Source organism: Coleofasciculaceae cyanobacterium (genome assembly GCA_036703275.1).
Lineage (GTDB): Bacteria > Cyanobacteriota > Cyanobacteriia > Cyanobacteriales > Xenococcaceae > Waterburya.
Genome location: DATNPK010000069.1, coordinates 1 through 57671 on the forward strand (window position 1 = coordinate 1; position 57671 = coordinate 57671).

A 57671-nucleotide genomic window follows, 5' to 3' on the forward strand; every position below is an offset into this window, starting at 1 on the left:
TACCAACCCTCGGTATAGTGCGCAAGAGCTTTGTTGTAGACCAAACGCACGCAACCCATTGTCCGTCGCAAAAGATTTTCTTGCGCTTGTGTCGGGTAAAAGCGGAACTTGTAAGCACGTTCACTCATGCTTCACATTATAGAGTGCCTGTCGCCTGGGGAAACCCCAGATGTTCAAACGCCACGTCTCACCACCATAGCCTTGGCTTGGTGGGAGTATCCTGCGCGAAAATAGATGAAGAAACTAAACCAGTGCCAGTAGAGAGTCTGGCTAAAATTGAAGCCACAATAAGACAGCAAACTTTTAAATACATTATTGCTCAACAATGTAACCAATTATTAGTTACTGTACAGTTAACTTGTCTAGATTAATGAACTCCCCAGGTAGGATTTGAACCTACGACCAATCGATTAACAGTCGACCGCTCTGCCACTGAGCTACTGAGGATTGCTTTGACAGCCATTAATAATAATAGCGAATGCTTACGCAATTGGCAAGGATATTAAAAAGTAATTTTAACTCTACCAATTTGCCTGATGTAAAGGATATGCTGGGAACGAAGTGAGCCTCTGCTAAAATATTCTCTCCCCATGCTAGTTAATCGCTATCAAACTGTATATCTTTCATTTATTTCTACCGACTTGCCCGTCTGGAACGTAATTGAGGCTAAAGCGTCTCTATATCAAAAGGATCGAGAAAGATTTCATTTACTGCTAAACCAGCAAAATTTACCTCACTCTATTGTGCCAACGGTAGATCGGGGTAAATCTGAGCAAGGATTGTTTTGGTTAGAAATCTCTCCTTATCGAGTAATGATGACTATGCAGAGTAACGGCAAGTTAAGTTATCGGCATTTTTGGGAGAAAGGAATATATGGAGTAAGCAGATATTGTTTGAATACCGCTCCCGATCAACCCAGTCAATCAATACGTTTTCGCAATTTTACCCGTTACTTAAAAGTAGACAACGATCCATTTCCGAAAAATGTACGAATTGAATATGAAATATGGTCAGCCGAAGTTCATTTAGGTTCTTATATTCTTCATTTAGAGATAGAGCCAGAAGATCGACCTAGATTAAATTAATTAGTAATGAATAAAAGATCTTCTAAATCGCTGGAGATCTTGTTAATAAAAAGAAAAATGGTTGTGGCATTCCTTTCCAATCCATTAAGCCCAAAACGGTTCTGTCATCTACCTTTCTAAAGACATCGTGAATTGGTAAATAATCATAAATCATGGTGGTGCTAACTCGATCGCGATACTCCATCATCCGAACTCTGGCTTTACTTTCCTCAGTTTTTAATAGCTTGCTCATCGTGCTGTACAGAGGATTGATTGCCTTGTTTCGAGGAATTGGTAAACGTAATCCAATATTGGTAATCACTGGATTTGGATCTACTTTAAAAATTTCGTTATTGCTATCGGAAAATAATAAAGGATGAACGTTGTCTCGATCGACAAATTCTTTGCCGTACCAACCGATAGCCTCTAGTAAGCCATCGAGAGAATGATTAGTGTGAAAACCAGACCCTTTCCATCTACCCATCATGAACTCTAAATCTACAGTGTCTAGCTCATCAAAAAGTCTTAATGCTTCACTAGTACTAGTTCTTCCTTGTTGCAAAATTGTCTGAAATTCGGCACTATTCATCGTTTTTAGGATACGCTGGCATGGTTAGAGTTGAACTTGACCCGATCGCGGTAAGCTACTTAATTAATGCTAGCTAACTATCTGTAATCGAGAATCAAAAGCGATCGCAAGGCGACTCAATTTCTCTTGCATACTGCTTGTACTAGCGATTAAATATTTAACCTTGTATAGTTTTTGCTATGCTCACGTTAAAAAATTTACAATTTATACATTGATTACATTGATTTTAAAATATAACCATGACCAAAGCTGTAGTTAAATTTTCCTCAGAAGACTGTGGGACTTGTCATAAGATGTCCTTTTATGATGCTAAAGTTGCCCAAGAATTAGATTTGGAATTTATTGATGTCAAGATGCAGGATACTGCTACCTATCGTAAATATCGCCAGATTCTTATGGCGCAATATCCCGATAAGAAGGAGATGGGATGGCCCACTTATATAGTCTGCGAATCTCCTGAAGAAGATTTTAAAATTATGGGTGAAGTAAAAGGTGGTCATCCTAAAGGCGAATTCCGTAAACGTTTACAAGGTATATTACAAGGATAGACACCAGGGCAAAAGAGAGATTATTGCCTGTTAGTTACCTTTTGCCCTTAAAGATCATTTGTACTCCTGTTTGAGGAGCGAGAGTGACGCCTCTTCTAGCAGGTGATTCAGGGCGATCGCTCTTTAACTCTAGTTCGTAGCTAGAGATGATTGTAGCTAACACCAGCTTCATTTCTAACTTAGCTAAGGCTTCCCCAATACAACGGCGTTTACCACCGCCAAAGGGAAAAAATTCATAAGCTGAAAATTCTTGTGCTAAAAAGCGTTCGGGTTTAAATTGATGATGTTCGGGATAGACATCTTCTCTTTGGTGCAGGAGATAAATACAGCCCATCAACACCTGTCCTGCCTCTAACTTGTATTCCATCAGTTCGGTGGGTTTTAAGACAGTTCGAGGGAAAGTCAGCATCGCCACAGGATAGATCCGTAAGGTTTCTTTACAGACTGCATCGAGGTAAGGTAACTGAGCGATCGCCATCGGTTCGGGATTTGCGCCTAAGCTAGCTATTTCGTTCTGTAATTTAGCTTTAATCTCAGGATAACGATGCACCCAGTATAGCGACCAAGCGATCGCCGAAGCTGTAGTTTCATGTCCTGCCAGCATTAGCGTCATTAATTCATCACGCAGTTCGGAGTCTTTCATCGCTTCTCCTGCTTCATCCCGCGCCGACATCATCAGAGAAAGAATATCCTGACGTTGGCTATTGTCTTCAGTCCTTCTAGTGGCAATTTCTTGAAAGATGGCTTCGTCAATTGCTTTTTGCTGACGGATAAAATTACCCCAAGGACTCCATGCGCCCAAGTCTTGTTGTAACCAGGGGAAAAAGAGGAAAGCCGAGGTAAGGGTAGATTCAAAGATATTAGCCAGTCTAGTAATGCGCTGCTTTAATTCTTCAGATCTTTCGCTATCCTGTAGTCCATAGACCGCTTCTAAGATTACCTGTAATGATACTTCCTGGCTTAGCTGACGCGCGACAAAAGGCTGGTTAGGCTTTAACTTGCCGATAATATTACGAGTCAGATCGCAAATCAATTGACTATAAGCCTGCATTCTTTCCCCATGAAAAGGCGGTAACAGTAACTTGCGACGTTGTTTATGGCGATCGCCTTCAATTAGCAATAAAGAATTCTCGCCTACCAATGGCTTTAATAACTGAGTATTTTGACTAGAGGCAAAATACTTAGAGCGATCGCTAGTTGTAATTTGTCGCATCGCTTCAGGATGATTAACAAAAACATATTCATCTTGTCCCGCTATGTCGGCAACAAATAGATCGGGAGCTTGTTTAGCAGCGGAGTCCATGTATTTATCTGGCTTGGCGATCCACTGCAATTTTTGTTGTAGAGATGATTGTTTTAGCCTAGGAATTGATTTCATGACTGTAGATTAAGAAAAATTCAGATCTCTGCTATTATTTTAATAATTTTTCTCCAAGCTATTGACCAATATCCGAATAATTCATAACACTACTGCACTTTTAATTTATAGTTGTAATTTGTAGTTGCTACTGGCTACTTTTCCTAACTACCAACAACCGATTCGCCCGCAGCGATTCCCGAAAGTACTGCCCCCTCTATTTTAGGTGCAACAAAGGCATCCCCCGCCATTATCAGAGGTATTTCAGATACAGCTAAACAGGGTTCACTATAAAAAGTTTTTGGTAGGCTATAGCGCCAACGATGTATTTGATATTTAATGACTGGTGAACCTAAGTAATCAGACGCAGCGGTAAATAGTCGATCGGCAATTTCTGCATCATCGCTATCCCAATTAGCATCGCTAAATTTAGGGGTAGCATGAAGCGTTACAGCATAACCGTTGGGAGAAATGCCTTTTTGATAATTGTCAGCCAACCAAACTAAAGCTAAATCTTCTAAAGCTACACCTCCTGGTGCAGGTATCTGGCTGGGTTTTGACAACAAAGCTAAAACCGCAATGCAGCTATAATAACTAACTTGTTTCAAAGACGATCTAATTTTTGTCGGTAGAACTATTTCAGAAGCATCTAGTAAAGCTAAAGATTGAGGCACGGGAGGAGTCATAACCAAAACATCTCCCTGATACTGTTGCTTGTTTTCTGTTTCTACAAGCCAGCGATCGCTATAACTAACTTTCACTACTCTAGTGTTGGTCTGAACATCTAAATTTTGTGCTAAATGTTTAGCAATGCCGCGAGTACCATTTACCCCACAGTAACGCGGTTGACCATCAACTTCACCAAAACCCTGACACCATTCTTTAACTACGCCCTGCTGCAACCATTCATCTACCCAAGCCTGAAACTGTGGCTGTTTAACGCTGAAATATTGAGCGCCATAGTCAAACACGCCTTCGATAGATTCTCCCTGTCTGACACGCCGAGTCGCCAAACGTCCGCCGATTCCTCTGCCTTTGTCTAATACTGTTACCTTGATTCCGCTGCGTTGTAAAACAGTTGCGGTAATTAATCCAGTAATTCCTCCACCAACAATGATACAAGAGCTAATTTTCATAAGGCGATCTCGCTTGGTGCAACATCAAATTATTTATGCTTTTTATTTAGGTTTTTTAAGTGAGCTAGTTATAACTTTAGTTAGAAAGAGTAAATGGACTGTATATCTTTATTTGATTGAGGTTAAAGACCTATTTCAGACGATTTTACTAGAATATGTTGTTTATTATTCAAATAGTTAAAGACCGTTGCCTAAGCATATTTACTTAGGAGTACCAGCGAGCAAATTATTGAATGTTTTAAATTCGCTCATGTTAGCTATTTTTTGTAATTCAAGCATATTTTTAGGTTCAACCCTACTGTCGTCCAACTTAATTGTTAATCATGCTTTAGCAGATAATCAATTCGCTCTCAACCAAACTCAAATACCTCATTCCGATTCAGCAAGCCCTAACTATACTAATGAATTTATTGAACCAGAGATCTTTATTGCATCCAACATTACTGTTGTTCCTGCAACAATAGATTTAGTTAAATAGTTTGAAGGCTTTAGTGCTAATGCCTATATGGATACCAGCGGATTACCAGTTGTTGGCTATGGACAAACTAGAATCAATGGTAAGACCGTCAGCATGGGACAATATATTACTGAGGCGCAGGCTGATGTCGCATTGAAGCAAGAGCTTAATCGGATTCAACAGTTGGTTCAGTCTTATGTCCAGGTGAAATTGAATCCTCACCAATTAGGAGCATTAACATCGTTAGTCTACAATTCAGGAATGAGAATATTAACCGATAGTACCTTAATCAGAAAACTTAATGAAGGAGATCATGCAGGCGCAGCAAAAGAGTTTCCACGTTGGAATAAAGCTAATCAGGGCGGTCAATTAGTTGTGTTTTCTGGTTTGACTAAACGCAGACTTGCAGAGCAACAGCTATTTTTAGCTCCTTATCAGCAGATAGCAAATAATTAAGACTTTGGTGATTCAAAATATGAGCTTTTAGCTTTCCAAAAAGAGTAAATATTTATGGAGCGAAATTCTCAAGTCAAACTGCTCGATTTTAAACGGGACAAGGCATCAAATGATTTTGTTCCTAATCCTGCCATTCTTTGCAGCACTCTAGGGGATGGTATTCATCTTGAACTTCATCAACAACCTGAATTTGAAACTAGCGAACACCAACATATCATGCACGTAATTGCTTGTGGCGTTGGCGATAGATTAGCACCAGGAGAGAGATTTCTCGATGGTAAAGTCCGCTCTGAAAGACGAGAGCGAGGAGATATTGCGATTATTCCCGCTGGTATTGCTCATCGTTGTAACTGGAAGATCTCAGCCGAGTTTGGTATTTTGGCGATCGATCCTTCACTGCTGCAACAAGTTGGTCGAGGTTTGGTAGATGGCGATCGCATCGAACTCATTCCCCAGTTTATGAACCAGCAAGATCGACTGATACAAGGAATTTTTGCCACTTTAAGGGATGAATTAGAGTCAAATCAAATTGCCGGTAGTTTATTGATTGATAGTCTAAAAACTACATTAGCAATTCATTTATTACGCAAATATTGCCTTACGAAGCCCAAGCTTTCTAGTTACGGATCTGGCTTAGGTAAATTTAAGTTTAAACAAATAACTGAATATATCAACGAACATCTAGATAGCGATCTCAAAGTCATTGAGCTAGCGGCGATCGCCCAAATGAGTCCTTATCACTTTATCCGTTTGTTTAAAAAAGCTTCGGCTCAAACACCACACCAGTATATTTTGCAGCGTCGAATTGAGAAAGGGAAATATTTATTGCAGCATAGTCAGTTGAGTACTGAAGAAATTGCAGCTAGCTTAAGATTTTGCGATCGCAGTCACTTTGCTAAATATCTCAAACGTTTTACTGGATTGACACCAAAACAACTTCAAGCTAAATCGCAATAATTTACCTAAAAAAAGCAACTTTTTTCTAGAGTTTGGAGAAGCAAGACTTTTAGACTATCAGCAGTAGAGAAAAGTTAAAGAGCTAAAAATGAGCGATATCGACATTAAAACCACTCATGTCCGAGTACCAAACCAAGACTTACGGACAACATATGCGGAGCGGTATCCTTTAGGACAAGCCCCGCCCTTCGAGGGCGGGGATGCGTCCTTACAAATTGATGCTTACTTAGCACAACCAGCAAGAGAGGGAAAATTTGCTGCGGTAATCGTTTTTCAGGAAATTTTTGGCGTAAACAGCAATATTAGAGAGATTGCCGAATTAATTGCCCAACAAGGTTATGTAGCAATAGCACCAGCGATGTATCAACGGATTGCTCCTGGTTTTAGCCGTGATTTTAGTCCTCAAGATCTTGCCTATAGTCCCGAAGCCTATCAACTTGGTTTGCAATATTATCAACAAGTTAAGTATCGAGAAATATTCAGCGATATTCGAGCTGCGATCGCCTATCTTAAAACCTTACCCAATGTCAAAGCAGATGCGATCGGCTGTATTGGCTTCTGTTTTGGCGGTCATGTTGCCTACATGGCTGCTACCTTACCCGATATCAAAGCTACGGCTTCATTTTACGGTGGTGGCATTACCACCTCTAGCTATGGTGAAGATGTTCCCACTATCGAGCGCACTGCCAAAATTCAGGGTACTATTTATCTGTTTTTTGGCACGAGAGATACTTTAGTGTCTCAGGAAGAAAGCCAACAAATTGAAGCAGAATTAGACAAACAACAAATCGATTATCGTCTATTTCGCTACGATGCAGGACACGGTTTTTTTGCTGGATTCTTTGAAGACAAGTATCCGTTTTTAAAACAACATCCAAGTTACAATTCTGAAGCTGCACCTCATGCTTGGCAACAGGTATTAGAACTTTTTCAAAATAATTTATCAGACTGGGAAAGGGATTATTAGCGGTACATCTTTGGAAAGATGCAATTTCACTACCGTCTTTTTTAGGATGGCAACACAAGCAAACATTTCCAAAAGTACGAATCAATCAGGGTGAGCCAAAAAAATAATCATGAAAATTCATCATCTCAATTGTGGCTGTATGTGTCCCCTTGGTGGAGCGATTTTTGATGGCTTTAGTCGCGGACTGAGCGCTCATCTTGTCTGTCATTGTCTGCTAATTGAGACGGAGCAAGGACTCGTTCTTATCGATACAGGCTTTGGATTGCGAGATGTTCAGTCGCCTTACTCCCGACTTAGTTCTTTTTTCATTAATTTCAATCGCATCCAGTTCGATCGCCAGTACACGGCAGTCGATCGCATCGAACAACTCGGATTTTCGGCGCGAGATGTGCGTCATATTGTGCTTACCCATCTTGATTTTGACCATGCTGGAGGTCTGGAAGATTTTCCTGAAGCGATCGTTCACGTTATGCAAACTGAAATGGATGCTGCTCGCGATCGCCGTGGCTTGATCTCAAGTCAACGCTATCGTTCAAAACAGTGGGACGAAGTTAAACACTGGCAATACTATTCACCAGGAGGCGAACCTTGGTTTGGCTTTGAAGCGGTACGGAATCTCAAAGGACTACCGCCAGAAATTCTGCTAATTCCCCTTGTCGGACATACCCATGGTCATGCTGGTATTGCGATCGAGACATCTGAAGGTTGGCTTCTCCATGCAGGGGATGCTTACTTTTATCGACAGGAAATGGATGCTAAACCACACTGTACCCCTGGCTTCCGAGCCTATCAATGGATGATGGAGGTCGATCGCCAGGCTCGATTATTTAATCAAAATCGGTTGCGAGAATTATCCCTAGATCGTCAGAAAAACGTGCAGCTATTTTGTAGCCACGATGCCGTCGAATTTAAAGCGTTTGGCGATCGCGCATAATTAACCTATAACCCATAACAAAAATAAATCTTTTTTTCTTTGTTTATACTAAAATTAAAATTTTAATTTAACAAAATAATAATAATGCCCACTTATGAAGAGGTATTTATACCTAGCAAAAAGCTTAGTGTATCCGTGATAGACAACGTTTGAAATGGATGATATAGTTTGGTGCAAAAATTCATCTCATCGGTAAAGCATTGGCGGTACTCGCCAATGGCTTGATATATCCGCCTCGCTTATATCGAGAGTCTTTTTTGGCATTTGAGATAAAAATAGTACTACAAAAACTAAAAACTAGAAGCTTAATCGTCCGCTTTAAATCCATTGATCAAATGGTAAATTGAGTAACATAGATTCAGCCGATTAAGCTTTTACGCAATCAATTGGGTTAAAGACTTTCAATTTGCTGAAAAGTTTCAACGAATAACAGCTTATAAAGCAGTCATTACTTTTAAAAATTCTGCTGACAAGTTTAAATTAGAATCATCTTTCTTTTTAAATAAAACACCTGCTAAGAAATAAATATTTTGAGAATAAAATGCTTGGCAATTTTTCTTTAATTCCAGGATAGTATCTTTAACTTTAGGTTCGCGACTGTAGTAACCAAATTTCAGTGGGGAAATCATGAAATCGACGACTTGATAGCCTTGAGCGATCGCATAATTAACTGTATCAACTGGATTGGAATAAGCTGAAATCATCAACAGCACATTCTCATAACCGAGTGATAAAAGCTGTTTGGTAATAGTTGCTCCATCTGTGCCACCATGCAAAGAAGGCATATATAAATTATCATCAGGCGCAGGAAGGTAAGGAGGATTAGCTATTAAATAGCTAGCATCCGCAGGCGCATATTCAAAGAAACATTTATTATGAATAGTATATTTATCGTTGAGTCGATATTGCTCAATTCTCGAACTAGCAATTTCACAGGCAGCAGACTTTAACTCAAAACCATGAATAAAGCCATGACAATTGTTTTTTAACAAGCAGTTAATTACTGGACTACCATCTCCAGCACCAAATTCGACCAAAATATCGGCAGGGGTACATTGACTTAGCACCATTTTTTCTAAACATTGACTGTAAAATTGAGACTCTTCTGGACAGAAGAAAACTTCATTTGGTGAAGAGGATTGAACTGCTTGATTTGAGGTTAATACGACTTTTTTCATAGTTAAATAATGAATAATTATTGAAAAGAGGGAACAGGAAATAGAAAAAAAACTTGCTTAAGTAGTCGTGCAAAATAAATTTCCTAGTTGAAATCGGGGAAAGGGGAAATGGGAAAGGGAAAATGGGAAAATTAAATGTGTAATTAATGAGGACGCGATTTCTGAGGTTGCCTCAGAAATTAAAGCCGTCCGTTTCGCCTAGGTACTTATCTTCTGACTTTTCTCCGCTTGTTTAACTTCTTTAATAATCGCTGCACCAGCGCGATCGCTCATTAATTTTCCTTGATCGTAGCCAAGCACTAATTCCCAGGCATATTCTGGATATTTCTCTACTAAGGGTAATGCAGCTTGATGCAACATCCATTGACCGTGGCGTTCATCTTCTCGAATGTGCAGTTCCCAGTAACCCATGGCATTGTCTGAAAGTCCGAGTCTTTCGGCAGCAGTCATGTAGTCTTTGTAAATGGAAGGACCGACAACTTCAAAGTAGGTAAGTCCACCGTTATAGCGTAAAAAATGACGCTTGCATTCGGTTAGCAAAAAGTTTTGGTTGATACTAGCCAAGAGTTCCCAGGGTACGAGGCCAAAATATGATTCTGGTTCGGTATTTAGTCCCAGTTCCGCCAACATTTGCGCGAAAAAGGTAGAATGTTTGCGATTTAGACGACCATTACCATATTCTTCTAACAATACGCGAATTAGACATGCTTGCACTTCGTTACTAGCACCGCCTAGAATCCTAGATAATTGGCTAGCTTCGACTAGTCCATCTAAAGATGCCATCGCTAGTAAATGCCGATATCCTGCCAGCGTCATTTCTTCTCGTAAATAACGCTTATTCTCGTTTAAAGGAGGATCTAGATCGGCTTCACCTCGTTCTATCAGTGCTTGTTTGATGTCTATTTGTTGGTATTGCGCCAGATCAATTTGCGATAGTTCCCACTCTTGCCAGACTTCTTCAATGCGATCGCGCAGCCATTTTAAATAAAACGAACGCTCATTTTGATATTGTCCTAAATCGTCGTACCAAAATAGATTGAGTCGATTAATTCGATAAAGAATTCGCTGTAAAAATAAATGCGCTGCATCTAAATCTTCCTCTGGGGAGTTTTCAATATAAGCTTTGTTTAAAGCGGTGGCGATCGCTGCTTCCAGACTGCTTACCAATTCGGGTTGAAAATTTACTTGTCGATCTAAATTCTCAAGGGTTAAAAGTCGAATTAACTGCTGTTCTGCTTCAGTGTAGTTGATAGTTTGAGAAGCAGACAATAAATCTTTCGAACTTCTGTCGATCAAGCGATTAAAATTTAGAACTGATGTCATTATAGATATGTTGAAAAGCTTTAACTGTATTTATTTGTTATCGCCGACAATGAAACTAAGCCAAGTATTGTCTTCGTCAGCTCAAATAATCGTAACTAGTTATTGGCTTCACCATGTCTATCTTGAGTTAGAGTCTATCTAGTTGCCGTTCGCTAGTACCCAGCCAAGGTTGAATTGATGATTTAAAGCAAGTAATAGGTAATAGGGAATAAGTAATAAGAAATAAGTAATAAGTAATAGGAAGCAGGGGAAGATAGTTACTAAGATTTTTTGACGCTCTATCAGAGCTAATTTAAGTCGTCTAAATAATTGAGGGAGAAGTCATTATCAATTATTAAGTTTGAATTATTAATTACTTACATTAGCTAATTGTTTTTCTAGCCAGCGATCGCCTAATTTATTTAACAGTCTTTCGCCCACAACATCATCTAGTCTAGCAGGGAGATTTTTTCTAGGCGCACAATTACCCAATGAGCTTCAATTTGCCTGGAAGGTAGAAGTTGTCATGGCTGGCTGCGGTGGAGCATTTGAGTCAGAATATGATGTAGCTCTATCAATTTTACTGAATCTACTAAACCATTGTTATTAGCCTGACTGCCCAAGGAATATATCCTAGCTAATTCAGCAAAAGAATTTTCTCTTTTTTGGAGATAATGATCTAGTTCTTTAGCTATACTTTCTATTTTAACTCTAATTATAGGAAAAACTGTTTTTTAAAAAGGCAATTTACGATTAATAAAATAAGATTTCGTTGATGTCTCCATTGGTCTTGTTTAAATTTATTGATCTTAATTTTTCTAATAATGCAAACACTTAACTAAGCTTTGGTCATTACCATTTTATTTATCTAAACCTGTATTTTTTGGTGGTAATTAACTAATATTATTTTCTAACGTTTTGGTAAATATCGACAATAGCAAGATTAATAATTACTTCTTGTAAAAACTGTCTTACAATTCGATATTTATCTAATGAAATAATTTACTTAGCGGTAATTATATAATCTTTTATTTGTAGAGTAGTAGTCATAAATTTGATTTCTATATATTTTAATAGTCTTAAAATCAAGAGCGATCGAGATATATACAGAGAAAGTAACAAGTAGCAAAAAAGGTAATAAGTAGTGGATAGGAGGTAGTAGATAGTAAGCAAAAACTCCAGTTTAGAAGATAATTCTTTATTAACAATTATTGCTCCAAGCTACACTTACAAGATCATTGATGATAATGCTTATGCCCTAAAGGACTCTATCACGGATACCGCTTCGCGACGCGGAGCGGTATGAAGTAAGCATTTGCCAATCGCGGATTCACGGATAAACCGCACTCCGCCCTTCGGTCTCGAAGCTTATCCGTGATAGACTAGCCCCGAGCCGTCCGTGATAGACAGCGTTAGGGTATTGAAACTCTGTTTGGTATTTTTAAGATTAGTATCAAAGATTAACCTAGGGATACTTAACCAATATTGGTTCTCGTGGAGATGTCTATAAATAATTAGCATGGATGCAATAAGCTCAACTCCGAAATTCAAAATAAACGTTGATTATCTCTGATTTTACTAATCGCGATCGCCTACTTTTAATTTACTTAGGTTTCCAGTAATTCTCAGAGTTGAGATTGTTATTATAATCCTCGATAGAAACTTTCACCTCTTGAATATGTTGATACGCCCACTCTCCCATAACTGCAAGTGGTTCTACAAGAGATTTCCCCAGGGGAGTCAGGGAATACTCAACTTTTGGTGGAACTGTTGGGTAAATTTTTCGCTCAATTAAACCGCATCGCTCTAAATTGCGGAGATTTTGAATCAGCATCTTGGGTGAGACACCAATAATTTGCTGTTTGAGTTCGTTGTATCGTTTTGTGCCTTGTGTTAGAGCAAAAACAATCAAGATTGTCCATTTATTGGCAATATGTTCGAGTATTTGATGCGCCTCGCAATTTGTATCAAAAATATTCATTGTCGCCACGCGCTCAAGGGTAGGTTGAGGACAATATTTGGGTAGCTCGTCGTTGGAATCGTTAGAAACAGCCATGCTTACTAAAAAGTAACTATATTACTTCTCGGTTAATCCTTCCGAGCAGCATTAGGGCAATGGTATCAAAGAAATGTCGAGCAATATAAAAGTTTTAAGCAATGAAAGCATATCAACTTCAAGCATATAATTCTCTAGAGGCATTGCAATTAATCGATTTACCAGAACCTACCGTTGGTGCAAATGATGTTCTAGTCAAAATTCGCGCCAATTCCATCAACTATCGAGAGTTAATAATTCTGGGTGGAGGATACGATCGCAACAAAAAACTGCCAGTCATTCCTGCTTCTGATGGGGTTGGTCAAGTTGTCGATATCGGTAAAAATGCAACTGCATTTGAAATTGGCGATCGCGTTGCTGGAACATTCTTTCAAGATTGGCAGTCAGGATCGGCGACAGAAAAACAGATGAATACGGCTTTGGGGGGAGGAATTGACGGCACTTTAGCTGAATATGTTGTTTTTCCCGAACACGCGCTGGTTAAAATCCCCGAACATCTTGCTTACGAAGAAGCAGCAACACTTCCTTGTGCAGCCTTAACCGCCTGGAATTGCTTAAGGAGGGGTGGATTAATACCTGGACAAACAGTTTTGACTCTTGGTACGGGTGGAGTATCGATCTTTGCGCTGCAATTTGCCAAGTTATTTGGTGCCAAAGTAATTATTACTTCCAGTAGTGATGAAAAACTCGATCGCGCTATGGCTTTAGGTGCAGACGCGACTATCAATTACCGTACTTATCCCGAATGGCAAGATCGAGTGCGCCTTTTAACTGATGGAGTTGGAGTCGATCAGGTAGTAGAAGTTGGTGGTGCAGGAACTATGAAGCGATCGCTCGATTCAGCGCGTCTTGGTGGGTATATCGGAGTCATTGGGGTTTTGAGTGGCTTTGGTGCAGCTAATTTTACACCAGCAACAGCCTTTTTCAATCAGTTACGCATTCAAGGAATTTATGTCGGTAACAGACAAATGTTTGAAGAAATGAACGCGGCAATTGCCCTACATCATTTACAACCAGTTGTTGATGAAATTGTTCCTTTTTCTGAAGCCAAGCGCGCTTACGAATTACTTGAATCTGGCAAGCACCTAGGAAAAATTGTTATTAGCCATGCTTGAGGCATAGTGATCTTGATGTGTTAGATTTTGCTCACAAATGGGGAATCAGCTAGACATACTTACACCCTGATTGGCGATCCTTCCCCAATGTGGGTAGATATCCCTAAAGTCGTTATGAGTAGGCAAATGGTAGAATTATTAAAAGTTATTAAATATTGCTTTCTAGCTAGGAGATCGTGGATTAAAAAGCAAATATTAGATCGTTAAGAATACTGATTATTCATAAAAATTACTATGCTGAAAAGACTGTTGGGCGACCCCAATGCACGTAAACTAAAAAAATTTCAGCCTTTAGTGGCAGAAATCAACCTGATTGAAGAAGACATCAAGGATTTATCTGACGCAGATTTAAAAGCAAAAACGGGCGAATTCCGCGAACAGCTTGCTAAAGCAAAAAATGATGATGAAAAGAAGGAAATCCTCGAAGATATTTTGCCTGAAGCTTTTGCCGTAGTTAGAGAAGCAGCGATTCGAGTATTGGGGATGCGTCACTATGACGTACAGTTGCTTGGAGGCATAGTTTTACACAAAGGACAAATCGCCGAAATGAAAACAGGCGAAGGTAAAACCCTAGTATGTACGCTTCCTGCATATCTCAACGGTTTGACTGGGAAAGGGGTTCATGTTGTCACAGTTAACGATTATCTTGCCCGCAGAGACGCGGAGTGGATGGGGCAGGTTCATCGCTTTTTAGGTTTAAGCGTGGGGCTGATTCAGTCGGGCATGAGTCCGACAGAAAGAAGAAAAAATTATGCCTGTGACATTACTTACACGACTAACAGTGAATTGGGCTTTGATTATCTGCGGGACAACATGGCTGTATCCATGGAAGAAGTAGTACAGCGTCCTTTTAACTATTGTGTAATTGACGAGGTTGATTCGGTACTAGTTGATGAAGCTAGAACTCCGCTAATTATTTCGGGACAGGTAGAACGTCCCACAGAAAAGTATCTTCAAGCATCTCAGATAGCAGCCCAGCTAGTCAAACAGGAAGAAAATTACGATGAGGAATTAAATGGCAATGAGGGCGTTGGTGATTACGAAGTAGATGAGAAAGCTCGTAATGTTTTGATGACCGACGAAGGGTTTGCTCGTGCCGAAGAAATATTAGGTGTGGGCGACCTATACGACCCTGAAAATCCTTGGGCGCACTATATTTCTAATGCGGTTAAAGCGAAAGAACTTTTTACCAAAGATGTTAACTATATGGTGCGTAACGATGAGATTGTCATCGTCGATGAGTTTACGGGGCGCGTGCTGGCTGGAAGACGCTGGAGTGATGGTTTACACCAGGCGATTGAAGCCAAAGAAGGAGTGCCAATTCAAAAAGAGACTCAAACTCTGGCAAGTATTACCTATCAAAACTTTTTCTTACTCTATCCCACTTTAGCAGGGATGACAGGAACAGCAAAAACAGAGGAAACCGAGTTTGAGAAAGTTTATAAGCTTCAAGTAACGATAATTCCGACTAATTTGCCGTCTAGAAGAGCCGATCTTGCTGACGTAGTTTATAAAAAAGAAATTGGCAAATGGCAAGCAGTGGCAGAAGACTGCTTTAATATGCATGAAAAAGGTCGTCCTGTGTTAGTTGGTACCACAAGCGTCGAGAAATCTGAGCTAATTTCTCAGTTGCTAAAGCAAAAAGGCATTGAACATAATTTGCTTAACGCTAAACCCGAAAACGTAGAGCGAGAATCAGAGATTGTAGCTCAAGCTGGTCGTAAAACTGCCGTAACGATCGCAACTAACATGGCAGGACGAGGTACAGATATTATCTTGGGTGGTAACGCTGACTATATGGCAAGGCTCAAGGTGCGAGAGTATCTAATGCCAAAAATAGTGATGCCCGAAGATGATAATCTGATGGCTAGAGTACCAGGAATCAAGCTGGGTAAGGATTCTGCCAAAGGTTTTGGCGGGTTAGGCGATGGCAAGAAAGTCAAGACTTGGAAAGCATCGCCGCAAATTTTCCCGACTGAACTATCAACAGAAGCTGAAAAATTACTCAAGGAAACCGTTAAGTTTGCCGTACAAAGATACGGCGAGCAAAGTTTATCTGAACTAGATGCAGAAGAAAAAATCGCTGTTGCCTCGGAAAACGCGCCCGTCACCGATCCTGTACTGCAAAAATTGCGTGAAGCTTACAAGTTGGTGCGTAAAGAGTATGAAGTATTTACCGACGCGGAACACAAGGAAGTAATTGCTAACGGTGGACTTCATGTAATCGGTACAGAGCGTCACGAATCTCGTCGAGTCGATAACCAGTTGCGAGGACGGGCAGGAAGACAGGGCGATCCTGGTTCAACTAGATTTTTCCTTAGTTTACAGGATAACCTGTTGCGGATCTTTGGTGGCGATCGCGTCGAAAAGCTAATGAATATGATGCGTGTCGAAGACGATATGCCCATCGAGTCTAAGATGCTGACCAACTCCCTAGAAGGGGCGCAAAAGAAAGTAGAAACTTTTTATTACGATACTCGTAAGCAGGTCTTTGAATATGACGAGGTGATGAATAATCAGCGTCGCGCTATTTATGCCGAACGTCGACGTGTACTAGAAGGATTAGATCTTAAAGAACAGGTAATTCAATATGCCGAGAAAACTATGGGGGAAATTGTCGATGCTTACATTAACCCTGAATTGCCCCCCGAAGAGTGGAAGCTAGACAAAATGGTCGATAAGGCTAAAGAGTTTATCTATCTTCTCGATGATGTAGAACCTGCACATCTCGAAGATATGACCGTCAACGAGATGAAGAACTTTCTGGGTGAAGAAGTCCGCAAAGCTTACGACATTAAGGAACATCAAATTGATAGTATGCAGCCTGGTTTGATGCGCCAAGCAGAACGATTCTTTATTCTCCAACAGATTGACACCCTATGGCGAGAACACCTACAGGCGATGGACGCGCTGCGAGAGTCAATTGGTTTGCGCGGTTATGGACAAAAAGATCCGCTGATTGAATATAAACAAGAAGGATACGAGATGTTCTTGGAAATGATGATTGATATTCGTCGTAACGTCGTTTACTCTCTCTTCCAGTTTCAACCCCAACCTCAACCCCAAGCGCAGGCAGTGTAAAACCACTATTTATTGACACTCCAATAATTTCATGATCCACAAGCCAGTATTTATTTGCTGGCTTTTCTATTTAATAGCAATTTTTATCTTTGTCACTTCAGAATCTTAACTGCAAATTTAGCTTGAAATACAACTTCCTATCGTTTTCAATAATCAGCTTGCCATATCTATGTCTAGTTGTTGAGGGAGTATCTAACTTAACGTTAGTATTACCTAAAGCATTGAGCAAGGGAAAAGAGAAATTCAATCTATTGAATTAATTATGAGCAATAACCAAGTCGTAAATATTCAAGAATTGAGTCATTTTTTTGGCGAAGGAAAGTTAAAAAAGCAGATTTTGTTTGATATTAATTTAGTTTTCAATTCGGGCGAAGTAATTATCTTAAAAGGACCTTCTGGATCGGGAAAAACTACTTTATTAACGTTGATGGGTGGACTGCGATCGCCACAGTCAGGAAGCCTACGAGTATTTGGTCAAGAGTTAGTTGGGGCAAAAAAAAATAAGCTGGTGCAAACGAGGAAAAACATTGGCTATATTTTCCAGTCTCACAATCTTTTGGCATTCCTAACCGCAAAACAAAATGTGCAGATGTCGTTAGAGTTGCACGACAACATTAAAACCACAGAGGTAGAATCAAGAGCGATCGCTCTATTGGAATCAGTCGGCTTGGGAGAACATATTAACTATCATCCTCAAAACCTTTCTGGGGGACAAAAACAACGGGTAGCGATCGCTAGGGCACTAGTTTCGCATCCGAAGATAGTCCTAGCAGACGAACCCACCGCAGCATTAGACAGCAAATCGGGTAGAGACGTAGTAGAGTTGATGCGGCAGCTAGCTAGAGAACAAGGCTGCACTATTCTGATTGTGACCCACGATAATCGCATTCTTGATGTAGCTGATCGCATCGTGGAATTAGAAGATGGCAGAATTACTTTAGATACAGAACAATAAGCCGTTAATAATTTTAATAATTTAATTAGCTAATTTCTCAAACTATCTTCTAAGCGATCGAGCATTGAGTCATCTGAGTTAGGAGTACGCCATAACTGCTCTAAACCACTAGCAGGCATGGTTAAATATAAAATATCTTGTGGTTGCAAACAAGTTTCTAGTAATTGCCAACCGTGTAAGGTGCGATTTTTTCTCTCCAGATATAAAGGAACAAAGTCGCCTGTGATTGCTGCGTCTTGAACGGTTTGATTGCAAAAGGGATGTTTTGGGGTAATCATTGTTCCCAGAGCTACCCAAAGCAAATCTTGGGTCATACCATTGCCCAAAATTCTTCCTCCTAAGGCTGCCGCTGCAAATGAATAGGTGGCTAACTCTACAGGAGACAATACGCGATCAAACTCAAAAACCTCCTGCATCGATTGGGCAAACTGAGAATCTCCGCTACGAACTACGGTTTTCAAATAGGGTGCTAAAGCTTTGGCAGTAAGACTGATTTCCAGGTTAGTTGTATCATGACTAGTAACAGCAATTAAACTGATCGCTCGTTTGATATTAACCGCCTTGAGGCTAGAGGACATACTGGCATCTTCAATAATTACGGGAATGCCTTGAGAACGAGCAGAATGAATAAAACGGTTATTAGAATCGGATTCAATCACCACTACCTCATGACCTTGAGCATGGAGTTGGCTAGCAACATGAATTCCTACCCCACCCAAACCACAGACTATATGATGGTTATGTCTGGGAATTCTGGCAGCATCTATAGTTTGCCTAAAACGACTACCTAAAACAAAATCATTAATTAGAGCATAACAAATACCGATCACCCCAGCACCAACAATCATCATGATCGCAGTAAAAACTTTGATATAATCGGAGCCAGCTTCGGCAACTTCTTCTTTTCCTCCCGCACCTGTAATCATGCCGACCGAAAAATATAGAGCATCAGCGATGGAAGTTTGTAGATTAACGCTGACATAAATTAAGGTGGCGACACAGATTACTCCTAATAAAGCCAGACTGACTAAAGTGACAGGACGAGCGTAACGCTGATAACGAGGAATATTTAAAATTGCTTTAAATAGCTTTTTTTGCCAGGAGCGACGTTTAGTCAAAACCTTGGGTTTAGTACCGACAATTAAGCGATCGCCAATTCCTAGACATTTATCCTGTTTAATCGCGGAAATTAAATCTATTTCTCCTCTTGCCGGTAAATAATAGATTAGCATTCGGTTGGGATCGACCCACAGTTCTTTTAGTTCTTTTCCCAGCCAGGGATGGTCAAGATCGATAATTTCTTCCTGTATTGGCCAAGTACGGTTAAACAACTGTAGTTGACCGATCGCTTTGTTACCCAAGGCGGCGAAAGTAAATAAGGGAGAAGAAAGAGCCGCCACGCTCATCGTAAAATGATTGGGTAGAGTCAGATCAAGGCGATCGCCCAAAGTGTGGTTGAGTAGACGATTAATAATTCTAATTTGCGGATTAAGCACCCTAGCTTGAGTCAAAATTGCCAAATTAAGCGCATCATCATCATGAACTAAAACTAAAGTCTTTGCCTGCCTGATGCCTGCCTTAATTAAAGTGACGTTATCTCGCGGATCGCCAACTATAATTTGCTTGCTTGCCTGGGTATTTATCGAACTATCGCTAATTGCTACTACTTTTGCCCCCTGCTGCTTTAATAGGCTGTAGATTTGAGTGCCTGTGCGTCCTAAGCCACAAATAATTATTTTGGGTTGCATAAATTCTGATTGGGGTGCAAAGAGACACCGATCGCACCTAAATAATTTTGCGTAATCGATATCTTATTTACTGTATACGTAAACACCTTTAAGTTTTAGTTTTACTACCATATCATCCTTCCGACTTTAGTCTGGTTGAATTACGAGCTACAGAACGTAATATATTAAAATAACCGTTTAAATTAGTAGCATATTTAATGATTGATTTTAATGAAGGTAATCTAACTGCGGGAACTATTGTTACAGACCAGTTCGAGGGTCTTAATATCTCTACCCCTTCCGAGTTTGGAGTTATGGTCTTTGATACGAATAATCCTACTGGAGAAGATTACGATCTTTCCGCTGAAAATCTGGAAAATGCCCTGATTATTTCTGAAGACGGAGACGCTTCTGATCCTGATGATAATGCAGCAGGAGGAACGATCGATATTGAGTTTGATGAACTAACTACAGTTACGGAGATCGGACTGTTGGATATTGAAGAGTTAGGAAGTTCTGTCAGCTTGTTTGATGGCGACTCGAATTTAATTGAAGTCATAGAAATTGAACCTTTTGGCGATGGACGTAGTTTTGAGCTAGATATTTCCGATGTTTCAGGAGTAGCTCGCTTGGAACTCGATCTAGCAGGAAGTGGTGCATTGACCTCACTCAACTTCTTGCCAGAAGGTACAGATACTTCTAGCGGAGCAACCCAACTGACTAACCTAGGCTGGGAGAAAAACGGACAACCGCTCGGTATCTGGACTAATAACAGTGATGTTGTTAAAGACTTAGTTTCAGGAATTGAAGTTGTCGATGCCGTAACAGCTAACACTTTGGCGGGAAATGACCTAATTGAAGGTTTAGTTAGCAGTGGGACAGGTTTATCTAAACGATGGAGCAATCATCACTGGCAGCGGTAACGACTCTCTTCAAGGGAGCGTAATCGGAGCTGGAAATGAGAATGTCGGCATCTTTAATTTTGGTGATTTTGGTGATGATCAAACCAGTATCAATACAGGAACAGGCGCTGATAAAATTGTTGGTACTGTCAAAATCCAAGGTGATGGAAATAACAACTTTGGTGTCATCAATGAATTATTTGGCTTAATTAACACCGAAGCAGGTGACGACCAAATTACTGGTACGGTTGAGGTCGCAGGAAACGGTGATTTTAATATAGGTTTTGACAATAGCATATTCGCTCTTACCGATACTGGCGCAGGTAGGGATCGAATTACTAGTACGGTTAAAGTTGACGGAGATGGGAATAATAACTTTGGTATTATCAACGGTGAAGCAAGTATCTCTGCTGGAAATGGCAACGATCAAATCATCAGTACTGTAGTGGTGGAAGGAGATGGCAGCGGTAACATTGGCATCACTAGTGGTCTTGGCGGCATCGATCTGGGTGCTGGCGATGACTATCTTTACGGTGCTGTTGAAGTCGCAGGAGATGGGAATAATAACTTTGGTATCGAGAATACTGCTGTTAACTACATCCGTATGGGGTCTGGTAATGACAGTATTGTTGGAAAAGGAGTAGATGCTTTTACTGGTTTTGGTGGTAGTCCTACTGGAGGATCTGGCTTTATTGACTTGGGCGAAGGCAATGATAAAATCTCTGGTTTTGGTGTTAACCAAATCGTCGATGGTGGTACTGGCATAGATCTAGCTCAATTTCAATTTAGCCTAGATAAATCAATTACTTTCGGCAGCAGCGATGCAAACTCGATCGATATCACCGCAAATGAAGTAACCATGTCATTTACCAACGTGGAGGAATTTGCCTTTGCTAATGATTCCTTTACCCTCGATGAGCTGATTGATTTTGTTTAGTTAAGTTAATTCGAGCTATACCCTCGAAACTTATTGCCGCAGTTAGAATCGTGCTGTTGTGGATACACGAATCATTCTTACCGCGATCGCCGGGATGACTGTTTATGCTTCATCCCTTTTTTTAATTGCGTATTCTTTGAATCGCTCTAGATCCGCCATTACGGTAGACTCTAGCACTTCCCCGATTAAGCTATCTATTAGCTTTCTAATTGGAATGCAAAGAGACACCGATCGCACCTACACAAATTAAATTGTGCGTAATCGATATCTTATTTACTGTATACGTAAATATCTTTAAAGGAGAAGAATTAATTATTGGGACAGAGGAAAAGTTATTCTCAAATTACCAAATTAGGGGGCGAGCGCCACGTTCGAGTGTTACTATAATATTTCATTTTTATCTTTAATTTAATTAAGTTACAAACTATACTACATTAATCAGATTATTACCAGAAACATTTAAATTTAGATACAACTGTGATGATTAATTTTAATGAAGGTAATCTAACCGCGGAAACTATGATTACAGAACAGTTCGAGGATCTTAATATTTCTACTCCTTCCGAGTTTGGAGTTATGGTATTTGATACTAACAATTCTACTGGAGAAGATCTTGACCCCTTGCCAGAAGATACAGATACTTCTGTCGGGGCAACCCAACTTACTAACATAGGCTGGGAGAGAGATGGTCAACCGCTAGGTACATGGACTAATGACAGTAATGTAGTTCGAGTCTTAGTTTCGGGAATTGAAGTTGCTGATGCCGTAACAGCTAATACTCTGGGCGGAAATGACCTAATTTATAGTGTAGTTAGTAGCGGGATAGGTTTGCTAAACGATGGCATACTCAACACTGGCAATGGTAACGACTCACTTAAAGGGAGAGTATTAGGAGATGGAAATGACAATATCGGCATCCTTAATGTTAATGATTTTGAAGGCAGTATCAATACTGGAACAGGTGCCGACCAAATTATTGGTACTGTTGAAATCAATGGACGGGGAGACTCCAACACTGGAATCGTTAATGGCCTCATCGGCAATATCGACACGGAGAACAACAATGATCGAATAATCGGTACTGTCAAAGTCAAAGGAGACGGAAGTTTTAACATCGGCATCTTCAGTGAAGGGTTAAACTCGATCGATACAGGAAGAGGTAAGGACCAAATTACTGGTATTGTTGAAATTCAAGGAAATGGAGACTCCAGTACAGGTTTCTTAAATAACAATTTCACTGATACCAATACAGGAAAAGGTGATGACCAAATTACTGGCATTGTTGAAATCGAAGGAAATGGGAATGATAACAATGGTATTATCAATGGCGAAGCAGGTATTAGCGCAGCAGCTGGCAATGATTATATTTACGGTTCGGTAGTAGTCGCAAAAGACGGCAGCGGCAACAGTGGCATTTCTAGTGGTATGGGTAGCATCGATATGGGTTCTGGCGATGACTATATTTATGGTGCTGTTGAAGTTAAAGGAAACGGGGATAACAACTTTGGCATCGATAATACTGCTGCTAACGTCATCCGTATGGGGTCTGGTGACGACAGAATTATTGGAGAAGGAGTAGATGCTTTTACTGGTTTTGGTGGTTCTGTTAATGGACCTGGCTTTATTAACTTGGACGAAGGCAATGATAAAATCTCTGGGTTTGGTCAGCAAATCGTCGATGGTGGTACTGGTACAGATCTAGCTGAATTTGAATTTAGCCTAGACGAATCAATAATTTTAGGCAGCAGCGATGCAAGCTCTATTGATATCACCGCAAATGAAGTAACCATGTCATTTACTAACGTAGAGGAATTTGCATTTGCTAACGGCTCTTTCACCTTCGATGAGTTGATTGCGTCTATTTGATTTAATTTGCTCTAATACAGCCTGAAATTTATTGCTGCATTTAGAATCGCGCTGTGGGATACGCCCTGTCCTCATGGCAATCAAAGGATGACTGCTTATAAAGCAAGTGATCTATAGATTAGGACGTTAGTTATAAAACGAGCTATTAGCTGCGCAAAGCAAGGCAATGCTGCGTCGTCGTCTTACGACGCGCTGCGCTATTATTCTATTCGTCTACTGTTACATTATTTGAGATTTGATACCGTGCAATTTTCTGTTTAATAGCATTATGCACTCACCAACGCCAATCAAAAATCAAAACATAGGACATTGCCACTGGGGCTTCTTAGATTAATACGAAGCTAAAGTTAAAAAGGATTTACGGTCAGCGATAATCAAAAAGTTCCAGGTGATATGACTGTGATAAATATTTATGCTGCGGTTGAAGAATTTTGGCGATCGCTACACGCCTTGGCGTAGCCAAGATCGCATTTGAAAAAAAGCCGATTGTAACCAGCGATTGCTAACTGAAACAAGCGATTACTGTTCCGCTTGCTGTCCTTAATCTAAACTCCAGTTACGTTTATTTCTTTGGTGTTTGATGTTGTTGATGTATGGAAATACTTCACAATTAGAAACATTATCTAACTGAGAAAATCAACCGCGATTGCTCTATCTTTGCAGACTATCCCCGAATACCATTGACATAAGCACCGGTCAAATCATGCTGTGGTGCAGTGAAAATTTGTTCTACCGTACCATATTCGATTAATCTTCCTACTTCTGCCTGTACCCAAAACAGGGCAGCGTAATCGGCAATTCGTCTTGCTTGTGCGAGATTGTGAGTGACAATTACTACTGTGTAACGTCCCCGCAGACTGGCAATTAAATCCTCCACTACTCCACTAGAAATCGGATCGAGTGCGCTACAGGGTTCGTCGAATAGTAAAACTTCGGGTTGCAGCACTAAAGCACGGGCAATACATAATCGCTGCTTTTGTCCGCCAGATAGAGATAGGGCTGAGGTATGGAGTCGATCCTTGACTTCTTGCCACAGTCCGACATCTTGCAGGGTAGTTTCAATTAAGCGATGAAGTCGATCGCGTTTTTTAATTCCGTGTTCTTGTAGGGGAAATGCCAGATTCTTCCAAATAGAGAAGGGGAAAGGATTAGGCTTTTGAAAGATCGTACCTACTCGCCGACGTAGAGCGATCGCATCAATGGGATGATGGAGAATTTCCACCCCATCTAAGCTAATGCTACCCGTAACTTTGGTATGGGGAATTAAATCCGTCAAGCGGTTGAGACAACCTAAAAAACTGGTTTTGCCACAGCCAGAAGGACCTACCAAAGCGGTAATTTTACCTGCCTCGATGGGCATGGTTACGTCTGTAAAAGCGGTTTTTTTCCCGTAAGCTAAACTCAGTCCCTGAGTCTGAATTGCAGGCAGAGATAATTGATTATTAGGTAAAAGTTGTGATTTATTTCTCAAGATACAATCCTCCGAGCTAACCAAAACTGCGCTATCCCAGTTGCCATGGCATTAATCAGTAACAATAAAATTAACAACACCAAGGCAGAAGCATAGGCGTTAGCATCTCCACCCGCTACATTCATCGAGAGATCGAAAATATGAACCGAGAGCGATCGCCCAGAATCTAGTAATGACTCTGGCATCCGATCTACATAACCACTGGTAAAAATTAGGGCTGCGGTTTCGGCGATCGCCCGACCAATGCCCAGAACTAAACCTACAATTAGTCCAGGTGTAGCTGCGGGTAAAAGCAGTTTCCATAAGGTAGCGGTGCGAGATATGCCCAAAGCAGCAGCCCCCAAGCGATATTCGGCTGGCACGGCGCGGAATCCCGCTTCTGTAGAGCGAATCAGGATCGGTAACACCATACAAGCTAGGGTTAAGCCACCAGACAAGATGGAAAAACCCAACCCCAAGGTAATGGAGAAAAAGGCATTACCAAACAAGCCAAAGACGATCGACGGTACTCCTGCCAAAATATCCAAGCTGCGACGTATCAAACGTCCAAAGAGACTTTCAGTGCTGGTAAACTCTGCTAATAGTACAGAAGTTCCCAAGCCAAGGGGCAGAGAAACCCCCAGACAAACTGCCAAAATCAGACCAGTAGATACCAGAATCGGTGCAATTCCTCCTTCTCGTCCTGCATTTTGGGGTGTGGTGGTCAGAAATTCCCAAGATAGTTGCCCCAGTCCATGCCAAAGAATATCCCCTAAAATCCAGCAAAAACCTGCCGTTACACCTAGAGCGATCGCCCAAAAAATAAGAGTGGGTAGTAGTACGGAATTTTGTTTGGATACAACATTTAAGAGTGAAGTTAAGGCAGAGGGTTTGGAAGTCATATTACTCATAGAGATGACTCCTACTCATAGCTTCAGCTAAGGCTACCAATAGAGCGATCGCAATCATTAATAACAAACCACTGACAAATAATGCCGAACGGTGATTTCCCGTAGCGTAAGCCATTTCTAAAGCGATGTTGGCAGTCAGGGTACGAACGGGGTCGAATAAGCTGGTGGGGGTCTGAACTACGTTGCCACAAACCATTAATACCGCCATTGTCTCCCCAATTGCCCGTCCCGTACCTAAAATCAAACCAGTGAATAAACCAGATTTGGCAGCAGGGATAATCACACTGCGAATTGTTGCCCAGGGAGAAATACCTAAAGCTGCTGCACCTTGAAAATATTCTGGGGGAACTTCGGTAAAACTTGCCTCTGCGGTTAAAGCAATGGTGGGCAAGATCATCAGAGTTAAAATGGCGATTCCCGCTAACAAGCTAGTTCCTGGTGCTTGAAGTTGATTAATCAGTGGTACGAGAACCACTAAACCCCAAAAGCCATAAACCACCGAAGGAATACCTGCGAGTAACTCGATTAACTGCCGATACAATCTGGCAATTATAAGAGGGGCATAATACTGACAAAATATTGCCGAACCAATTCCCAAAGGTGCAGCCAACAGTACCGAACCAAAAGTTACCAACAGACTTGCCCACAGCATCGGCATCAGGTTATACAAGCCTTCAACGGGATGCCAAGACGGATCGCTAACAAAACTCCACCAGCCCACTTGTTGCAATACTGGTAGTGCTTCGAGTAATAGGAATACGGTAATTAAGATAACGATAATCCCCGTAATTAAAGCTAATAGCCGTAAACTCCACAGGAGCAAGATATCACTTTGAGATGGGGACAAAATCTTGGTTTTTAATAATGTCATGGACTTGTGGCGACTGGGCAAATTCAATAAATTCCTGATCTAACCCTTGGGGTTGGGTTTTAGTAACCAAATTTAAAGGACGGGAAAGGGGAAAGGTTTCATTTTGAATATTCCCTGTGGTAGCAGCAATCTCATTGAGGGGTAATAACTTGATGGGAACGCCGTTATTAATACTAAATTCAGCCGTACCAATGGATACATAACCGATCGCGTTGGGATTACCTGTTACTGTCTTAATCCCCTGTTGATTGTCCCCAATAACCACCGATGCTTTAACCTGGCTATTTTCTAGTTCAAAATAATCTAAAAATAATTCCAGAGTAGAACGTCCTTCTGCTTTATTCACTACAGTAATCGGTGCATTGTTGCCTCCAACCTGTTGCCAGTTGTCAATCTTACCCGTGTAGATCTCAACAATTTGTTCATCTGACAGAGATTGAGCGGGATTATCTTGGTGCAGAATTACCCCAATTCCGTCACGGGCGATCGCAAAACTTTGTAAGTCTTTTTCTTCTTCTTTGAGACTGCGAGACACCATACCGATATCCGCTACTCCATTACGGGCATCGGCAATCCCGCGAGAAGAACCCCCTGTCTGTACGTCCACTCGCACATCGGGATGTTCCGCTTCAAATTGTTTGCCAATTTCTGCTGCTAGGGGTGCTACCGTACTAGAACCCGTTAAGACTAATTTTCCCTGTAACTTATCTGCTGTAGGAGAAGATTGAGTACAGGCTGGTAATCCCAAACCAATAGTTAAAGCGATCGCCATGAAGGCTGATTTTTTGAGTTTTTTCATCGAGAAATTTCTTGATTTGTTATTCAAAAGACAGGAGACAACAACCCAAATCGATCGCTCGACCAACGTTTTTCTGTCTAGTGGTCGCTACAAAATGATAGAGTACCGCCTTACCATCTCTGGTTGCCTTTACCAAACCTGAGTCCCGTAAAATTTTTAAGTGATGGGATAACAAACTCTGCTCTAACCCCAAAACAGCATTAATTTCCCCAACGTGCTTGGGTTCTTGCATCAGAATTTGCAGGACAGATAAACGGGTTGAATCTGCTAGAACTTTAAGTTTGTCCGCGCAGTTAGCATTGATATTGTCCATTTGAGCCAAACTAGACATGAATTAGAATTGATATGAATAAATATTCATATTTTGGCAATTTAACACAGATACGAAGCTAAACAGAAAAAGGATTTAAGTTTTGTAGTAAAAGTTGAATGAAGTTGAAGCTATTATCCTTAACCCTTTAGAAATTGTCCGAGGGCTAATAGGCTCTCCCCACAACACAGCCATTTGACACTGTGTTTTTTCACCATTCCGTTCGGCAAATTTCTCGAATGCTTGCCAATCAGTTATTTTCGCTTTTGTACGCTTAGGGCGGTTCGATAATGGATGATAATCCCCTGTTTCTTGCCTTCGCTTAAGCCATATGCCAATCACGGATTCACGGATAAACCGCACTCCGCCCTTCGGTCTCGGAGCGGTATGCTTTAGCATTTGCGAAGCTTATCCTTTAGGACTAACTTCGGGTCGCGCTTCGCGTCGTCCTTTAGGACAAATCAATTGTATTTCGGCAAAGAATGAAATATTTCGGCTGCTTGGCTTTTCTTCCATCCATCTAACTCGAGCGCTCGAATTACTTTTTGGCGTAAATCATAACTGTAGGCTTTTGCCATTTCTTCTGCTTAGTTTTGTTTACTTTATCTTACCTTTTGTCCTAACACTCACGACTTTACTATAGCTTTTGATCGACGTGTCTTAACCTTTGTTTCGAGTGCTATACCTCACGCCTCATCCCTTTTTTTAATTGCGTATTCTTTGAATCGCTCTAGATCCGCCATTACGGTAGACTCTACCACTTCCCCGATTAAGCGATCCATTAGTTTACCAATAATACCTGGTACAGCATAAGCAAAAGTCATTTTTACAATACTGTAGTCTTTGCGATCGTAAAAGCGAATCGCTCCCTTGTTGGGTAAACCATCCACAGAGCGCCATTCAATTATCTGCTCTGGCACAACCTGGACAATACGAGATAACCACGTAAAGTTAAAACCGCCACTAGCCAATTTCCAACGTGATAGTTCAGGATTATCTTCTAAAATTTTGACAGACTCAATCCATTTCATCCAAATAGTCATCTGTTCGAGATCCGACCAGAGACTCCATACCAATTCAATTGGTACAGGGACTTCAATTTGTACTGAATGTTCTAGCCAGTCTGTCATCTTTCAAAAAAATATATTTTTCAAATTATCCCATAAATAACGATACAGGAGGTTGCGGTTCAACAGTTGTGTTGCTTGTCAAGTTGTTGAATTCCCAGGGTTTGCGATCGCTATACCGCTACAGCCTTAAGCTGCTCGGCATTGACTAAGATAGCTTTAGCTGCTTGTTTGCCAGACAAGGTTGCCCCTTCCATACTATCGATATAGTCCTGTTGAGTATAGCTACCTGCTAAAAAGAAATTACTTACGGGAGTTTGCTGAGGTGGACGATAAGGATCCATCCCTGGTGCTTCACGATATAGCGATTGAGCCAGTTTTACTACGCTATACCAAGTCATATTCAATTCCCGTGAGGAAGGAAATAACTTATGTACCTGTTCTAAAACATGGTTAGCAATATCTTCATTTTTTTCTTTGATAAAGGGATCGCCTGGAGTTAAAACTAGCTGGAGTAATGAACCTTCTCCTGGCTTATAATAATTTCCTGGACTAGCTAAGGCTAGATCGGCAAAGCAAGAAAAATCTGCATCAGGAGTATAAAGTAGGTTATCAATACCAGCAGCCTGTTCTAATTGTTGGCGGCTATTGGCATCATTTAGCTCAGTCACCCAACCGTCAAAACGTAGCTGTACCGTAGCCACAGGAACTGTATCTAACTTATATATATTGTCAAATTCAGACCATTTACGCCACTGTTGAGGAATTACTTTCTTAATCCCTGGAACATCACAAGCACAGACATAGGCATCGGCTCTAATAGTTGTTTCTGTTTCTCCGTTAGCCACCACAATTCCTGTAACTTTAGTGGTGTCTTCAAAGTCCTCGAATAAAATTTCTCTCACACTGCGACGGGTATGAATTTTAGTTCCCCGCGCTGTTAAATAATCAACAATCGGCTTATGTAGATATTCACTAGGCGAGCCTTCTAACATTCGCAAAACGGAAGCTTCAGTTTTAGTTGCGAAAAACTGAAAAATAGTTAACATACAGCGCGCAGAAATATTTTCTGTATCAATAAAACCCAAAGCATAAGCAATAGGATCCCACATTTTTCTCAGGCTGCCGTTGTTTCCTCCGTGACTACGAAACCAATCGGCAAAGCTAATAGAATCTAAACCACGAATGGTTTTCATTGCTCCTTCGGAGTCGATTAAAGCTCTGACAATAGGACTCGTCCCCAAAGCCAAAGAGTTTGCGGCTTTGTCAACTGCTGAAAGCTGAGACGTGGTAAAAAAAGCCTTTAAACCATTAAACGGAGCCCCAGTAAGAAAGCGAAAATCTAGCTCCCCAACTCGACCACCTTCGTTGATAAAAGTATGGGTATGCTGTTTTAGACGCAGATGATCGATCGCTCCTACCTTTGTCATTAACTCAAACAAATTATAGTAGCAGCCAAAAAAAACGTGCAGCCCCATTTCTAAGTGATTACCGTCTTTATCGAGCCAACTACCTACTTTCCCACCCACAAAAGGACGAGATTCAAATATTTCTACTTCAGCACCTGCATCAACTAAATCAATAGCTGTTGCCATGCCTGCTAATCCTGCACCAACAATTGCTACACGCATTAAATTTATAATTCCCGAAAAGCAGTATCTTTACAGATTGTAATATATATCCCTGCTCTTCTGGCTATTCTTCGCCAAATGTTTTGAGCTTATTAAAAAAGGATGATACGTCTGGTAGAGGAATAAACTGGTCAATCCTCTTACTCCCCCCAGTAAATTCTGACTTAGATTTATCAGATAGTCCTAAAGCTGAAATCAAGGACATATTATTTTCTGCGGAATGATTAGTGTTTTTAAAGGCTTTTTCTAAGTTGAGTATATTTTTGTCGGCTATGACAAAAGTTTGTTTCGCTGGAGTTTTTACTCGTGTTGGCTTTACCAAAGTTGCAAATTCAGCTTCTGGCAGTTCTGCCTGCTCTAAGGCTACTGTTGCTTGAGTTGCGTCTGCTGTTAAATCTGATAAATCGTTCAGATGCTTGGGCAATTTGCGACAGATTAACCGTTCAAACTCATAGGTAAAATGAGGGTTAGGATTGCCAATACGCAGCCAGACGCTGAGAATATGCTCGATCGAAATAGCTTTATAGCGTCCTAGATACAGGGCTTCAATAGTTGCTAACCTAATCCAGCTAGCGTGATATAGGTCTAGCCAATACTTTAAAAGTTTTTCGGCATCATCACGCCCTAAATCGAAAGCATAACTATCAATCAAAGAACGAGCTTGAGCCAAGGATAAATCTTGAGTTAGTTCAGTCATTGACTTTAGTTAGTAAATATCGCTTAAAAAAATACAAGTGTTTTTGGTTTGGTTAAATATTGAATTGATCTGATGAACCTTAAAGTTATCGAATTACGATAAACTACTAGTGTAACGTTCAGCAAAAATCAGATATTCAGTTTATTCTAGCGATTAAATTCGGATGAATTTATAACTTTGTCATAGCATTACATCCAGGTAAAAATTCCCAATCGCCGTATTGTCGATTAAATATAGTGAAAAATTTGCTTTTGATGAAGCAAACTTGTCCTAATCTTTGACCGTTGGTTAAGACAGTTAGTATTTAACTTAAACGATTTATTTCAGCCTTAGCGTACCCAAAAACTTTAAGAAAATTAGCATGGCTATTAATTTTTTAGAGCAGTTATTTCAGATTAAAATTATGGATTCCAACTTTTGTAGTGTATATGTTCTATTAATTAACGCTTCTAATAGCTTCCAGCAATCCTCTAGCTTTATTGAGAGTTTCTTGGTACTCTGATTCGGGAACAGAATCTGCCACCATTCCTGCCCCAGCCTGAACCGAAACCATACGTTGATTTTCTTTAAACGGACGAACAATCATTGTCCGAATCGTAATTGCACTGTTGAGCTGTCCTTCAAAGTCATAGTAACCATACACTCCAGAATAAGGACCTCGTCTTTCTGGTTCAAGCTCATTAATGATTTCCATTGCTCTAATTTTGGGCGCGCCACTAACTGTTCCCGCTGGAAAACAAGCTTTTAATAAGTCCCAGGCAGTTTTATCAGGCTCTAATTCCCCAACAACGTTACTAACAATGTGCATAACGTGAGAATAGCGTTCAATTACCATCAATTCGTCTACGGTGACGCTACCCTTGACGCAGACGCGACCAAGATCGTTACGTCCTAAGTCTACCAACATAATGTGTTCGGCAACTTCTTTAGGATCTCCTAATAAATCTGCTGCATAAGCTTCATCTTCAATGCTGGTGCTGCCACGAGTACGAGTTCCTGCAATGGGTCTGAGGGTAGCCTTGAGCTTGCCATCATTTTGAATATCAGCCTTGACCATCACTTCTGGAGATGAACCAATTAGCTGCCAGTCACCAAACTGGTAATAGCTCATATAAGGAGAAGGATTGATCGAACGTAGGGAACGATATAGATTAAAGGGATGACCTTTATAAACGGTAGAAAGTTTTTGAGATAATACTACCTGAAAAATATCTCCAGCGCGAATATAGTCTTTTGCCTTGTTTACGTTATCGCAAAACATTTGCTGGTCAGTATTGCTACAGTAAACTAACCCAGAATCATCAAAAGACCTACTTTTACCAAAAGTTTTCCATTCTAATGATTTAGCTTCTATCGGTAAAGGTAATTGCAGCTTAAGCATTAATTTAGTGACACGATCGCTAGCTAATTGGTAAGCCTGTTCTATTGTCTGATGCTCATCGCGCAAGTCAGCATAAGAAATTGCCCAAATCTTGCGTTTAACCTGGTCAAAAATAATTAAATTATCAATCTGCATCCACACTCCATCAGGTAAGTCTTCTGATTGGGGTTCATTAACAGGCACGCGCGGTTCAATCCAGCGAATCAATTCGTATCCCCAAACGCCAAATAGTCCACCAATACCAGGAGGAAGTTGCGCTAGCTTAACTGGCTTGATTGACGCTAAACAGCGATCGCAAATATCAAAGGGATTCCCTTTAAATTCGTTGACTGAGCCATCTCGATGAGTTTGGGTCGTAGTTTCTCCCCTAGCTTCTAATACCCACATCGGATCGCAACCTAAAAAGCTATAGCGACCTATTTTTTCTTCCCCTTCGACAGATTCCAAAAGAAAACTGTAAGGTTGACCGGCACAAACTTTATACCAAGCCGATACGGGAGTCTCTAAATCGGCAACTAATTCTTGATATACGGGGACAAAATTACCTTGTTGGGCTAATTCGGTAAACTGTTCAAAATTGGGAAAGATCATGATTGGGGATTAAAAAAAGTAGCAAGTAGCCAGTAAGATTCTTAGCGATTTGATTTAAACCAGTAGTTCGACGTTTTATAGTTTAAAGCTTCAAATAGTATTATCTAAAGATTTGGATGTTGAATTAACCACGCCCACAAAAAAAGAAGGACAAGTCAGAAACGCAATTCATTCTTCATCCTTCCCAATTTTATCTACTTACTTTTATACTTCGTAAGCAGCTTTCCCAGAGAATTTAATCGTAGCAGGTTGAGCATTTTGACCGATTCTACGGTCTTTTACGCCATTGTATTCACGACCCTCGTTTACCTTCTCAGGAAATACACCATCGGCAGGGTGCAAATATCGAATTTCTCCACTGGGGAAAATGCGATAAACTTTATAATCTTGAATTCTTGGCTTAAACTTGGTTCGCAACTGTGCGCCTAGTGCCAAACACTGTTCTTTGCGAGCTAAATACAGCAGGTTTTCACCCTCATTCATGATCGCAGCGCCACCAGTAGGCATTTCAAACACCTGCTCTTTGCTACTTGTCCAAGTAATCGCGTATTTTTCTTCAATTTCTGCCTTAGTTAGTAAACCACCTGTGCTACCGCCAAACAGGGGCGTTTTACCAGAAAGCTTCATTTCTTCTGCCATGTTAATTAAAATCCTCAATTAAAGGTATTTACGGCATCCTATCATTCACTTTGTGACAATATTGTTAGTGTGTCAAAAACTGTTACAGTTTTTAGTTGTGTTGCTTTTTGTTACTTTTTTGGCGACTTGCCTTATATTTGCCAGCTTTGGAAGCGGATGGCTGAGATTTATTTTTGGTTGCCTTAATCGGAACAGTAAAGTGAAATATGCTGCCTTGGTCTTTACCAGGTGATTCTGCCCAAATTTTGCCTCCCCAATTTTTGACTACCTGTCGGCAAATAGCTAAACCCAAGCCCGTACCTCCTGCACTCCGCTGTAACGCTCCTTCTTCCTGATAGAAGCGATCGAAGACAGTTTCTAAACTACTATTTTCGATGCCTCTACCTGTGTCTGAAACCGTTACCTCTAGGGTTTTGCCACCATTGGTTTTAACGGCGATCGCAATTTCTCCATCAGCCTGAGTAAATTTACAGGCATTATCTAATAGCTTTGCCAACACCTCCACCAACCATTCACCGTCTATCTGGACTAAAGGTAAATCTTCTGGGATGGTTAGGTTTTTGATTTCGGGCATTGATTGCCCCTGATTACGCGCCTTGACATTGCTAACTGCAAGATCGATACACTCTGTAATCGATAAGGTTTCTAAATTCCACTCTACGCCACCTCCTTCTAAACGAGAAAGAGTAAGAAAGTCCTGAACTAGATGACGCATTCTCTCAGCATCACTCAGGGCAGTATCCAACATAATTTGGCTCAACTCAGGTGCCATGTCAGGCTCACTTGCCAAACTCTCTAAACACACCTGAATTGTCGAAAGAGGCGTACGGAGTTCGTGACCGACAATGGCAACCAAATTAGAACGGGTGCGGTCTAGAGCTTCTAACTGTTCGTTGAGATCTTCCAAATCAGCATAGGCCTCGGCTTGAATAAGAGCCACCCCTACCTGTGTAGCGATCGCATCTACCAAGGCAATATCATCAGGTTTCCAGGCAATAGGTTCAGCTTCGCAATGATGCAGTTCCATCACTCCTAATAACTTTCCGTGATAAAAAATTGGCACTAAAAGCCAAGAAAAAATAGAATAATTTTGGATTAAGTTTTGAAAAAATTCTCCAGTCCCTTGCTCCCAAGCTAACTGATTCAGACGTTCATCTTCGAGAGTATTATCCACGCTAATAGTTTCAGTAGAGGCGATCGCTTCTTCAAATAAGGGATTATTTGCCAATTGCCATTTTTGACCCTTAACCGATTTAATTCCAGGACCGATAAATTCGCGATCGACCGTGGACACGGTATCGTTCTCATGGCAACGATAAATAATACAGCGACAGACTCCTAGCCCCTCACCCAATTTTTGGACGGCTACCTGTAAAATTTGTTTGGTATTGAGCGATCGCCTTACCGCATCGGTAACCGAATTTAAAAGCTGTTCTTTTTGTTGTTTAGCTGCTAAAGATTTATTAGCTTTCAATAATTTATATTGACCAGCCTGAAGATATGTAACAAGTCTTTGCACAAAAGGATCGGGATTGGTCAAAGGAGACTCGATTTGGACTGGAATATCGTTAGCTTTTGGTTTGGAAGTTAAATATAGATGATGAGCCTGGTTAGTTTTGGTAGTTAATTCTGGACGATAAAGCGCAATCCGCTCCAGCATAATTTTGGCTACTTCCATGGTTACGGCGCGATCGAACGTCCAAATTCCTTCAAAACGGCGATTGGTATCCATTGCCGCGCCATATTTGCTGTCTGGAAAAGGAACATTTCTTTCGCGACAAATTAAACAACTAGCATAATGTTTGGCAATAATAACTAAATGCCATTCTTGAGCTAACGGATCGTCAGGTTCAAAGGCAACAGTTTCGTAATCTGAGGAACTGTTACTAAAATTGCTTTCAGGAGCAGCCAAAACATATACTTGGTTAGATTTATTGGCAATACGTTTATAGCGATGAGCTTCTTGGCGATAATAACGTTCCCGCTGAAAACTAGCGATCACCAGAGGCGTATCAGAATCGTTTAATACCAAATCTTCCATAGCGTGGGATAACGCCGTCAAAGAAGATTTAAAGTACATTTGTGGTCGCCAATCCGTGCAAGTGTCTAACAATTGTTGCACCACAGATTTAGAAATGCTCATCTATAAAGTTTTTTGATTAAGAACCGACCCCATAAGGGTTATGGTAACCTTGCCAACCTCGAAAGGCGAAGATACTGATTTTCCAACTGCCATCTATCAATATCCTACAAAAAACTTGTAACCTTTCTACGCGCAATAATTATAATTCGCAACAATCACGATAATTTGGTTGACCAACGGTTACAGATTACACTGTCGTATATATGTGTAGTAATTAGACAGAGGAGTATGTCAAATCACCTTAACGTAATATAATCTACCCGAAGTCTATTAGTCTGACCGCTGCATTGACCGTATTTTGTGGCTAGAATACACTCTAAATTAATATCCACCGGTAAATGTCTGCAAAATTAATATGCTCGAGCGTTTTCGACCAACCTTAACAGGAATCACTACGACTATGCTTTTAGCGATCGCTATTCCTGCTAAAGCTTTAGAAGTTCAAATTCTACCCCAAACTCCTCAGTTGGGGGATACTATTTCGGTGGTGGTTACTACCGATGATCCAAATACCCCTCCAAGTATCACCATGGATCAAAAAAACTATCCTGTATTTGAAAACAATGGCAAATATCGCGCCCTTATTCCCACTTCTCCTTTAAATGTTCCAGGAAAGATGACTTTAAAAGTTCAAGGTGACAACCAAACTAGCAATATTGGTGTCTGGTTAAAAAATCGCGTTTTTCCCGTACAGCGAATTTGGCTTAGTGGCAGTGCTTCTCGTCCAGCAACCCAGCTAGAGTTAGACCAGGTATCGGCTTTTAAAGAACTAGTTACTCCTCAAAAATTTTGGCAAGGTTCTTTTCTAAAACCTAATGCCGCTAGAATTTCCACGGGATTCGGTGTACGTCGTTATTACAACAACGTATTTGCTCAAGATTACTATCATAAAGGAGTTGACTATGCTGGTGGCTATGGTTCGCCTGTAGTTGCCCCCGCAGCAGGTAAAGTTCGCCTAGTGGGTAGAGAAGATGCTGGGTTTCATGTTCACGGTAATGTTGTTGGTATTGACCACGGACAAGGAGTGTTAAGTATCTTTATGCACCTGCAAGATATTGATGTTGTTGAAGGAGCTATGGTCAAAGCAGGTCAACGCATTGGGACAATCGGGTCTACAGGAGCTTCGACTGGACCTCATCTGCATTGGGGTTTATATGTTAATCAGGTGGCGGTAGATCCAGTTCCTTGGAGATTTGATGTTATAGACTAATCTTACAAACATATTACAAATTAGTTAAGAGTAGGAGGTAAAGCAGTGCTTTGCTCCTACCAGATTAAATAGCCAATTTAGTAGAATATAGGACAATTAGCCAAATATCTTTCCGATTCTAGACAATAGAGATTAAGATAGTGCGGAGGATTAGCTCAATTTGAATTTATTTATTACTATCTGGTCTTAACTATGGGAATTAATTCAATCGTCGAACAAGCTCTACAGGACGGCTACCTTACCCCTAGCATGGAAGCGGAAGTAGGAAGGATTTGTGATATGGCAGCAGAACTATCGGTAGAAGAATATATAGCTTTAGACAAGCTCATGGGTTCTTTACTCACGGGAGAAGTGGTAGCTGTTCCCCGCAAACAGTTTATCAACGTAATGGAAGAGTTAATTTTAAGTGAAGCAATTACCCGCATTGCCGAGATTGAACAAACTAGCGATTCGTCTTTAGATGTGGGAGATATTGCCGCCTATGCCTTAAATCGTCTTCCGCCCCTATATGCAACGACAGAAGAAGGCGCAAACTATCAACGTCAACGAGCAAGAGAAGAGTTACAAGGCTTAATTCAAAAGCAGGTAGCAGAGGCGATCGCTCGCTATCTAGATCGACCAGAATTTTTCCCCGAAAGACAAGCAATTGGCAACAAAAATGATTTTAATATGGCAAGTCAACTTAGCAATTTGCTAAAAGATTACGCTCCTAACTACGAACAAGATTTTAATTAAGCGTAATTTTGCCACAGAGCTAGAAACTACTCCAGGAACTTTGTAATTATTTATTAGTCTAAGAAAATATACAGAAAGTCTATACTGAGGTTAATTAAGTACATGAGTTTATCTCTTTCTGCATCCTGGTCAAAAGCCGAGATGAGCAATCATAGCTTAGTGTCTCCTGAAAAACTCTCTAATTACGAGCTTATTGTTTTTTGTCAAGCAGATGTCCAGCCAGATAAAGCGGCTTTTGCTGAATTGTTACGGAGATACCAGTCTCATTTAAATCGGCTTTTTTATCATCTAGCTCCAGATTGGCAAGAAAGAGCCGATTTAGCTCAAGAAGTATGGATTCGGGTCTATCGTAATATTCATCGTCTGCAAGAACCTGCTAAATTTCGTGGTTGGTTGAGTCGGATTGCTACTAATCTTTTTTATGATGAATTACGTAAGCGTAAGCGCGTTAGTCCTCCTCTATCTTTAGATTCAACCCGTTATGTTGAAGATGGCGAGATGAGTTGGGAACTTCCTGACGATGCCCCAAGCCCAGATGATGACTTGGCGACGCAAGAATTTTATGAGCATTTACGAATGGCAATATCTCAGCTTCCTGAAACTTTTCGTACCACGATCATTTTAAGAGAAATCGAGGGACTAGCTTACGAAGAAATCGCCGAGATGACGGGAGTAAGCTTGGGAACTGTAAAATCTCGGATTGCTAGAGCCAGATTAAAACTTCAATCGGTATTGCAAAACTATCTTAATGAAGAGTAAATTAGTAATTTAGGTCAAAAATAGCAAATTTAGACTGGCTATTTAGCCTTGAGTGGTTAGGGCTAGCTTTATCTTACCTATTATTTATATATATTTTAAAACTAAGTGGTGATGCTAGAATGACTCGCAAATTCGACAGTTTTGAGCAGGAGCGCTCTGCTAAAACTTTTAACCAAGAAACAGAAAAAACAACGGATCGTTTTGAATTGCTTAGTGCCTTTATTGATGGCGAACTATCTCCTCCAGAAAGAAATCAAGTCCAAGCTTGGTTAGACCAAGATCCTGAAATTAAACAGCTTTATACTCAGCTATTAGCTTTACAGTGTCAAATGCAGCATTCTGTGGCACCACCTAGCCAAAAATCAGTAGCTGAAATTACGGCAGGAGTTTTTAATTCAATAGATCGTCGTCGTCGTCGTCGAAAATTAGTTTGGGGGGGTAGCGCGATCGCAGCTTCGGTTTTCGCTGCAATCAGTCTTATTCCAGGAGCTGCTCCTCCTGCACTCAAGTTAGCCGATCAACAATCCCCTGGCGCTCTTGGCGACTCACCAGTTATGCTGGCTGTTGCCATCGATAAACCCACCGTTAATATTCCCAAAGCGATTAATAATCATAATAAAGCTCAACAGCCGAGAAAAAATTAATTTTCCGCCTCACGGTCGATTAATTCTCAACTACGGATTCAATACAGACTCGCTCGATAGTTTCACTAACAGTAGCAATATTCAAATTAATAACTGTCACCTGACTGGTGGTAATTAGAGCTTGCTCGGGAGTTTAATTGTCATAAGCAAAGCTATGTCCGTTATTAGTAGCGTACTAATTAGCTGTGGCAGTCGACTTACCAATTAGTTTTTGCCAACTATCTAAACGAGGATGAAAAGCAGATTTTTCCCCAAGACAAGTTAATGCTGGCTTGGATTGCGGGGAATTTTTGCCATGATTGTCCAGCTCTAAACTAGCTTGATTAGCTCGATTAGCTGGCAAATTGTCCGTCGGCAAATCAGAGTTAGCTTCAGCATCTTGAGACAAATCAGAAGATGGTGGCTGTAACTCTGGTTCAAACACAATTTCGTTGCTATTTGGCATTACCGATGAATAATGGCGATCTCCATCTTTGCCGACAAAATAGGTTGCTTTTCCATTGGTAGCCTGAAAAACATTGCCCCCAAAGACAGCTTGAGCAGGAACTAATAGGCTATTACTAGGATTGAACTTAGACTGACGACTATAATAAAAACTGCTGCCTAACTGACAAACATTAATGTAGTAATTTTTGATCTCAAAACTATACACCTGCTGATATGCAGGATTAATTGCTGCACAACTAATAACTTGACGAGCCAACCACCCATTAGCTTTTTGTTCTTGGTTAACCAAAACACTATTTGAAGCAAATTGACCAACGGTCACAGCAACACTAACCGATTGTTTGTCCAAAAAAGAGCAAATTAAAATAAAAAAACAGACTTTTTGTCTATACCAATTGACCATGGCAAAGCAGATCTTTAAACTAAAACTTAATCTTGAGATTAATTAAATAATTGAATTAGCGGCATAGGCATATTTTGTAACTTTCAACAAGCAGTAAGTACTCAACCTATGTATTGTTATTCAGTTTAAACTTAAAGAGTAAAGAGTTAGAGAACGCTGTAATTTACTAATTTTAGGAATTTTTCAAGTTTGAAGAGTTAGTAAATTTTAAAAAATTAAAGGTAGTTAAAATTGCTACCTAGAGTTGAGAAGATCATCAGTAATTTATTATTTAGACACAAAATAGCAGCAAACTTAAATTAAAGCGGTAAGATTTGAAAATAAATATTGGGATTGACAATCTGAATTAATGGCACCATTACCTCAACATAGACCAAAAAAGCTATCCCTCGGACCCCTAGAAGCTGAAATATTAGAAATAGTCTGGAATTCGAGGGTGGTGACGGTGAAAAAAGTCCATGACCAGATTTTGCAAGATCCCGAACGGGAATTAGCCTACACTTCGGTCACTACGGTGTTGCAACGTTTAACTCAAAAGGGCTGGTTGAAATGTAGCAAGAAAGGTAGGGCTTTCTCTTGGCAAGCATTAATTTCTCGCGAACAAGCCCAAGCACTTCAATCTTTTGAGAAACTAAACGGTTTTTTAGCGATCAGCAATCCAGACGTAGTGGCTTCTTTTGCAGACAGCTTAGATACTGCTAGTCTGGAACAAATTGAAGCGATCGCATCTCGCCTGAATAATATTCGTTGTCAAAGAGAGGAACAGAGCTAATGCACTTACTGACAATTGTTACCGTTATCGTTCTTGCCTGGACTATACGCCATCTGCCATTGTCTTTCAACCAAAAATGGTCGGATCGTTGGTACAGAACTCTATTTTTGTTTTTATTTCCCTCATTGTTACTGTTAACTACGGCGATCGCCATACTTTATATGGGTTGTCATGGGGAAATGCTAGGAGTTAAAGCTGGCTCTATTGGCTGCATTATTTCAGCTAGTCTGATCTTGTTTTCTGGTTGTTGCTTACTAAAATTAGCCACTCAAGGCAATCGCTCTATTCGCCAGCTTGCAATCTATCAGCAGCAAACAGTTAGTGGAACAACTGCTAAAATTTTGGATACGCAGTTACCCTATAGCGCGCAAATCGGTTTTTGGCAGTCCAAATTGGTGGTCAGCCAGGGTTTATTAACTGCTTTAGACGAAGAACATCTAGCAGCAGTAATCGCTCACGAACAAGCTCATCTGCACTACCGCGATACCTTTTGGTTTTTCTGGTTGGGCTGGATACGCTCTTTTAGCTTTTGGCTGCCTAATACAAAAATATTATGGCAAGAACTTTTATTATTAAGAGAGTTAAGAGCAGATCGTAAAGCTGCCGAATCAGTTGATTTCTTATTGCTAGCCGAATCTCTCTTAACCGTAGCTAAAGCCCCTTTAGAGTCTTCTCCTGTTTGCCGTGCCAATCTTAATCACTCGGAAATTGGCGATCGCCTGAATGAAAGAATTGATTTTTTGTTAGCAGAAACTGAATTTATCTCGGTTAATCGCTGGCACAGCTGGAGTTGGATCTGGCTACTATTTTTGCCTCTGCTGACTATTCCTCTGCATTCCTAAAGCTCGCTCTTTCTGGCTACAGGTTTGTTGAACCATAATTTAATTAATTAAAGAAAAGATAAAGTACCATCTCCTACAATCACTTGACCAATTTGGGAGGCGGTAATGTCCTGAGATTTAAACCAATCCAGAGAAAAACTTACTTGGTCGGGCGGCACAACCACCACAAAGCCCACACCCATATTAAAGGTGTTAAACATTGTTTCTGACTGTATTTGGCCAGCTTGGGCTAACCAATTGAAAATAGGGGAGATTGTCCAGCTACCATGTTTGATTTCTATTGATTGACCTTGATTGAGACAACGGGGCAGGTTCTCTGGTAAACCACCACCAGTAATATGCGCCATGCTGTGAACTTCTACGCCCGTAGCCAGAAAGTCTAAAATTGGCTTGACGTAGATTTGAGTAGGGGTAATCAATTGTGCTCCTAAACTATTACCGTTAAGCATTTCTGGAGTATCTGACCAAGAATAACCGCCTGTCTCAATAATCTTCCGCACTAAGCTGAAGCCATTGCTGTGAACTCCTGCACTAGCTAAGGCGATCGCTACATCCCCTACCTGCACTTTAGAACCGTTTAACAGTTTACTTTTTTCTACCACTCCCACACAAAATCCAGCCAGATCGTATTCTCCTAGCTGATAAAATCCAGGCATTTCTGCCGTTTCTCCTCCTAAAAGAGCGCAACCACTCAGACGGCATCCTTGGGCAATTCCTTTAACCACTTCGGCTAGCTGTTGAGAGTTGAGTTTTCCTGTAGCTAGATAGTCTAAAAAGAAAAGTGGTTCTGCACCAGAAGTTAAAATATCGTTGACACACATTGCCACTAGGTCGATACCCACCGTATCATGACGCTTCATTTCCTGAGCAATTTTTAGCTTAGTGCCAACTCCATCTGTTCCAGAAACTAGAACAGGTTCCAGGTAGCCTGATGGCATCTGGAAACAGCCACCAAATCCCCCCAACCCGCCTAAAACTTCTGGTCGGTTTGTACTTTCAACATCTTGGCGTATTTGAGTAACAAAAGAGCGTCCCGCTTCGACATCAACCCCAGCGTCTTTGTAATCCATAAGTATTTTTTTTCAATAGAAGTAACTACCGAATGTAGTCTTGGCAAGATTAGCGAAAAGGTCTAGTTAAGCAAGCTCAATCTGATCTATGCGGCGATTACCCTTCGGGTACCCTAAAGGACTCGCTTCGCGTCGCGCTTCGCGATCGCGACAATCTTTTGATACTTTAAGCCCAGTAACTATTAACTATTTAGAGTTTAATTAAGCTCATTTTTCCAACTAAACTTAGCCTAATCAGTTTTTTAACGTTTTCAGTACTAAAATTTGCATTGAATTTTATTCGGGTTATCAAAACTTTACATTGAGATTGGGTAATAACACAATTTACGAGTGACTTTTTTCTCATCTAAAGTAAAATACGAACGAAATAAACTATATTACCAAGTATTTTAATTGAACATCTAGTAAGTACAGCAAAATTATGATGATCTTAAACAAGCAAACATTTTATAAAGTATGCGCCACACTAAGCTTCGCGACAGCATCAGTCATTACTATGCTAATTTCCCCAACAGCAGCAAAATCCGAACTTCAGGCTCCCAAAACTCGAGGTAAATTAGCCTCAATTGTGACTGCCAAAAATAAACAGGTTAAATTTAAGCTTCCTGTAACCAATAATTTTCCGCAAAAAATCGAGTCCACGTTAGCAGCTTCCTCATCCAACCCTTTATTACAAAATCGCCAAAGCATACCCGTAAAAAGTTCGACTCTAATTGCCAATGCGGTCAACGGTATGGCATCGTGGTATGGACCAGGATTTGATGGTCGTTTAACTGCTAATGGCGAAGTATATAACCAAGAAGCTTTGACGGCAGCACATCCTAGTCTAGAATTTGGGACACAAGTACAGGTAACTAACCTGAACAATGGTCGTTCAGTTGTCGTGACAATCAACGATCGTGGTCCTTATGCTGAAGGTAGGGTAATCGATCTTTCAGCAGCAGCAGCGCGTACTTTAAATATGATCAGTTCAGGAGTAGCACCAGTAGAATTGACAATTTTAAGTCAATAGGCAAAATTAGATTTTAATGTTGAGTTTTGAGCGCGAGATACACGGAGGAAATCTTCGCTTGTATAATCACGGTGTTGAGTTGGCAAGCTCATTTAAAATAAAAACCGAACAACTTTAAACTGAACATTAATTAAAGATACTGATTGATTATGGTGCTTTTGTTGAAAACCATCGCCGAATTACGCTCTCAAGCGATATTTCATCGCCATAGTCATCAGGATCGACTTGGTCTAGTTCCTACGATGGGAGCGTTACATCAGGGGCATTTGAGCTTGATTAAACGAGCGATCGCCGAAAATAAGTTAGTAGTGGTTAGTATTTTTGTTAATCCTCTACAGTTTGCTCCCACAGAAGATTTAAACAGTTATCCTCGTCAGCTAGAACAAGACCTGAAACAATGTCAAGAGTTAGGCGTTGATTTAGTTTTTGTTCCTGAAGCTGGAGAAATGAACAGTAGTGGAGATACTCAAGCTTTAACTAGCACTACGGCGATCGTTCCACCCCAAAACATGACTGAGGTACTGTGCGGTAAATATCGCCCCGATCACTTTACGGGAGTTGCCACTATTGTTACTAAGCTATTTAATATTATTCAGCCAAATCGAGCTTATTTTGGTCAAAAAGACGCTCAACAGCTAGCAATTATCCGCCGTTTAGTTGCTGACTTGAATATCCCCGTAGAGATTGTAGCCTGTCCAATTGTCAGAGAGAAATCAGGACTAGCATTCAGCTCTCGCAATCAATATTTGACAGCTAGGGAAAAAGAACAGGCTGCTGAGATCTATCGCGCTTTGCAACAGGTAAAATTGGCTTTTACTCAGGGAGAATCTAGAGCTAGAGCTTTAATTAACTTAGTTAAACAGAAATTAAACCTCGTAGAAGAGGTTAAAATTCAATACGTTGAGTTAGTCGATCCAGTCAGTCTGCAACCAATTGAACAAATTAAGCAGACTGGATTACTGGCGATCGCTGTTTATGTCGGTTCTACTCGTTTAATTGATAATATTTTGTTGCAAAAACGTCAGCCTATTGTTGCCATTGATGGCCCTGCGGGGGCAGGAAAATCCACTGTCACCCGTCGTCTAGCGCATCAGTTAGGCTTACTTTATTTAGATACGGGGGCAATGTATCGAGCTGTTACTTGGTTAGCGATGGAGTCAGGAATTGCGTTTGATGATCGCGATGCGATCGCCGACTTACTCCAAAATCTTGACTTAAAACTAACTGCCCCGAATGGTGCAGAATTGCCTACAGTAGTTCAGGTAAATGAGCAAGAAGTAACCAACGCCATTCGTACCCCAGAAGTTACGGCAAACGTCTCGGCGATCGCTGCTTTGGCTACAGTACGGGAAAAATTAGTTGAAATACAGCAGCAATGGGGCGAACACGGAGGTTTAATTGCCGAAGGTCGAGATATTGGCACCAATGTGTTTCCTAATGCAGAATTAAAGATTTTTTTGACTGCTTCGGTTCAAGAAAGAGCCAGAAGACGCTGGCAAGATTTCCAAAATCAAGGAGATGATCTTGACTTGAAACAACTAGAGCAGGACATTCAACAACGAGACGAACAAGATAGCAATAGAGCGATCGCACCTTTGAAAAAAGCCGATGATGCTATTGAATTAATCACTGATAATCTTACTATCGACGAAGTAATCGATACAATTATCGATTTGTACCAGCAAATTTAACTAGCGCGTAGACGCTTTACGCCCCATGTCCTCTGATTCATAGATTTTTTCTCGATTAATATATTCGTCTTTGATTTCTAATTCAAAGGTAGGAAAAGGGTAGTCTTCCTTTGGTACTGGGATAATTGAAATATTTACCTCATCTTTCAGATTTTCGGGTATGTTTTATAACAAAATAATATTTTTTCCTTTGATATACCCTTTTATGATCGAATTAATTATTAAAGAAAGATTATTTGGTAAAGCTCTACCTTAATATTAATTGTCTTTTTAATTGTCTTTGAGTATTCTTGCTTTTAGCTTTAACTTTGCTACATATAAAACTGGTCTTTTACCTAAAGCAAGAAGCGATCGCATTTTGATTTTACTTTACCAGTTCCCTGTATTATTTATTCTCCACTCAGCCAGGCGATCGCGCTTCTAATCCATTCTTCCACATTAGGGTTTTTGAGTAATAAATTATCTTGACTTAGGACAGTTAAAACCTGCTCTATCTCTTCGTTGGTATAGCCTAAAGCTAACAAAGTCATTTCTAAATCTTCTTTGATTTCGGGTTTGGGGGCAAATACGGCTTCTGGTTGCTCAATTTCCATACCCGATATTTTGCGCCACTGGGCTAGTTTGGTTTTCAATTCTAAGGCGATTCTTTCGGCGGTTTTTTTGCCTACCCCAGGAGTTTTGGTTAAAGCGGGTATATTACTAGTAACAATTGCCCCAACTAGTTCGGAAATACCTAAAGTATCGATTAGGGCAATGCCTAACTGCATACCAATACCGCTAACGGCGGTTAACTGACGAAATAAATCCCTTTCCGCCGCGGTAGGAAACCCATAAAGGATTTGTTTATCTTCCTGTACCTGTAGATGGGTAAATACTTGAATTGGCTCGTCTGCTGACTCATCTAGTTTCTGGGCAAAGCGCGTCGAGATCTGCATTTCATAACCAATGTTGTTCACATCCAAAATCAAAAATAGGCGATTTTGAGTTGTTTTAGTAATTTCTACTTTTGTACCCTTGAGGTAACTAATCATTTAAGGTGACTCAATATAAATAAAATTAACTGACTGATTCTTACATCTTGCAGATTATTGCTTATTATTAAAATATCTGGTGTATTTAACATGAGATTTGCTTCAGAAGAATTAAACATAGCGCGTCAACAATTATTTAACAAAGTTGTCGAGTATTTTGTAGAGCGAACAGGAGTGGAAGCTTTATACATCCAAGGTTCTGTTGCAGAAGATTCAGCAGACGAATTTTCAGATATTGATTTTCGGGTTGTAATTAAACCAAAATTTTATCAACAATATATTTCGGAGCGTTTTTCTGCCCCCAAACAATGGGGAAAATGGATCTACAATGAATGGGCTGACAGATCTTGGGTCTGTGTTTCCCATTTCAAGCCGTTTAATAAAATAGATATGCTTTATTTCAAACCAGAAGAATTAAAGCCTTCACCCTGGTTTGCACTGCCCACTCAAGTTATTTACGATCCAAAAAAGCTGGTACAACAGGTTATTGATGATTCTCGAAATTTAGAGCAAGCCTTGTTGAGTATAGAAGAAATAGATCGTTTAATCAGCAAAGGTCTAGCTTATGCAGAAGAGATATGCCGAAGAGTTATACGCGGGGAACTTTTTTATGCTCAATCTCAATTAGATAGTTTTCGGTGGGTGTTGATTCAACTGGATGATTACTTGCATCAAAGTATTTTATCATCTGGTTTTGGCTCACCATCTCATTTTGAACAACGTGGAAGTCAAATGTTGGTTGAAAAGATGCAGCTTTCATACACTACTTTAGAAAAGCAGTCTATACTTCAAGCTTTGAAAATATTATTGAAGGCGTATCAGACTCAAGTTGCTGAACTTCACGAAGTGTTGCCCTTAAAACGCGATCGCCAAAAAGATTTAGACTGTATCGATGATATTACTGGATTCAGTTATAGATTTCAGATTATTAAGAATATTTTAAAGGTACAGTTCAATTTAATCAAAGCATTAATTGACTAAATATTATCTGATGAACGTTTAAAAACAGATAAATCTGATTGTAAATTACTGTAAATTAATCTACATTAAACACAATATGGCTAATCATCTGCAATCAACCCAAAGTCTTTATCTACAGAAGCACGTTAATAATCCAATTAACTGGTGGTATTGGTGTGAATCAGCCTTAGATCAAGCTAAGCGAGAAAATAAACCAATTTTCCTCTCGATTGGTTACTCTAGCTGCCACTGGTGTACCGTAATGGAAGGTGAAGCATTTTCCAATCAGGCGATCGCCGATTATCTCAACGCTAACTTTCTCCCAATCAAAGTAGATCGTGAAGAAAGGCCTGACATCGACAGCATTTATATGCAGGCTCTTCAGATGATGACTGGACAAGGAGGTTGGCCGTTAAATATCTTTTTAAACCCTGAAGATTTAGTTCCTTTTTACGGCGGTACTTATTTCCCCATTGAACCAAAATATGGTCGTCCTGGGTTTTTGGAAATTCTCCAGGCAATACGCCGTTTTTACGATTATGAACCAGAAAAGTTAATGGCTTTTAAAGCCGAAATATTGGGTAATCTCCAACAGTCAGCTTTATTACCTAACGACAAGACAAATAATTTGACCCAAGATCTACTGGATCGGGGAATCAATGCTAATACCGCAGCCATACAGCCTAATGATTTTGGTCGTCCTAGCTTTCCGATGATTCCCTACTCTACTGTCGCTTTACAGGGTAGTCGAACAGACCGAAAATACGATTATGACACTAAACAATTATCGCAACAGCGCGGACTAGATTTAGTCAATGGCGGCATCTATGACCATGTAGGAGGAGGATTCCATCGCTATACCGTAGATAATAGCTGGACAGTCCCTCATTTTGAAAAAATGCTCTACGATAATGGGCAAATTGTCGAGTATTTGGCTAATCTATGGAGTAGCGGGTTACAGCAACCTGCAATTAAAAGAGCGATCGCGCTTACGGTGAAGTGGTTACAGCGAGAAATGACTCATCCGCAGGGTTATTTTTATGCTGCTCAAGACGCGGATAACTTTACCACTCCAGAAGAAGCTGAACCAGAAGAAGGAGATTTTTATGTCTGGAGTTACCAGGAATTAGAATCTTTATTGAGCGCAACAGAATTAGCCGAATTACAGCGCGAATTCACCGTTACGACTCAGGGAAACTTTGAAGGCAAGAATGTCTTGCAACGTTTGTCGAGTGGAGTATTATCAGATAACGTCAATCATGCTTTGGCAAAACTGTTTGCCGCGCGTTATGGACAACCTGCAACAGAAATAAACATTTTTCCTCCTGCAAAAAATAACCAGGAAGCTAAGACAAAAAACTGGCTGGGACGTATTCCGCCTGTTACGGATACTAAAGCGATCGCAGCTTGGAATAGTTTGATGATTTCAGGATTAGCTAGAGCTTATGCTGTATTCAAGGAAAAGTCTTATCTGGATTTAGCGGTTAACGCAGTTCAGTTCATGCTCAAAAATCAATGGCTAGACGGCAGATTTCAGCGGCTTAATTATGATGGTGTGGCAACAGTTTCTGCTCAGTCAGAAGACTATGCTTTATTAATCAAAGCCTTGTTAGATCTTCAGGCTGCTTGTCCTCACGATCGACAGTGGTTAGAACAGGCTACTAGAATCCAAAGTGAATTTGACGAACTACTCTGGAGTATTGAACTAGGAGGCTATTACAATAATTCTACCGATGCAGGACAAGAATTATTAGTCAGAGAACGTAGCTATATGGATAATGCTACCCCATCTGCTAATGGAGTGGCGATCGCTAATTTAGTCCGTCTGTCTTTATTAACTGATAATTTAGAATATCGCGATCGGGCGCAACAAGGGCTTCAGGCGTTTAGCGTGGTGATGGAAAAGTCTTCTACCGCTTGTCCCAGTCTATTTACGGCATTAGATTGGTTTTTGCATGGTACAAGTGTCAAAACCAGTGTGTCACAAATAGAGTCATTAAGTTCTAATTATTTACCTACCACCGTCTTTAGAGTTGAAACAGATTTGCCTGAAGGTGCGCTTGCTTTGGTGTGTCAGGGTTTATCTTGTCTTGAACCTGCAACCAGTATGGAACAGGTATTGCAACAAATTAGACAAGTGAATAACAATTAGTACTGGCAAACACGATCACAACCAAATAAATTCCGTAGAGGTGTTAAAAACCGTAAATTTTTATCTTGACCAATTCTCGATCTCTGAATGAGGCTTTGACTTGACGCTGACAATTTTCGCGATCGATCCAAATTCGGTCTTCGATTCTGCCATTACTTGCGGTTTTAGTTTGTTCTCCTGAAAATCCGAGAATTCCTTGTACATCATAAAGATAGACTGGAACTGCAAATTTAAGCGATCTTTGTACACTCAAAAACTTTTCTTTCAAACGATCAAGATCGCTTTTTTCCAGACTGCCAAACGCAGCACTAGTAAATTTGTCTTCACAAGCCTGAGCAACTTGAGAATATCCGCAGCATAACAATACTGAAATAGATACGGTTAATATTTTTTTTGATAGCATCAGTTTAAACTCTTAAAAACTATTTTAAGAGTCGCATCGATGTTAGAAATGAACTGCGATCGCGTCACGTGCTTATTCTGTGATCCCAATCATTTACAGCAATCGCCTATAAACATATTTGGTAAGATTTAGTCTGTTTATTAAATACTTTTAATCGAGAATCAATATAAGACAATTAGCACGATTGATCTTTTAAAAGAAGCGATAAAACCCAGAAAGTTATGACTAAAAATAGAGATCCTCTTAATTCAGGCGTTGTATCGCAATGCGAAGCTAATGATTGCACCTACAATCAGGAACGACAATGTAATGCAGGAGCGGTCTACGTGAACTTTTTGGCGGGAAAAGCTAACTGTTCTACTTATACAACTGACGTTGACAACCAACAACAGACTGCTTCAGGGAGAAAAGAAGCAGGTCAGGTCGCTCAATGTAGCGTAATGGATTGTTTTTATAACGAAGGAGAGGCTTGTGTTATTGATTCAATAACAGTTTCTTTTTTAGATGGTGTGGCAAAATGCGATCGCTATGTTGTCTCAGACAGCGATCGAGCAATATGATGATGCTTTAATAGTCTTGAAGCGATCGCAGATTAAACAATACAATATCAAAAAGCAATGATTATAGGCTTTAATGAATTACCACCAAACTTACCTATACCTTTGGACGATGGAGCAACTTCTCATTTATTAGGAAAAAACCTGCCTAATGTTGTTCTTGATTCTACTTCTGGTAAACCTGTAAACATTTCCAGCATTCAAAGCAATGTAGTATTTTATTGTTATCCCATGACGGGACAACCAGGTGTCAAATTACCTACTGGTTGGGACTCAATTCCTGGTGCAAGAGGATGTACTCCACAATCATGTAGTTTTCGAGATCATCATCAGGAGCTTCAAGAACTTAATACTCAGGTTTATGGTGTAAGTACACAAAAAGCTTCGGCTCAAATCGAAGCAGTAGAAAGACTTCATCTGCCATTTGAACTTTTGAGCGATGCAGATTTTAAATTAACGACAGCATTACATCTGCCAACTTTTGAAGTGGAAAAGCGATTGATTAAACGCTTAACTTTGATCGCTCAAAAAGGAAAAATAGTAAAGGTATTTTACCCAGTCTTCCCTCCCGATCGAAATGCTCAGGATGTTGTGGAGTGGTTAAAGCAACAAAAAGCTTAACTAAATATTTTTTACTCGTAATGAAACCTGCAAGCAAGGAAGTCTATTTGATTTTTATTAATCTGATAAATGAATCGGTGTTCCAAATCGATTCTCCTTGACCAAATGTTTGAGTCTATGTATTTTAGTGGTTCTGGTTTGCCTATACCTTGAAAAGGATCTTGCATTACCGCTGTCACCATGTCTAAAATCTTGGCAGCTTTTCTTGGTTCTTGCTTGAACCACCAACCTAAATCTTCCTTAAACTGTGAACTAAAGCCAGGAACGCGATTAACTATCGGCTGTAATGATTCGCTTTTATTCCTCTTGCTCTTTTTCGCCATCAATTCCTAACTCCTGCTTTAATTCTGCTAAAGTCTGAGGCTGGATTTTGCCCGATCTAGATTCAGCGATCGCATTTAATAAACGACTACCATTTGCAGGAGAACGAAGGAGGTACACGGTTTCTACCAAACTGGTTAAATCTGATTCGGAGATTAAAGCAACATTTTCTCCATCACGACGGTTGACGATAAATACTTGATTATTTTCAGCTACTTCTTCTAGTAGTTTGAAAAAACCATTTCTGGCATCGGTAGGAGTAGTAATTTCATATGAGAACATAGATTGATGTCCGTATTTCTGTACATTAAATTTTAGCAACAAAAGCTCTGATGATATATTAATTATCAATTACAGTAGTAACCTGTTGCTTTCCGTCGCTGGTAACTACGATGTTGTTGTCGCCTAAAGTCCCTACAGCTTTTTCTCCCGTTAAACGAGCTTTGGGATCGGCTTGTTGATAAATTACATCACCTATAGCTTCCACTTCTTCAGTATCAATTTTCCAAGTTAATTGACGAGCATATATTTCAGAGGCTTTTTGTTGATTGATTCCCTTGACCCCATCTTGCAATTTAGCTATTTGTTGCTGTAAATTTATTTCGCCTTTATTACCTGTCAGGCTAATTTGGCGATCGCGATCTATAATTTGAATTGGTCGATCTGTATTGCCAATACGCTCTTGATAATTCCAGCTAAGAAAGTCCGTCGCCACCTGTAGCGGAGGATCTAAAGTAATTAACTCAATATTTTTCTGCAAGATCGCCTTATTTTCAGCCAGATTTACCTGAACGCGATCGCTGACTAATTTATCTGTAATGGTTTGATTTTCACTGTAGCGGACTAGCTCAACTGCACCAGGACTAGTAATCTCATCTTTGGGTATATTCCATACCAAGCGATCGCTTTTTAGCTGTAGAGACGGCTGGTTAGTGGTTGCGACTACATTCCCTTGTATTTCTAAACTTTCAACATCAGTATAATATTTTCCCGACTCAGCGGTAACTTCTAAATTAGGATGAACACCGTTGAGCTTCTCTTTAATTAGCAACAGATTTTCTTGAGGTCGCCATTCTACAGCACTACTATTGATCGTGCTGCCGTTACGAGGATCGCTAGCGATTATTTGCTTATTTAACAGAATTATGTTGCCGTTATCTTTAATTTCTCCTGTTTCGGCACTAATTTGGAAAATGATCGTATTGTCTAGTAACAAATTGCCGACTACATTATTTAAAGTCGCGGTTTTTTTATCTTCGCTATAAATAATCTTATCTGCCTTGATTTTCCAAACAGTATTTTCTAACTCATTAGACTGCTCTAAAATGGCATTATTTAACTTTAACTGAGTATCTAACCTATTTTCTCCCGAAGCCTGTGACTCGGAGTTGCCAGAATTAGGAGTCGATGGCTGACAAGCAACCATACTCACTGTAAGTAATAAAAATAATATATTTAACTGATTTAATCTCAATTTAGCTATGTTTAAGTTCAGTCAGCAAAAGGACATAGTTGTAAATCTACTCTATCTCTTTCACCTACTAATTTAAGAAATTAGATAATTGAACTACAGAAACTAGCTGTTGTTTTTGCCTAAAAAAAAGTGGCTTAACTAATTTGATCCCCAAAATATGAAGCTCAAATAGATAAATAATATTTGTCAAATTTGACGAATTTTTAGTCTCAAGTCCTGAACGAGCGATCGCAATTAGGTCATTGAAACTAAAAATCTTAAGCCAAGATTATTTAATCATCTAAAATGCCAAATCCAGTAAAACTGCGGTAGGGATCGCTGTGCTTATTGCTTTTTTGAATATCGTCTTTGATCTGATCTAAATCGATATAGCGATCGGCTACATTAATCAGACTGTCACTAGTCATCGAACGCAAGCTAACTACCTCTACCCTTGCTCCTCGATAACTAACCGCATCTACTGCATAAGCTAGATCGCCATCCCCACTGACCAAAACTGCCGTGTCGTAAGCAGCGACAAGAGCCATCATGTCTACCGCAATTTCGACATCGAGATTGGCTTTTTTAGAGCCATCGGGTAACTGTACGAGGTCTTTAGCGATTACGCGATATCCATTGCGACGCATCCAGAGTAAAAAGCCCTGTTGTTTCTCGTTGGTGCGGTCTACTCCAGTATAGAAAAATGATCTCAACAATCTTGAACCACCAGTTAAGCGATATAAAAGCTTACTGTAATCAATTTCAATTCCTAGTTGCAGTGCAGCGTAAAATAAATTTGAGCCATCGATAAAAATGGCGACGCGCCCCCTATTTTCTAGAATTTGTTCAGGTGTAAAAATAGGATCGCTTCCGAAATTATCCAACATTGTATTAAGCCTCATTTTTTATGAAAAAAAGTATTTATTTGGGTGGATTAACCCGATGATTACTGGCCACAAAGGCAGCCAAACCGAGTATTCTTGTTTTATAGGCGACGAAGCTTCTAAAATTTTTCCTGTTAAGGTAAATAAACAGCTAGCTTTGAACTAGGTATTTTTTTTGGCTCAACTGTTAAATAGCAGTGTAGCTACGACTTTTTTTTACTTAGTAACTTTATATCAGTTAAAAAATATACTGAGCTAAATTACTTGCCATAATTTAATCTTCTAGCGGTAATTCTAATTTAGAAAAGACGGGACTAGCCTTGCCCAAAGTTTTATTAGTAGACAGTTTGCCCCACTTTGAGTGAAGGTGAAAGTCTTTAATCTGCGCCAGTCGATCGCTATTAAAATCCCAGTCAAACCCCAACTGCTGATAAATTTTGCTGCTGGTAATGGGAATGACAGGAGATAAAAGATAGGCAGATAGACGTATAGACTCTAAAACAGCATATAAAATTTGTTCTACTTCAGCCTGTTGTTTTTGCTTGAAAAGCTTCCAGGGCGCGCTATCGTCAATATATTTATTAACAGCCCGCACCAGGGTCAAAACTGCTTCACAAGCTTGACTAACTTGAAGATTTTCATAAGCTTGGTTGACGCGATCGCCCAAATCCAGACCAATACTTTTTAGGGGATGGTCTGAACTATAGTCAGCACTGCTTAATTGCGGAACAGTACTCTGGCAATATTTTTTTAACATTCCCAAGGTACGATTAAGCGAATTACCCAGAACGTCAGCCAAATCGTTATTAAGCACATTTATAAAACGAGTCTCGTTAAAATCGCCGTCTTTACCTAGTTCAATTTCCTTGAGAAAGTAATAGCGTACAGCGTCTGCACCATATCTATCGACCAACTTAAAAGGATCGATGGTATTACCCAAAGTTTTGCCCATTTTTAGCCCATCTTTGGTTAGAAAACCATGACCAAACACCCTTTTTGGGAAAGGCAAACCAGCAGAGGCTAACATAGCAGGCCAGTAAACTGCATGAAATCTTAATATATCTTTACCAATTAAATGTAAATTTATCGGCCACCATTGCGATAGAGCATTGTCTAAGGTAGGCTCTTGGTCGGGTTCTAATAAGGCCGTTACGTAGCCTAGAAGCGCATCAAACCAAACATAAATAGTATGCTTTTGGTCTACAGGAACAGGGAAACCCCAGTCTAAATTGACGCGAGAAATCGAAAAATCCTTTAACCCTTGCTTGACAAAGTTAAGCACCTCATTACGTCGGCTAGCTGGCTGAATAAAGTCTGGTTGAGACTGATAAAGTTCTTCTAGCTGCTGTTGATATTTAGAGAGACGAAAAAAATAATTTTCCTCATCACGCCATTCTGCTGGTTTATTAGTATGAATCGCGCAGTGATGGTTTTCAATTAAATCTCGTTCTTCTTTAAACTCTTCGCAAGATACACAGTACCAACCTTGCTGGCGATCGAGGTAGATATCGCCTTGCTCCCAAACCCGCTCAAAAAACTCATTGACAATTTTTTGGTGATTGGGTGCGGTGGTACGATTAAAGCGATCGTATTTAATGTCTAATTTGTCCCACAGAGATTTAAAACTATCGACAATGCGATCGCAATGAACCTGGGGATCTAAGTTTTGTTCGACAGCAGTACGCTGAATTTTTTGTCCGTGTTCATCTGTTCCTGTAATCAACAGGACTGATTTGCCTTGTAATCGCTGAAATCTGGCTAACGCATCTGCCACAATGGTAGTGTAGGCACTGCCGATGTGAGGGACACCGTTGACATAATAAAGGGGAGTAGTTAAGGAGAATTTATGGTTATGGTCGTGATTATTCATTTAAGTTATTGATAAATTGCTCAAACCAAAAGGTTATCAGCTTAATAGCCTTTTGTATTCAATAGCAATTTTTTATAAATAGACGTTTATTGCGCCGTGATTTATTTTATTTTTAGTTCTCCAGAGAATAATCTTGATTGATTAAAAATTTTAGATTTTATTATCAAAATTCAAAAACTTTATCTACACAGTATCAATTACAACAGGGCTTTAAATTAACGTTAAGGAAAATACTTAATAAATTTTCGATTTCGTTAACATAGCTGACTATCAATCGTTAGTAATTTTGCCAAGCAGATGGGACAAAAAATATCGGCTTTTTGGTTATGACCAGAAAATTTGCCAACTTTGAATTATTTATTTCTGCTTCAATATAGCTCTAGACCGAAGCAGAAGTCGGAAACTTTTGTTAATTATTAAACATTGCTCCATACTAGAATAATCTCGGTTTGGCAGTAAAACCAAGGTATGACGCACTTTGATCCAAATATGCGAATAATCTAATTGAATGCTATCTTTTACATCTCGTTTAATCGCTCAATCGATAATATCGACTGTTAATCTCAATTTAACTCAGTCTTATACCGATCGTATTCCGACTGACATTCCGACTATTGTGATCAGTAATCACCGTAGCTTTCTAGATGCGCCAATTTTAATCAAGTCAATTCCTAATACTTTACGAATCGCCTGTCATCACTACATGGGTCAAACTCCAGGTGTGCGAGAAATAATAAATTCTCTTGGCTGTTTCCCTTTAGCAGAAGCCGATCGCCGCCAAAAACAGTTTTTTGAGCAAGCAAATTATCTTTTAACTTCTAGACAGTGGGTGGGATTATTTCCTGAAGGCACTAAACCGATGATCGAACCTACAGCACCCGATGAAATTAATGAGTTTCATCGCGGTTTTGCTCATTTGGCTTGGAAAACACCTGTGGCAAATTTAGCTGTTTTACCAGTGGCGATCGCGTCTTTGTCCGAAACAAATTATCCTAGTATTCCAATTCGTTGGCTGAAGCAATTTGATCGAGATGAACCCTTTTTTGAGCGACAGGGTTTACATCCAATGTTAGTTTATCACCGTGCCCAAGTATTAATCGGTAGCCCCTACTTGATTAATCAGACTCAAAAACAGGAATATAAAGGAAAACAGGCCAAAGAACTGGCTTTAGATTTAACGCACTATTGCCAGGATCAAATCACTGAGTTACTACGGGAAGGGTGTTATTAAATTAGATAGCTATTGAGGGGAAATGTAAAGAAAAAAGTGGGGAAATCTATCTTGATCAATAAATGTTAGAAAATAAATATTAATAAATTTTAAGTTTTATTTCTATAATATAGATATATGAATTTTAAATCCAGCGTAAATTTTATCGATCCCAGAGAGATTAATCGGGATGCTCCTCTGTTTGTCTATCTTCCTGGTATGGACGGTACTGGCAAGCTACTGCAAAGGCAGTCTAATAATCTGGCAGCAAATTTTGACTTGCGATGTTTATCAATTCGTATCGACAATCATAGCAGTTGGTCAGATTTAGCTAGAGATACGGTACAGCTAATCAAATCAGAATTAACTCACAAAACCAATTCAGAAGTTTACCTTTGTGGCGAATCTTTTGGTGGCTGTTTAGCCTTAAAAACAGCTTTGGCTGAGCCATGTATAATTAAAAAGCTAATATTAGTTAATCCTGCTTCTTGCTTAAATCAGTTACCTATTTTGAGCTGGGGAGTAAATCTTACTTCTTTGCTGCCATCTT

Annotated in this window: 58 protein-coding genes, 1 tRNA gene and 1 pseudogene (1 of these 60 running past the window's edge); 29 read left to right on the forward strand and 31 right to left on the reverse strand. The window is 40.0% G+C overall.

Features of this window, described 5'->3' with window-relative positions; translation table 11 throughout:
- On the reverse strand, nt 1-128 hold a 128-nt coding region (locus V6C71_12125), incomplete at its 3' end, for a helix-turn-helix domain-containing protein (protein ID HEY9769219.1).
- A gap of 15 nt (nt 129-143) precedes the next feature.
- Between V6C71_12125 and V6C71_12130 the strand changes: the two genes are divergently transcribed.
- Entirely contained in the window at nt 144-371 is a 228-nt protein-coding gene (locus tag V6C71_12130) for a hypothetical protein (GenBank protein HEY9769220.1), read from the forward strand.
- Between the two features lie 4 nt (nt 372-375).
- On the opposite strand, the gene V6C71_12135 is transcribed toward V6C71_12130, so the two are convergent.
- Nucleotides 376-447: transfer RNA gene (locus tag V6C71_12135), tRNA-Asn, on the reverse strand.
- Between the two features lie 143 nt (nt 448-590).
- Between V6C71_12135 and V6C71_12140 the strand changes: the two genes are divergently transcribed.
- A complete protein-coding gene (locus V6C71_12140) occupies nt 591-1085 on the forward strand; it encodes a hypothetical protein (protein HEY9769221.1) in 495 nt (164 codons plus the stop codon).
- 22 nt (nt 1086-1107) lie between these two features.
- Here V6C71_12140 and V6C71_12145 read toward each other — a convergent pair whose 3' ends face one another.
- Nucleotides 1108-1653, reverse strand: a complete 546-nt coding sequence (locus V6C71_12145; GenBank protein ID HEY9769222.1) for a DUF4334 domain-containing protein — start codon at nt 1651-1653, stop codon at nt 1108-1110.
- Between the two features lie 239 nt (nt 1654-1892).
- Here V6C71_12145 and V6C71_12150 point away from each other — a divergent pair, with 239 nt between their 5' ends.
- Nucleotides 1893-2201: a hypothetical protein gene (locus tag V6C71_12150; protein ID HEY9769223.1), complete on the forward strand. Its 309-nt coding sequence runs from the start codon at nt 1893-1895 to the stop codon at nt 2199-2201.
- Between the two features lie 34 nt (nt 2202-2235).
- On the opposite strand, the gene V6C71_12155 is transcribed toward V6C71_12150, so the two are convergent.
- Together V6C71_12155 and V6C71_12160 are read right to left on the reverse strand one after the other, a co-directional pair.
- Complete coding sequence (locus tag V6C71_12155) at nt 2236-3579, reverse strand: cytochrome P450 (GenBank protein HEY9769224.1); 1344 nt, start codon at nt 3577-3579, stop codon at nt 2236-2238.
- A gap of 143 nt (nt 3580-3722) precedes the next feature.
- Nucleotides 3723-4694 (reverse strand): FAD-dependent oxidoreductase, encoded by a 972-nt coding sequence (locus V6C71_12160; protein HEY9769225.1) that lies wholly within the window; start codon nt 4692-4694, stop codon nt 3723-3725.
- Nucleotides 4695-4944: 250 nt separating this feature from the next.
- On the opposite strand from V6C71_12160, the gene V6C71_12165 reads away from it, so the two are divergent.
- From V6C71_12165 to V6C71_12185, 5 genes are all read left to right on the forward strand, one after another.
- A complete protein-coding gene (locus V6C71_12165; GenBank protein HEY9769226.1) occupies nt 4945-5172 on the forward strand; it encodes a hypothetical protein in 228 nt (75 codons plus the stop codon).
- Nucleotides 5173-5199: 27 nt separating this feature from the next.
- Nucleotides 5200-5607, forward strand: a complete 408-nt coding sequence (locus V6C71_12170) for a lysozyme (protein ID HEY9769227.1) — start codon at nt 5200-5202, stop codon at nt 5605-5607.
- Between the two features lie 54 nt (nt 5608-5661).
- Nucleotides 5662-6564, forward strand: a complete 903-nt coding sequence (locus V6C71_12175) for an AraC family transcriptional regulator (GenBank protein ID HEY9769228.1) — start codon at nt 5662-5664, stop codon at nt 6562-6564.
- A gap of 88 nt (nt 6565-6652) precedes the next feature.
- A complete protein-coding gene (locus V6C71_12180) occupies nt 6653-7531 on the forward strand; it encodes a dienelactone hydrolase family protein (protein HEY9769229.1) in 879 nt (292 codons plus the stop codon).
- A 109-nt stretch (nt 7532-7640) separates the two neighbouring features.
- Complete coding sequence (locus V6C71_12185) at nt 7641-8465, forward strand: MBL fold metallo-hydrolase (GenBank protein ID HEY9769230.1); 825 nt, start codon at nt 7641-7643, stop codon at nt 8463-8465.
- Nucleotides 8466-8899: 434 nt separating this feature from the next.
- On the opposite strand, the gene V6C71_12190 is transcribed toward V6C71_12185, so the two are convergent.
- The 4 genes from V6C71_12190 to V6C71_12205 form a co-directional block, all read right to left on the reverse strand.
- Entirely contained in the window at nt 8900-9643 is a 744-nt protein-coding gene (locus tag V6C71_12190) for an SAM-dependent methyltransferase (protein ID HEY9769231.1), read from the reverse strand.
- A 198-nt stretch (nt 9644-9841) separates the two neighbouring features.
- Nucleotides 9842-10912 (reverse strand): iron-containing redox enzyme family protein, encoded by a 1071-nt coding sequence (locus tag V6C71_12195; GenBank protein ID HEY9769232.1) that lies wholly within the window; start codon nt 10910-10912, stop codon nt 9842-9844.
- 402 nt (nt 10913-11314) lie between these two features.
- Nucleotides 11315-11437: a hypothetical protein gene (locus V6C71_12200; protein HEY9769233.1), complete on the reverse strand. Its 123-nt coding sequence runs from the start codon at nt 11435-11437 to the stop codon at nt 11315-11317.
- Between the two features lie 1111 nt (nt 11438-12548).
- On the reverse strand, nt 12549-13001 hold the full coding sequence (locus V6C71_12205) for a helix-turn-helix domain-containing protein (GenBank protein ID HEY9769234.1): 453 nt from the start codon (nt 12999-13001) through the stop codon (nt 12549-12551).
- Between the two features lie 101 nt (nt 13002-13102).
- Between V6C71_12205 and V6C71_12210 the strand changes: the two genes are divergently transcribed.
- From V6C71_12210 to V6C71_12220, 3 genes are all read left to right on the forward strand, one after another.
- Entirely contained in the window at nt 13103-14116 is a 1014-nt protein-coding gene (locus V6C71_12210) for an NAD(P)-dependent alcohol dehydrogenase (GenBank protein ID HEY9769235.1), read from the forward strand.
- A gap of 234 nt (nt 14117-14350) precedes the next feature.
- Nucleotides 14351-17197 (forward strand): preprotein translocase subunit SecA, encoded by a 2847-nt coding sequence (secA, locus tag V6C71_12215; GenBank protein HEY9769236.1) that lies wholly within the window; start codon nt 14351-14353, stop codon nt 17195-17197.
- A 262-nt stretch (nt 17198-17459) separates the two neighbouring features.
- Nucleotides 17460-18152 carry a DevA family ABC transporter ATP-binding protein gene (locus V6C71_12220; GenBank protein HEY9769237.1) on the forward strand — a complete coding sequence of 231 codons (693 nt, stop codon included), beginning with the start codon at nt 17460-17462 and terminating at the stop codon, nt 18150-18152.
- Nucleotides 18153-18181: 29 nt separating this feature from the next.
- Here the strand turns inward: V6C71_12220 and V6C71_12225 are convergent, their stop codons facing one another.
- Complete coding sequence (locus V6C71_12225) at nt 18182-19900, reverse strand: NAD-binding protein (GenBank protein ID HEY9769238.1); 1719 nt, start codon at nt 19898-19900, stop codon at nt 18182-18184.
- Between the two features lie 197 nt (nt 19901-20097).
- On the opposite strand from V6C71_12225, the gene V6C71_12230 reads away from it, so the two are divergent.
- The 4 genes from V6C71_12230 (at nt 20098) to V6C71_12245 (ending at nt 23584) form a co-directional block, all read left to right on the forward strand.
- A complete protein-coding gene (locus V6C71_12230; protein ID HEY9769239.1) occupies nt 20098-20802 on the forward strand; it encodes a hypothetical protein in 705 nt (234 codons plus the stop codon).
- Complete coding sequence (locus V6C71_12235; GenBank protein HEY9769240.1) at nt 20753-21718, forward strand: hypothetical protein; 966 nt, start codon at nt 20753-20755, stop codon at nt 21716-21718. Before V6C71_12230 ends, V6C71_12235 begins: the two co-directional genes overlap by 50 nt.
- A gap of 58 nt (nt 21719-21776) precedes the next feature.
- Nucleotides 21777-21968 (forward strand): hypothetical protein, encoded by a 192-nt coding sequence (locus tag V6C71_12240; GenBank protein ID HEY9769241.1) that lies wholly within the window; start codon nt 21777-21779, stop codon nt 21966-21968.
- Nucleotides 21969-22198: 230 nt separating this feature from the next.
- Nucleotides 22199-23584: a hypothetical protein gene (locus tag V6C71_12245; GenBank protein HEY9769242.1), complete on the forward strand. Its 1386-nt coding sequence runs from the start codon at nt 22199-22201 to the stop codon at nt 23582-23584.
- Between the two features lie 664 nt (nt 23585-24248).
- Here V6C71_12245 and V6C71_12250 read toward each other — a convergent pair.
- The 12 genes and pseudogenes from V6C71_12250 to V6C71_12305 form a co-directional block, all read right to left on the reverse strand.
- Nucleotides 24249-25055 (reverse strand): phosphate ABC transporter ATP-binding protein, encoded by an 807-nt coding sequence (locus V6C71_12250; protein ID HEY9769243.1) that lies wholly within the window; start codon nt 25053-25055, stop codon nt 24249-24251.
- Nucleotides 25052-25945, reverse strand: coding sequence for a phosphate ABC transporter permease PstA (pstA, locus tag V6C71_12255; GenBank protein ID HEY9769244.1), 894 nt, complete (start codon nt 25943-25945; stop codon nt 25052-25054). The genes V6C71_12250 and pstA overlap by 4 nt, the downstream gene beginning before the upstream one ends.
- A complete protein-coding gene (gene pstC, locus V6C71_12260) occupies nt 25938-26792 on the reverse strand; it encodes a phosphate ABC transporter permease subunit PstC (GenBank protein ID HEY9769245.1) in 855 nt (284 codons plus the stop codon). The genes pstA and pstC overlap by 8 nt, the downstream gene beginning before the upstream one ends.
- Nucleotides 26773-27615, reverse strand: a complete 843-nt coding sequence (locus V6C71_12265; GenBank protein HEY9769246.1) for a phosphate ABC transporter substrate-binding protein — start codon at nt 27613-27615, stop codon at nt 26773-26775. The genes pstC and V6C71_12265 overlap by 20 nt, the downstream gene beginning before the upstream one ends.
- A gap of 19 nt (nt 27616-27634) precedes the next feature.
- On the reverse strand, nt 27635-27946 hold the full coding sequence (locus tag V6C71_12270) for a metalloregulator ArsR/SmtB family transcription factor (GenBank protein HEY9769247.1): 312 nt from the start codon (nt 27944-27946) through the stop codon (nt 27635-27637).
- Between the two features lie 461 nt (nt 27947-28407).
- Nucleotides 28408-28503 (reverse strand): annotated as a pseudogene (locus V6C71_12275) (IS630 family transposase).
- 108 nt (nt 28504-28611) lie between these two features.
- Nucleotides 28612-29055, reverse strand: coding sequence for an SRPBCC family protein (locus tag V6C71_12280; protein ID HEY9769248.1), 444 nt, complete (start codon nt 29053-29055; stop codon nt 28612-28614).
- A 110-nt stretch (nt 29056-29165) separates the two neighbouring features.
- Complete coding sequence (gene zds / locus V6C71_12285) at nt 29166-30623, reverse strand: 9,9'-di-cis-zeta-carotene desaturase (GenBank protein HEY9769249.1); 1458 nt, start codon at nt 30621-30623, stop codon at nt 29166-29168.
- Between the two features lie 64 nt (nt 30624-30687).
- Entirely contained in the window at nt 30688-31320 is a 633-nt protein-coding gene (locus V6C71_12290; GenBank protein ID HEY9769250.1) for a hypothetical protein, read from the reverse strand.
- 436 nt (nt 31321-31756) lie between these two features.
- On the reverse strand, nt 31757-33292 hold the full coding sequence (gene trpE, locus V6C71_12295) for an anthranilate synthase component I (protein HEY9769251.1): 1536 nt from the start codon (nt 33290-33292) through the stop codon (nt 31757-31759).
- 204 nt (nt 33293-33496) lie between these two features.
- Entirely contained in the window at nt 33497-33931 is a 435-nt protein-coding gene (locus tag V6C71_12300) for a photosystem I reaction center subunit II PsaD (GenBank protein HEY9769252.1), read from the reverse strand.
- 91 nt (nt 33932-34022) lie between these two features.
- A complete protein-coding gene (locus tag V6C71_12305; GenBank protein HEY9769253.1) occupies nt 34023-36074 on the reverse strand; it encodes a DICT sensory domain-containing protein in 2052 nt (683 codons plus the stop codon).
- Between the two features lie 355 nt (nt 36075-36429).
- On the opposite strand from V6C71_12305, the gene V6C71_12310 reads away from it, so the two are divergent.
- From V6C71_12310 to V6C71_12325, 4 genes are all read left to right on the forward strand, one after another.
- Nucleotides 36430-37284, forward strand: coding sequence for a M23 family metallopeptidase (locus V6C71_12310; GenBank protein ID HEY9769254.1), 855 nt, complete (start codon nt 36430-36432; stop codon nt 37282-37284).
- A gap of 192 nt (nt 37285-37476) precedes the next feature.
- Nucleotides 37477-38019: a late competence development ComFB family protein gene (locus tag V6C71_12315; GenBank protein HEY9769255.1), complete on the forward strand. Its 543-nt coding sequence runs from the start codon at nt 37477-37479 to the stop codon at nt 38017-38019.
- A 102-nt stretch (nt 38020-38121) separates the two neighbouring features.
- Nucleotides 38122-38778: a sigma-70 family RNA polymerase sigma factor gene (locus V6C71_12320; GenBank protein HEY9769256.1), complete on the forward strand. Its 657-nt coding sequence runs from the start codon at nt 38122-38124 to the stop codon at nt 38776-38778.
- A gap of 119 nt (nt 38779-38897) precedes the next feature.
- Nucleotides 38898-39422, forward strand: coding sequence for a zf-HC2 domain-containing protein (locus tag V6C71_12325; GenBank protein HEY9769257.1), 525 nt, complete (start codon nt 38898-38900; stop codon nt 39420-39422).
- Nucleotides 39423-39597: 175 nt separating this feature from the next.
- Here the strand turns inward: V6C71_12325 and V6C71_12330 are convergent, their stop codons facing one another.
- Nucleotides 39598-40272, reverse strand: coding sequence for a hypothetical protein (locus V6C71_12330; GenBank protein HEY9769258.1), 675 nt, complete (start codon nt 40270-40272; stop codon nt 39598-39600).
- Nucleotides 40273-40621: 349 nt separating this feature from the next.
- Between V6C71_12330 and V6C71_12335 the strand changes: the two genes are divergently transcribed.
- Together V6C71_12335 and V6C71_12340 are read left to right on the forward strand one after the other, a co-directional pair.
- On the forward strand, nt 40622-41044 hold the full coding sequence (locus V6C71_12335; protein HEY9769259.1) for a BlaI/MecI/CopY family transcriptional regulator: 423 nt from the start codon (nt 40622-40624) through the stop codon (nt 41042-41044).
- Nucleotides 41044-41886, forward strand: a complete 843-nt coding sequence (locus V6C71_12340) for a M56 family metallopeptidase (GenBank protein ID HEY9769260.1) — start codon at nt 41044-41046, stop codon at nt 41884-41886. Before V6C71_12335 ends, V6C71_12340 begins: the two co-directional genes overlap by 1 nt.
- Nucleotides 41887-41933: 47 nt before the next feature.
- On the opposite strand, the gene purM is transcribed toward V6C71_12340, so the two are convergent.
- Complete coding sequence (gene purM / locus V6C71_12345; GenBank protein ID HEY9769261.1) at nt 41934-42956, reverse strand: phosphoribosylformylglycinamidine cyclo-ligase; 1023 nt, start codon at nt 42954-42956, stop codon at nt 41934-41936.
- 496 nt (nt 42957-43452) lie between these two features.
- On the opposite strand from purM, the gene V6C71_12350 reads away from it, so the two are divergent.
- Nucleotides 43453-43968: a septal ring lytic transglycosylase RlpA family protein gene (locus V6C71_12350; GenBank protein HEY9769262.1), complete on the forward strand. Its 516-nt coding sequence runs from the start codon at nt 43453-43455 to the stop codon at nt 43966-43968.
- Between the two features lie 149 nt (nt 43969-44117).
- A complete protein-coding gene (locus V6C71_12355) occupies nt 44118-45659 on the forward strand; it encodes a bifunctional pantoate--beta-alanine ligase/(d)CMP kinase (protein HEY9769263.1) in 1542 nt (513 codons plus the stop codon).
- Between the two features lie 389 nt (nt 45660-46048).
- Here the strand turns inward: V6C71_12355 and ruvA are convergent, their stop codons facing one another.
- Complete coding sequence (gene ruvA, locus V6C71_12360; protein ID HEY9769264.1) at nt 46049-46690, reverse strand: Holliday junction branch migration protein RuvA; 642 nt, start codon at nt 46688-46690, stop codon at nt 46049-46051.
- A 90-nt stretch (nt 46691-46780) separates the two neighbouring features.
- Between ruvA and V6C71_12365 the strand changes: the two genes are divergently transcribed.
- Together V6C71_12365 and V6C71_12370 are read left to right on the forward strand one after the other, a co-directional pair.
- Nucleotides 46781-47671, forward strand: coding sequence for an aminoglycoside 6-adenylyltransferase (locus tag V6C71_12365; protein ID HEY9769265.1), 891 nt, complete (start codon nt 46781-46783; stop codon nt 47669-47671).
- Between the two features lie 76 nt (nt 47672-47747).
- Entirely contained in the window at nt 47748-49802 is a 2055-nt protein-coding gene (locus V6C71_12370; GenBank protein HEY9769266.1) for a thioredoxin domain-containing protein, read from the forward strand.
- A 43-nt stretch (nt 49803-49845) separates the two neighbouring features.
- On the opposite strand, the gene V6C71_12375 is transcribed toward V6C71_12370, so the two are convergent.
- Nucleotides 49846-50205 (reverse strand): hypothetical protein, encoded by a 360-nt coding sequence (locus V6C71_12375; protein ID HEY9769267.1) that lies wholly within the window; start codon nt 50203-50205, stop codon nt 49846-49848.
- A gap of 221 nt (nt 50206-50426) precedes the next feature.
- On the opposite strand from V6C71_12375, the gene V6C71_12380 reads away from it, so the two are divergent.
- Nucleotides 50427-50765 (forward strand): DUF1540 domain-containing protein, encoded by a 339-nt coding sequence (locus V6C71_12380; protein ID HEY9769268.1) that lies wholly within the window; start codon nt 50427-50429, stop codon nt 50763-50765.
- 57 nt (nt 50766-50822) lie between these two features.
- Nucleotides 50823-51383, forward strand: coding sequence for a peroxiredoxin (locus tag V6C71_12385; GenBank protein ID HEY9769269.1), 561 nt, complete (start codon nt 50823-50825; stop codon nt 51381-51383).
- Between the two features lie 11 nt (nt 51384-51394).
- On the opposite strand, the gene V6C71_12390 is transcribed toward V6C71_12385, so the two are convergent.
- The 5 genes from V6C71_12390 to metG form a co-directional block, all read right to left on the reverse strand.
- A complete protein-coding gene (locus tag V6C71_12390; protein ID HEY9769270.1) occupies nt 51395-51706 on the reverse strand; it encodes a Txe/YoeB family addiction module toxin in 312 nt (103 codons plus the stop codon).
- Nucleotides 51681-51986, reverse strand: coding sequence for a type II toxin-antitoxin system prevent-host-death family antitoxin (locus V6C71_12395; protein ID HEY9769271.1), 306 nt, complete (start codon nt 51984-51986; stop codon nt 51681-51683). Before V6C71_12395 ends, V6C71_12390 begins: the two co-directional genes overlap by 26 nt.
- Nucleotides 51987-52044: 58 nt before the next feature.
- Entirely contained in the window at nt 52045-53178 is a 1134-nt protein-coding gene (lptC, locus tag V6C71_12400; protein ID HEY9769272.1) for an LPS export ABC transporter periplasmic protein LptC, read from the reverse strand.
- A 272-nt stretch (nt 53179-53450) separates the two neighbouring features.
- Entirely contained in the window at nt 53451-54044 is a 594-nt protein-coding gene (locus tag V6C71_12405; protein ID HEY9769273.1) for an NYN domain-containing protein, read from the reverse strand.
- Between the two features lie 271 nt (nt 54045-54315).
- Nucleotides 54316-55911 carry a methionine--tRNA ligase gene (metG, locus tag V6C71_12410; protein ID HEY9769274.1) on the reverse strand — a complete coding sequence of 532 codons (1596 nt, stop codon included), beginning with the start codon at nt 55909-55911 and terminating at the stop codon, nt 54316-54318.
- 508 nt (nt 55912-56419) lie between these two features.
- Here metG and V6C71_12415 point away from each other — a divergent pair.
- Both V6C71_12415 and V6C71_12420 read left to right on the forward strand, forming a co-directional pair.
- A complete protein-coding gene (locus V6C71_12415; protein HEY9769275.1) occupies nt 56420-57142 on the forward strand; it encodes a lysophospholipid acyltransferase family protein in 723 nt (240 codons plus the stop codon).
- 117 nt (nt 57143-57259) lie between these two features.
- Nucleotides 57260-57671, forward strand: partial view of an alpha/beta hydrolase gene (locus tag V6C71_12420; GenBank protein ID HEY9769276.1) — the 5' portion only. The gene runs 386 nt beyond the window's last position; only the first 412 of its 798 coding nucleotides appear in the window; it begins with the start codon at nt 57260-57262; the stop codon falls past the right edge of the window.

Bases quoted from the DNA above. Each gene is read 5' to 3' on its own strand.
- V6C71_12140 (HEY9769221.1), top strand. From the start codon at position 591: ATGCTAGTTAATCGCTATCAAACTGTATATCTTTCATTTATTTCTACC.
- V6C71_12145 (HEY9769222.1), bottom strand. From the start codon at position 1,653: ATGAATAGTGCCGAATTTCAGACAATTTTGCAACAAGGAAGAACTAGT.
- V6C71_12150 (HEY9769223.1), top strand. From the start codon at position 1,893: ATGACCAAAGCTGTAGTTAAATTTTCCTCAGAAGACTGTGGGACTTGT.
- V6C71_12155 (HEY9769224.1), bottom strand. From the start codon at position 3,579: ATGAAATCAATTCCTAGGCTAAAACAATCATCTCTACAACAAAAATTG.
- V6C71_12160 (HEY9769225.1), bottom strand. From the start codon at position 4,694: ATGAAAATTAGCTCTTGTATCATTGTTGGTGGAGGAATTACTGGATTA.
- V6C71_12165 (HEY9769226.1), top strand. From the start codon at position 4,945: ATGTTAGCTATTTTTTGTAATTCAAGCATATTTTTAGGTTCAACCCTA.
- V6C71_12170 (HEY9769227.1), top strand. From the start codon at position 5,200: ATGGATACCAGCGGATTACCAGTTGTTGGCTATGGACAAACTAGAATC.
- V6C71_12175 (HEY9769228.1), top strand. From the start codon at position 5,662: ATGGAGCGAAATTCTCAAGTCAAACTGCTCGATTTTAAACGGGACAAG.
- V6C71_12180 (HEY9769229.1), top strand. From the start codon at position 6,653: ATGAGCGATATCGACATTAAAACCACTCATGTCCGAGTACCAAACCAA.
- V6C71_12185 (HEY9769230.1), top strand. From the start codon at position 7,641: ATGAAAATTCATCATCTCAATTGTGGCTGTATGTGTCCCCTTGGTGGA.
- V6C71_12190 (HEY9769231.1), bottom strand. From the start codon at position 9,643: ATGAAAAAAGTCGTATTAACCTCAAATCAAGCAGTTCAATCCTCTTCA.
- V6C71_12205 (HEY9769234.1), bottom strand. From the start codon at position 13,001: ATGGCTGTTTCTAACGATTCCAACGACGAGCTACCCAAATATTGTCCT.
- V6C71_12210 (HEY9769235.1), top strand. From the start codon at position 13,103: ATGAAAGCATATCAACTTCAAGCATATAATTCTCTAGAGGCATTGCAA.
- secA (HEY9769236.1), top strand. From the start codon at position 14,351: ATGCTGAAAAGACTGTTGGGCGACCCCAATGCACGTAAACTAAAAAAA.
- V6C71_12220 (HEY9769237.1), top strand. From the start codon at position 17,460: ATGAGCAATAACCAAGTCGTAAATATTCAAGAATTGAGTCATTTTTTT.
- V6C71_12225 (HEY9769238.1), bottom strand. From the start codon at position 19,900: ATGCAACCCAAAATAATTATTTGTGGCTTAGGACGCACAGGCACTCAA.
- V6C71_12230 (HEY9769239.1), top strand. From the start codon at position 20,098: ATGATTGATTTTAATGAAGGTAATCTAACTGCGGGAACTATTGTTACA.
- V6C71_12245 (HEY9769242.1), top strand. From the start codon at position 22,199: ATGATTAATTTTAATGAAGGTAATCTAACCGCGGAAACTATGATTACA.
- pstA (HEY9769244.1), bottom strand. From the start codon at position 25,945: ATGAGTAATATGACTTCCAAACCCTCTGCCTTAACTTCACTCTTAAAT.
- V6C71_12265 (HEY9769246.1), bottom strand. From the start codon at position 27,615: ATGAAAAAACTCAAAAAATCAGCCTTCATGGCGATCGCTTTAACTATT.
- V6C71_12270 (HEY9769247.1), bottom strand. From the start codon at position 27,946: ATGTCTAGTTTGGCTCAAATGGACAATATCAATGCTAACTGCGCGGAC.
- V6C71_12280 (HEY9769248.1), bottom strand. From the start codon at position 29,055: ATGACAGACTGGCTAGAACATTCAGTACAAATTGAAGTCCCTGTACCA.
- zds (HEY9769249.1), bottom strand. From the start codon at position 30,623: ATGCGTGTAGCAATTGTTGGTGCAGGATTAGCAGGCATGGCAACAGCT.
- V6C71_12290 (HEY9769250.1), bottom strand. From the start codon at position 31,320: ATGACTGAACTAACTCAAGATTTATCCTTGGCTCAAGCTCGTTCTTTG.
- trpE (HEY9769251.1), bottom strand. From the start codon at position 33,292: ATGATCTTTCCCAATTTTGAACAGTTTACCGAATTAGCCCAACAAGGT.
- V6C71_12300 (HEY9769252.1), bottom strand. From the start codon at position 33,931: ATGGCAGAAGAAATGAAGCTTTCTGGTAAAACGCCCCTGTTTGGCGGT.
- V6C71_12305 (HEY9769253.1), bottom strand. From the start codon at position 36,074: ATGAGCATTTCTAAATCTGTGGTGCAACAATTGTTAGACACTTGCACG.
- V6C71_12310 (HEY9769254.1), top strand. From the start codon at position 36,430: ATGCTCGAGCGTTTTCGACCAACCTTAACAGGAATCACTACGACTATG.
- V6C71_12315 (HEY9769255.1), top strand. From the start codon at position 37,477: ATGGGAATTAATTCAATCGTCGAACAAGCTCTACAGGACGGCTACCTT.
- V6C71_12320 (HEY9769256.1), top strand. From the start codon at position 38,122: ATGAGTTTATCTCTTTCTGCATCCTGGTCAAAAGCCGAGATGAGCAAT.
- V6C71_12325 (HEY9769257.1), top strand. From the start codon at position 38,898: ATGACTCGCAAATTCGACAGTTTTGAGCAGGAGCGCTCTGCTAAAACT.
- V6C71_12330 (HEY9769258.1), bottom strand. From the start codon at position 40,272: ATGGTCAATTGGTATAGACAAAAAGTCTGTTTTTTTATTTTAATTTGC.
- V6C71_12335 (HEY9769259.1), top strand. From the start codon at position 40,622: ATGGCACCATTACCTCAACATAGACCAAAAAAGCTATCCCTCGGACCC.
- V6C71_12340 (HEY9769260.1), top strand. From the start codon at position 41,044: ATGCACTTACTGACAATTGTTACCGTTATCGTTCTTGCCTGGACTATA.
- purM (HEY9769261.1), bottom strand. From the start codon at position 42,956: ATGGATTACAAAGACGCTGGGGTTGATGTCGAAGCGGGACGCTCTTTT.
- V6C71_12350 (HEY9769262.1), top strand. From the start codon at position 43,453: ATGCTAATTTCCCCAACAGCAGCAAAATCCGAACTTCAGGCTCCCAAA.
- V6C71_12355 (HEY9769263.1), top strand. From the start codon at position 44,118: ATGGTGCTTTTGTTGAAAACCATCGCCGAATTACGCTCTCAAGCGATA.
- ruvA (HEY9769264.1), bottom strand. From the start codon at position 46,690: ATGATTAGTTACCTCAAGGGTACAAAAGTAGAAATTACTAAAACAACT.
- V6C71_12365 (HEY9769265.1), top strand. From the start codon at position 46,781: ATGAGATTTGCTTCAGAAGAATTAAACATAGCGCGTCAACAATTATTT.
- V6C71_12370 (HEY9769266.1), top strand. From the start codon at position 47,748: ATGGCTAATCATCTGCAATCAACCCAAAGTCTTTATCTACAGAAGCAC.
- V6C71_12375 (HEY9769267.1), bottom strand. From the start codon at position 50,205: ATGCTATCAAAAAAAATATTAACCGTATCTATTTCAGTATTGTTATGC.
- V6C71_12380 (HEY9769268.1), top strand. From the start codon at position 50,427: ATGACTAAAAATAGAGATCCTCTTAATTCAGGCGTTGTATCGCAATGC.
- V6C71_12385 (HEY9769269.1), top strand. From the start codon at position 50,823: ATGATTATAGGCTTTAATGAATTACCACCAAACTTACCTATACCTTTG.
- V6C71_12390 (HEY9769270.1), bottom strand. From the start codon at position 51,706: ATGGCGAAAAAGAGCAAGAGGAATAAAAGCGAATCATTACAGCCGATA.
- V6C71_12395 (HEY9769271.1), bottom strand. From the start codon at position 51,986: ATGTTCTCATATGAAATTACTACTCCTACCGATGCCAGAAATGGTTTT.
- V6C71_12405 (HEY9769273.1), bottom strand. From the start codon at position 54,044: ATGTTGGATAATTTCGGAAGCGATCCTATTTTTACACCTGAACAAATT.
- metG (HEY9769274.1), bottom strand. From the start codon at position 55,911: ATGAATAATCACGACCATAACCATAAATTCTCCTTAACTACTCCCCTT.
- V6C71_12415 (HEY9769275.1), top strand. From the start codon at position 56,420: ATGCTATCTTTTACATCTCGTTTAATCGCTCAATCGATAATATCGACT.